We start from the raw sequence: 57,671 nt of genomic DNA on the forward strand, positions 1-57,671 counted from the left end.
AGGCATGACCATACTCTTGCCGCCCCCGAAATGCTTTTAGGAATTTGGAGAGGCGACAACTAGCCTGACACCGGGGGTCATCGCGAGCAAGCTCGCTCCCACAGGTTCTCACAGTTTTTCCAGGGCCAGGTTCAGCGCCAGCACATTCACCACAGGCGGTCCCACCAAGGGTTGCTCGGTGTTGGCATCGAGCAATGGCTGCAACGTCGAGATCGGCAGGTTACGCGCCGCGGCGACACGCGCCAGTTGATAGGCAATCGCCGCCGGAGGCAAGTGCGGATCCAGCCCGCTGGCGGAGGTGGTCAACAGCGCCAGCGGCACCGGGCCCTGACCGGGCACCTGGAGCTTGCCGGCGGCATCGATCACCCGTGTGGCCAGGGCCGGGTTGCTCGGGGAGAAGTTGCTGGCACCGCTGGCGACCGTGGCGAAGGCACCGGCCGATGGCCGTGGATGAAACCAGGCATCACCGGTGAAATCCTGGGCGATCAGCGTAGAGCCTCGGACCTTGCCGGCGGCGTCGACGACCAGGCTGCCGTTGGCCTGGGCTGGGAACGCGACTTGCGCCACGCCGGTGACTACCAGCGGGTAAGCGACACCGGTGATCAGGCTCATCAGTAATAACAGGCTCAAGGCCGGGCGAATCAGAGTGGACATCTCAAAACCCTCGAATAAGAAAACAGCTGATTTGCAGGCACATCCATTTGTGGCGAGGGAGCTTGCTCCCGCTGGGCTGCGTAGCCGCCCCGAAGACCTGCGACGCGGTGTGGCAGATAGATTGCGTTCAGCTTCTTTGGGGCTGCTTCGCAGCCCAGCGGGAGCAAGCTCCCTCGCCACAAAAGCTTCTCCTGTCACAACAACCAAGCATCAGGCTCAAACCAGCCCCAACGCCGTCAGCAACATATCGATCGCCTTGATCCCCACGAACGGCACCACGATCCCGCCCAGGCCATAGCTCAACAGATTGCGCCGCAACAACGCCGCCGCGCTTGCCGCTTGCACGCGCACGCCGCGCAGGGCCAGGGGGATGAGCACGACGATGATCAAGGCGTTGAAGACAATCGCCGACAAAATCGCGCTCTGCGGGCTGCTCAGGTGCATCACGTTCAACACACCGAGCTGCGGATAAATCGAGGCGAACAGTGCCGGCAGGATCGCGAAGTACTTGGCGATGTCGTTCGCGATGGAAAAGGTGGTCAGCGCCCCACGGGTCACCAGCAACTCCTTGCCGATCTGCACCACGTCCAGCAGTTTGGTCGGGTCGCTGTCGAGATCGACCATGTTGGCCGCCTCCCGAGCGGCCTGGGTACCATCGTTCATCGCCATGCCGACATCGGCCTGGGCCAGGGCCGGGGCGTCGTTGGCACCGTCGCCGCACATGGCCACCAGCCGACCGTCATTTTGTTCGTGACGGATACGCGCCAGCTTCTTCTCCGGCGTAGCCTCCGCCAACACATCATCGACACCCGCCTCGGCGGCAATCGCCGCGGCAGTCAGCGGGTTATCGCCGGTGACCATCACCGTGCGGATCCCCAGCTTGCGCAACTCGGCGAAACGCTCGCGGATGCCCGGCTTGACCACGTCTTTGAGGTGGATGGCTCCCAGCAACCTGCCGTCCATGCACACCAGCAGCGGCGTGCCGCCACTCTGGGCGATCTTGTCGACCTCCCGCGCCAGTGCCGACGGCAACTCATTGCGTGCAAGGCCGATGAACTCCAGCAAGGAATCCACGGCGCCCTTGCGGTAGATGCGGCCCTGATAGTCGACCCCGGACAAACGGGTTTCAGCACTGAACGGCACAGCCGTCAGCGCTTCGATGCCAGGCTCGGGCTGTGGTTGCAAACCGCGCAGGTACTCGACGAGGGACTTGCCCTCCGCCGTGTCATCGGCCAACGAGGCGAACAGCGCGCCTTCGGCCAGTTCCTTGGCAGTCACACCGGGGGCGGCATAGACCGCCGTGCAGCGACGATTGCCAAAAGTGATGGTGCCGGTCTTGTCCAGCATCAACACATGCACCTCCCCCGCCGCCTCGACCGCGCGGCCGGATTTGGCAATCACATTCAGGCGCACCAAGCGGTCCATCCCGGCGATGCCGATGGCCGACAGCAACCCGCCGATGGTGGTGGGAATCAAGGTGACCAGCAGGGCCACCAGAAACACCAGCGGCAGGCTGGCGTTGGCGAAATGGGCGAACGGCTGCAGCGTCACCACCACCAGCAGGAAGATCAGCGTCAGGCCGATCAACAGGATGTCCAGCGCCACCTCGTTCGGCGTTTTCTGGCGCTTGGCACCTTCCACCAAAGCGATCATGCGGTCCAGGGTGGACTCACCAGGATTGCTGGTGATGCGTATTAGCAGCCAGTCGGAGACCAGTCGCGTATTGCCGGTGACGGCCGAGCGATCGCCGCCGGATTCGCGGATGACCGGCGCCGATTCGCCAGTGATCGCCGCCTCATTGACCGCGGCGATGCCTTCGATCACTTCACCGTCGCCGGGGATCATGTCGCCGGCCTCGACGCGCACCACATCGCCTTTGCGCAGACGGGTGGCGGGGATGATTTCAAAACCGCTGGCGGTCTGGCGACGGGCATTGAGGCCTTCGCTGCCGGCCTTCAAGCTGTCGGCCCGGGCCTTGCCCCGCCCTTCGGCCAAGGCTTCGGCGAAGTTGGCGAACAGCACCGTGAACCACAACCACAGCGCAATTTGCGCGGCGACGAAGGTCGGCACGGCGCTGTCAGGAATGAAGCACAACACGGTGGTGAGGATCGCGGTCAGCTCCACCACCAGCATCACCGGTGCACGGTGCAACTGGCGAGGATCGAGCTTGACGAAGGCTTGCAACAACGCCGGGCGCCAGAGGGCCGACAGGTGAGTCTTGGGTTGCTCCGGCGCCTTGGCGGCGATGGTTTTGCTCATTGGCATATTCATCATCAAGTCCTCAGAAGCCCATGCTCAGGTGCTCGGCAATCGGCCCCAGCGCCAGGGTCGGCAGGAAGGTCAAGCCGCCGACCAGCAGGATGGTCACGGTCAACAGGGTCACGAACAGCGGGCCGTGGGTGGGAAAGCTGTTCTGGCCAATCGGCGCGGTCTTCTTCAAGGCCAGGCTGCCGGCCAACGCCAGCACCGGCAGGATGTAGCCGAACCGCCCGATCAGCATGCCCAGGCCCAGCATCAGGTTGTGGAAGGGTGTATTGGCACCGAACCCGGCGAATGCCGAACCGTTGTTCGCCCCCGCCGAGGTGTAGGCGTACAACAACTGGCTGAAACCATGGGCGCCAGGGTTGCTTACCGCCGCGGCCGGCCCGAGCAGGCTGGCGGCGACAGCACCCAGCACCAGCACGCTGACGGGCATCACCAGCAGCGTTGCGACCAACAGTTGCACCTCTCGGGCGCCCAGCTTCTTGCCCAGGTATTCCGGGGTGCGACCGATCATCAAGCCGGCCAGGAACACCGCGATCAGCACGTTCAACAGCATCCCGTAGAGCCCGGCCCCGACGCCGCCGAAGATCACCTCGCCGACCATCATGTTCACCAGCGACACCATGCCACTGAGCGGGTTGAGGCTGTCGTGCATGCCATTGACCGAGCCGTTGGACGCAGCCGTGGTGGTCACCGACCACAGCACGGTGGCGGTGGTGCCGCAGCGGGTTTCCTTGCCGTCCAGCGGTGCGGTTTGTTCGACGGCCGCGTTGTCCCGGGCCGGGTTGGGCTGGTATTCGGCCCACAGTGAAGTCGCGCCGCCGAGCAAGAACAGGGCCAACATGCAGGCGATGATCGCGCGGCTCTGGCGCAAATCCTTGACGTAATGACCGAAGGTGAACACCAGCGCGGCGGGAATCAGGATGATTGAAGCGACTTCGAACAGGTTGCTCCAGGCCGTCGGGTTTTCGAAAGGGTGCGCCGAGTTGACGCCGAAGAAACCGCCGCCGTTGGTGCCCAGTTGCTTGATCGCGATCTGGCTGGCGGCCGGCCCCAGCGGGATGATCTGGTCGGCACCCTGCAGCGTGAGCCCATGCACATAGTGGGCGAAGGTCTGCGGCACGCCCTGCCAGACCAGGAATAACGCCAGCAGCAGGCACAGCGGCAACAGTCCGTAGAGGGTGGCGCGGGTCATGTCGACCCAGAAGTTACCCAGCGTCGTGGCGGACTTGCGCCCGATGCCGCGACACAGCGCCACCAGCACAGCCAGGCCGGTGGCGGCGCTGACAAAGTTCTGCACGGTCAGGCCGACCATCTGGCTCAAGTAGCTCAGGGACGCTTCACCGCTGTAGGACTGCCAGTTGGTGTTGGTCATGAAGCTCACGGCCGTGTTGAAGGCCTGGGTCCACTCCATGCCGGGCAGTTGCTCGGTATTGAGGGGTAAATATCCCTGCAGCAGCAGAATCGCAAACAGCAAGACAAAACCTGCCAGGTTGAACGCGAGCAAGGCCAGGGTGTATTTCTGCCAGCTCTGCTCAACGGTGGCGTCGACACCGGCCAGGCGATAGCAACCGCGCTCCACCGGGCTGAGAATCGGCGAAAGCCACGTGCGCTGGCCTTCCATCACTCGGTAATAAAACCGCCCCAGGAACGGTGCCGGAACCAGCACCAGGGCGAAAAAGGCGAGGATCAGCCCGAAGTCATAACCGTGCATAACCGCTCCTAGTTCCGATCGGCGCGCAACAGCGCAACCAGCAGATAAATGAACAGCGCCACTGCCAGCAGCAGCGACACCCCGTCCAGAACACTCATGGGATTTCTCCGTGGTACGGCGTCGTGCCGTGTGGGGAGTGATTGTCGGTAGGGAGGCTGTAAAGGAGCGAGATCGAGAGGGGGATTAGGGGATAAAGAATCTGTAAAAAGTATTGGCTAGGCTGGCCTCATCGCGAGCAAGCTCGCTCCCACAGGAATTCTCAGTGGACGCGGATTCTGTATTCACAACAGAACCATTGTGGGAGCGAGCTTGCTCGCGATGAGGCCAGCCCTGGCACCAACGCTCTGAACTGGGGCACAAAACCAAGCCATCCGGCAGCGACCATCCCCGATACGACACGAATCCACCCATTACGACCGCCCCCACCAGCCTGGCACGACCGCTGCACAGCCCGTCCCAGCGCATTTGCTATGGATCGAGGGGAGCCACCGATGAACACACAACTCAAACCCACCCTGGGCACCCTGCATTTATGGGGCATTGCTGTCGGCCTGGTGATTTCCGGCGAGTATTTCGGCTGGAGCTACGGCTGGGGCGTGGCCGGGACACTGGGCTTCCTGGTGACCTCCTTCATGGTCGCGGCCATGTACACCTGCTTCATTTTCAGCTTCACCGAACTGACCACCGCCATTCCCCATGCCGGCGGGCCGTTTGCCTACAGCCGTCGCGCCTTCGGCGAGAAAGGCGGATTGATTGCCGGGCTGGCAACACTGATCGAATTCGTCTTCGCTCCGCCGGCGATTGCCCTGGCCATCGGCGCCTACCTGAACGTGCAGTTCCCAGCGCTGGACCCAAAACACGCCGCCGTCGGCGCCTATATCGTGTTCATGGGCCTGAACATCCTCGGGGTCAAACTGGCCGCGACGTTCGAGTTGGTTGTCTGCGTACTGGCGGTGGCCGAACTGCTGGTGTTCATGGGCGTCGTCGCCCCGGCGTTCAGTTTCAGCAGCTTCGCCCTCAACGGCTGGGCCGGCTCAGATGTGTTCGGTGCACCGGCCATCGCTGGCATGTTCGCCGCGATTCCTTTCGCCATCTGGTTCTTCCTGGCCATCGAAGGCGCGGCCATGGCCGCCGAAGAAGCCAAGGACCCGAAACGCACGAATCCCAAGGCCTACATCCGCGGCATCCTGACGCTGGTGTTCCTGGCAATGGGCGTCATGTTCATGGCCGGCGGCGTCGGCGATTGGCGTACCCTGTCGAACATCAACGATCCCCTGCCCCAAGCCATGAAAACCGTGGTCGGCGAAAGCTCCGGCTGGCTGCACATGCTGGTGTGGATCGGCCTGTTCGGCCTGGTGGCGAGTTTCCACGGCATCATCCTCGGCTACTCACGGCAGTTCTTCGCCCTGGCCCGCGCCGGCTACCTGCCCGCCTCCCTGGCCAAACTGTCACGCTTCCAGACCCCACACCGGGCCATCATCGCCGGCGGACTGATCGGCATTGCCGCGATCTACAGCGACGGCCTGATCAACCTCGGCGGCATGACCCTCACCGCCGCGATGATCACCATGGCCGTGTTCGGTGCCATCGTCATGTACATCATGAGCATGCTCAGCCTGTTCAAGCTGCGCAAAACCGAACCCAACCTGGAACGTACTTTCCGCGCACCGGGCTACCCAATCGTGCCGGGGATCGCCTTGGTGCTGGCGGTGGTGTGCCTGGTGGCGATGGCCTGGTTCAACGCGCTGATCGGGCTGATCTTCCTTGGCTTCATGGCGGTGGGCTTTGTCTACTTCGTCCTCACCGCACAACTGCGTGCGGATGCTCCCGCCGACGCGATGCTGACCGGGCTGTGAGGTGAAGCCGGCCGAACGGGCGTAGTATTGAACCACTGCGAACAACATTCGCTCATAAGTGGTAAGTGCGATGGATTGGCGAAACGTTCGTCTGTCCATCGCGCCCTCAAGGAGAGCCCTATGCCCTGGTATGCCTGGTTGATTCTGATTGTCGCAATCGGCTCGATCGTGGGAGGCCTGATGATGCTGCGCGACACCGCCAACAAAGTCGAACTCACGGACGAACAGCGCAAGCGTGTTGCCGAGCGCAATGCGGAAATGGATGCGAAAGAAGCCAAGGATCGTTGATGACCTGGCTTGCTTAGTGCTTTTGTGGCGAGGGAGCTTGCTCCCGCTGGGCCTTGTAGAAGCTGGCGAAGCCTGCGATCTTTTGATCTTTCGCTTGAGACTCAAGTGCTAGGGAAAAAGATCGCAGCCTCGTTGCACTCGACAGCTCCTACGCAGCTCATGCACGGCTCCTACAACGCCCACTCTCGCCACAAAAAGCCTGCGCCCGCTACGTCACTTTTCCCAATCCGCCTTGGCAATATGCAAGCCATGCAGCCCCTTGTACGCGGCCCGCTCAGGCTGGCGCCAGCCCTCCAGCAATGAATCCTCCAACCGATAGATCTCCACACCCAGCGGACGGCAGACGCTGAGAGGATCCTGCGCCTCCGGCCCCCACATCGCCAGCGACAGGTCACCACCCGGGCAGGTGGACAAGGCACACAACAAATCGATCTCGGCAAAAAACTCCAGGTAATCCCCCTTCTGCGCCGGACAGGCCTTCATGAAGTACATATCGTCATGATTGAGCCCTGTGCACTGGAAAATATTCAGCACATCATGCACATCGAACTCCGTCAGGCCATGGGGCAACACCGCACGGGTCAGGTTCGAATGGCAGTGATGATGGAAATCCTCCCCGGTCAGCATCTTGTTTACATAGGGATCACAGCGCGTACCCAGCAGGTCATGGAGTCGTCCACCATGCTCATCGATGCCGTAGCCAGCCAGGCTGTCGTCGGTGATGGTGACCAACGGCCGCAGGAATGGCAGGTTCGACCACAACCGATCATGGGTGCTGACATGAGCGCCCTGAAGCTGACGGGTGCGCGCCGCCCACAGGCGCTCCCGCGGGTCATGGGCATTCCAGACGTTGAAGTCCCCCACTTGCGGCCCTACTGGGGTGGTGACGCGGAACACATGACCCGCGGGCACGTGCCAAGCGCGGCCGGTGCGGATGGGTACTTCGAACTGCTCGATCAGGGTGCGTTTGTCCTGCTCGGTGCGGATACGGTCGTAGAAGGGTTTGTCCACCTGCAGGGCTGAACCTTTGCTGACCTGATAGGCGGCTGGGTAGTCTTTGTGCATGGCGCGGGTCCTTGATCAAGGGGTGATGGGTGGGAGCCAGCATCTGCAAAAGCAGTTGCTCGGAATCATCGAGATAAAGGCTCATCGCTTCGTGAGCCGCCAGCTTGTCGCCTTCGGCCAGCCAATCATGGATGCGTCGGTCACGGGCCAGCCACGGCGTCTGGAAACGCGCCTCATCGGGTGCGGAGCTAAACACCAGTCGCAGTTGTGCGACCACATTAGTAAAGAACTCATCCAGCAACGGACTGCGCATCAAACCAACGATGTGCTGATGGAACGCCAGCCCATGAGTACCGACCGAACGCCAGTCCTCACGCTCCCGAGCCAGATCCGCCGCCTCGAGTGCTTCGAGCATCCGGTCTGACTGATACTCGCGTAATGGTTGGCTGCCTAGGATGGCCTGAAGCTCCAAGGTGCGACGGACCTTGAACAGATCTCGCACGTCATCGACACCGAGCCTGCGGACCATTACCCCTTTGTTGCGCACGTAACGGGTCAGGCCTTCCTGGCCCAGGCGGTGTAACGCTTCGCGGATGGTATTGCGCGAAGCGTTGTAGGCCGAGACCAGGTTGTTCTCTATCAACGCCATGCCTGGCAGCAGGCGGCCGCCAATGATGTCGGCGCGTAGCTCCAGAGTGATCTGGTCGGCGAGGGAGAGAGTGCTGGTCATGGAGGAAGGCCTTGGATTGTTGAACAATCGATTGGCTGTAGATAATCATTATTTATGCCAATCACGGAAAAGCCTTCGGAATTTGCAAACACCAGCTAGCAAAAAGGCCAGTCTATTCGACCGGCCTCCTTCAATCACAAACTCAATTCACTTCCAGCTTGTCACGGTTCCTGTCGAGAATCGACTTGCCGATCCCCTTGACCTCCAGCAACTCCTCTACTGAAGAAAACGGCCCATTACTCTCCCGATACGCAACAATCGCTTCGGCTTTGCCCTTGCCTATGCCTGACAGCTCGCGCTGCAACGTTGCAGCATCCGCCCCGTTTAAATCCACCTTGGCGCCCTGGGTTTTGGCTGGCTGCTCCATTGCTTGCGGCACAGCGGCCGACTCATTTTTAGCCGCTGGGGCGGCGATAGCGCCAATCGAGACGCTGGTCAGAAGGGCAAAAATCAAAGAGTAGAAGTAGCCTGTACGCATAAATGACGCTCCATGACATCGTTAAGAGAGAAGCAGCTTTTCCGAAGCTGCCTCTCAAACTTAGGCGATGATGTGTCGCTGTCAAAAATGTGTACGTTACGGCGTGTGTAACAATCAGGGTTCGAGACGGCGTTGCTGGTAGATCCAGTCGACAATCTCACCGTCCGGAGCGTAACCACTGACGGTATCGCGAAGCAGTTGACGGACCCGGGTATAGTCATCCAGCTCGATAGCGGCCAGCAATTCGCCGAGCTTGATCTTGAGCACGTCCCAGGACAGGTGATCCTCGTTGGCACTCATGATCATCGGATGCTGAGTCGCAACAACGTTGTCGCCAATCAGCAACTCTTCGTAAAGTTTCTCGCCTGGGCGTAGGCCGGTGAATTCGATTGAAATGTCGCCGTGGGGGTTCTTTTCCGAACGAACACTCAGGCCAGACAGGTGAATCATCTTCTCCGCCAGCTCGACAATCTTCACCGGTTCGCCCATGTCGAGGACAAAAACGTCTCCGCCCAACCCCATGGAACCCGCCTGAATCACCAACTGAGCAGCCTCGGGAATGGTCATGAAGTAACGTGTGATCTTCGGATGGGTGACGGTCAATGGCCCGCCGGATTTGATCTGTTTATGGAACAACGGAATAACCGAACCGGATGAACCTAGCACGTTGCCGAACCGAACCATGGTGAAACGGGTTTTATTGACTCTTGAGACGTTGGCCTTGTCACCGAATAGCACGGGGGCCAATTCCCGGCTAAGGGCCTGCAAGGTCAGTTCCGCAAGTCGCTTAGTGCTGCCCATCACATTGGTCGGGCGCACCGCTTTATCCGTGGAGATCAGAACGAAGTTCGATACACCTGCCTGCAACGCAGCCTGTGCCGTATTCAACGTACCGATCACATTGTTCAGGACGCCTTCGGCGATGTTGTGCTCGACCATCGGGACATGCTTATAGGCGGCGGCGTGGTAGACCGTATCGACGTTCCAGGTCTTCATCACATCCAGCAGTTTATCCTGGTCTCGTACCGAACCAAGGATAGGCAACAACCGAACCGACAACGACTCGCGAATAACACGAGGTTCAAGTTCGGAGAGAATGCTGTAGAGGTTGAATTCACTGTGCTCGTACAGCAACAGCGTCGTAGGCTTCAATGCCAGGATTTGCCGACAGAGCTCGGAGCCAATCGAACCACCGGCCCCTGTGACCAGAACCGATTGGCCAGTGATGCAATGCTCCAGTAGATCAGGTTGTGCGGGGACCGGATCGCGCCCCAGAAGGTCCGCAATATCCACTTCCTGGATGTCATCGACCTTGACCCGGCCGCTGGCCAGATCCATGAACCCAGGGACACTGCGCACATGCAACGGGAAGCCTTCAAGCAGCGTCAGGATTTCTCGACGGCGACCACGTGACGATGAAGGCACAGCCAGCAAAATTTCCTGAGCGCCAGTGGCGTCGATCATCTTTTGAATATGCTTGGGCTGGTAGACCTGTAGCCCAGCGATCACGCGGTCCGCGATGCTTCTATCGTCATCGATGAACGCGACCGGTCGCATCACTCGCCCCATTCGCAGCGCGGCCACAAGCTGGTTACCTGCGGCCCCGGCACCATAAATAGCGACCTTGGGCAGGCCGTCATCACGGTTGGTAAAGGGTACGTGCTGGGCTGCGGTAAACCAGTCACCCAGGAAGTATTGCCGCATCATCAGGCGCAACCCGCCAATCATGATCAGGCTCAACCACCAGTAGTTGAAAATGATGGACCGTGGCACCACGGCTTTATGGTTACTGTACCAATACACCAAGAGCGCCAACAGCAAAGCTGAAAGACTGACCGCCTTGCAAATGGTAATCAGCGCATCGTTGCCAAAATAACGCATGACAGCGCGGTACATGCCAAAGCGAATGAAAATCGGAATAGCGATCAGCGGAGCGGATACGAAAAGCCACAGATGCGTTTCGATTGGGCTGGCCAACGCCTCGACGCCCAGTCGAACGACAAATGCCAGCCACAAGGCGAACCAAACCAAAACCACATCAGTGGCTACCTGGATCGCGCGCTTGTGGCGTCTGGGCAGCCCCAACAACGCCGATCGTATTTTATCCATAACCCCTTCACGCACCTTGGCCAGCTCCTAAAGCAAATGCATTCCTGAAGCACGCAATTATATTTCCATCTCTAAGACAACCGATAAGAAAAAACGCGAACCTTTACACTAAAATCAGGTTTTTTCCAGCTCACCCGCATGAAACCTGACGGCAAGCAGCACCAACGGAACGTAAGCGACTGTCAAAGCCAACACTCCATCCATGTTCCACAAAACGACACATGCCGCCAGAGGCAGGAGCCAGAACAAGTTAATCACCGCCACCGCCGCGGTTACCGGTAAATGGCGGCCATACTGACGCGAAGCGAATTGGTACGCATGGCTTCGGTGGGCTTCATACACCTTATCGCCTCGTAGCAGGCGTCGTATCAAGGTGACGGTCGCATCGACGATGAATACACCCAACAAAATTAGCCAGACCCAAAGCAGCTTGGGTGAAGTCCAAGCTGCCTGCAACGACAACAGACCGAGGATGATACCGAGAAATCCGCTTCCCGCGTCCCCCATAAAAATTCGTGCGGGAGGGAAGTTCCAGTAAAGAAACCCACCCACTGCCATTGCGAGTACCAGTGGTGCCACAACCAAGCTATCAAAGCCCCCCAACCAGTAAAGCAGGCAAGCCCCGAGGCAAGCGCAAATCGCCTCGACGCTGGCAATACCGTCGATACCGTCCATGAAGTTGTATAGGTTGAGCATCCAGACCAGGTAGAAGACTGCCAGGGCGTGCCCAAACCAAGCTAATTCAAGTTCAAGACCAAAAAAGCTGATTGCCGGCAGACCGCCCAACCAATACAACGCCCAAATTGACGCCGCGAAATGACCGAGCAATCTCCAGCGGGCTGCGATGTGACCGTGATCATCCAGGAATCCCAGCACAGCGATGCCAGATCCTGCTCCCAGCATTGCCCACAGAATTGACCAAGGCAGGACGCCGGAAATTGCCAATATAGGCAAGGCCAACAGGAAGCTGAAGACGATCGCCACGCCTCCACCACGAGGGGTGGGGACTGTATGTGAGCTACGAGCGTTGGGGATGTCGATGATACTTCGGACGAGGGCATATTTACGTAATGCACCGGTTAAGAAGAGTGACAGCACAGCCGCAAGAGGAATTATTAACCAAGGAGACATAGAATAAACAGTTTCCATTATAGAAAGAGGAAGCTTAACGAGCACGAGAAAAATAATCTTTCCCAGCCTCGACTAACGCTTCGTCTGGAGCTACCGGGGGGGTCCATCCCAAAAGGCCACGGACTTTACTCGAGTCAATCACAAGAGAGCCATAAAGCTGATCGTATGTCGTTTCACGCCCAATTAATCGGGCAACTCTACTAACCAACCCATCAGGAACAGGAAACAATCTTGCCTCATGCCCCATACCCTTTGCGAGATAGCGAATAATTTGAGAAGTTGACACATCAACCCCATCAGACGCGAGAAAGGTTTGATCTGCAGCTGCGGGATGCTCAACGCATAGAGAGATTAGATCAACCAGATTTTCTAAAGCAATAATACTACGTTTGTTTTTTACACCCCGAAAAGGAAGTGGCAACCCGCTGGCGACCAACTTCAACAAAGCCTGGAAATTCCCTGGCGCATTCCCGGCATAAACCAATGGCGGACGAATAATAACCAGCTCCATACCATATTTTATCGAAACATTCTTTAGCTCGTTCTCTGCTTCCAATTTTGAAAGTGCATAATCGGCATGAGGTATTAATGGAGAGTGTTCATCCAAAGGCGCCCCTGTTGTATTCACTCCATGAACGCCGATTGAGCTGATAAAAACAAATCGTTTCACACCCGCATCGCAGGCTTGTTGCGCCAGATTGAGACTTGCCTCAACGTTTACCTTCCTAAACGCCAACAAGGGATTTTCGCACTTATCATTTAACTTATGAGCTCGACCGGCAACATGCACAACACAATCAACACCCTGTAAAACATCGGCCCATGCAGTATCACCCGAAAGATCACCGACACCGATCGTCTGGGAACCGTCCGAAGCAATCTGCGGTAAACGGGATACCGCTACAACGGAATAGGTAGAGCCGAGCACTGCGTGTAGCCTGCTCCCGACAAAACCCGTACTACCTGTAAGTAGAATCCGTTTAGTTGGTTTCATTTCTTTAGATAGCTCGCCAATTTGAATGGAACCTTCATAGCCACCAGTAGAATATTGGTATAAATGCCGTTTTCCCGGCAAGCCCTGACAATTTCGAGATTTTGGTGAATCCGCCACCAAAAACCCGTTGTACTTATTCCACCGTCGCGCATTTTAACCATGACCGCGTCATGCCTTACCATTCTTACATTTTTAGAAAAAAACCGTGCCATCAGTTCGAAATCAGCGGAAACGCGATAGCCCAACTTATAATCACCGAACCGCTGAAAAATCTCGCGCCGCGCATAAAAAGTTGGATGCGGAATCATAAAACCAAAACGAATTTTCCAAGGAGAAAAACCTGCCGAAGAATATTTTCGGGTAACAACCTCAGTCTGCTTACGCTGTACAAAAACGAGATCTGCGTAAGTAGCATCCGCACCAGGGTTATTTTGCAAGTGCGCAACCAGATCTTGGATGACATAATCCCCAGCAAAAAAGTCATCCGAGTTCAAGATACCAACATAATCACCTGTTGCGGCCCTGACACCTTTATTCATGGCATCATATATGCCCTTATCCGGCTCACTTATCAACTTGGCAATCCGACCTTCATACTCGGATATTATGTCCAGCGTTCCGTCTTTCGAGGCACCATCCACGATAATGTATTCGATATTCTTATATTGCTGCGCAAGAACAGACTCAATGGTATCTCTGATTGTGTCGACACCATTATAACAAACAGTAATTATCGAGATTTTCAACGCCACTTAACTCCGACCGTATATATCTTCAAACCGGACAATATCATCCTCCCCCAAATAAGTACCCGATTGAACTTCAATCAATTCTAACGGTATCACGCCCGGGTTTTCCAACGCGTGGACCTGGCCCACGGGGATATAAGTAGACTGATTTTCCGTTACGAGATAGTTCTTATCTCCATTGGTTACACGTGCAGTGCCGCTCACAACGATCCAATGCTCTGCACGATGGTGATGCATTTGTACCGATAGCTTCGCACCGGGATTCACCGTGATGCGTTTAACTTGATAACGCAGGCCATTATCTATGCAGTCATAAACGCCCCATGGACGATAAACTTCACGATGATTTGCATATTCGGTGCGTTTACAATTTTTCAGTTGATCGACTATTTTTTTTACGTCTTGGACGTCACCCTTATGCGCAACGAGCACCGCGTCCTTGGTTTCAACGATCACAAGATCATCAATGCCGATGGTTGCGACAAGTCGATGAGTGGCATGTACATAGCTACTACTTGTACGTTCAGTCAGCACATCGCCTTTGAGCACGTTACCATCGGCATCCTTGTCAGCAGTGTCCCATAGCGCCGTCCAGGACCCCACGTCACTCCATCCAGCATCAAGCGGTACCATTACCGCGTCGGACGTACGCTCCATCACCGCGTAATCAACTGAGTTTTCCGGGCAAGCCCCGAACGTCTGGGCATCGACACGGGTGAAATGCATATCCTGCCGGGCACTCGCAAAGGAGGCACGGCAAGCATGGAGAATATTCGGTGCAAAACGCTCCAACTCCTCCAGATAACGGCTTGCTCGAAACATGAACATGCCGCTATTCCAAAAGTATTGGCCGCTGTCCAGGTATCTTTGGGCAGTAGCTGAGTCGGGCTTTTCCACAAACCGGCTGACAACGTAACCGCCAAGAGCCAGTTCCTTTCCCCTTTCCAGATAGCCAAAACCGGTTTCTGGATGAGTAGGCAACACCGCGAACGTCACCAATTTACCCGATTCAGCCAGCGCCAAAGCATGGCCAATACTGGCGTGGAACGCTTCAATATCTTGAATGAGATGATCGGCAGCAAGAACCAGCAGAATCGGATCATCTCCGCCAGCAGTCGCTTGCAATGCTGCGAGCGCAATAGCCGGTGCAGTATTGCGCCCTACCGGTTCAAGCAGAATCCGGGCTTCCTCCATGTCCAGCTGTCGCAATTGCTCCGCCGCAAGGAATCGCTGCTGTTCATTGCAGATCAGTATCGGCAGATGATGATCAAGCCCCTCCAGCCGCTTGATTGTCGACTGAAGCAGCGATTGCTCGGCATCAACCAAAGGCAGAAATTGCTTGGGATTGAGCTGGCGAGACAATGGCCAGAGGCGAGACCCCGAGCCGCCAGCCATGATTACTGGAAGAAACATACAAAATCGTCCTTTGCAGCTATCGAGTTGCCGTTAAATTCTTTTTATTCATAGGCTTATTACATCAATAGCCCGATAAATCCAGTTTGCAGTGCATTAATCCCTGGCTTCCAACCGATGCTCTACAAACCAGCGATAAGCATCGCCCAGCCCGTCTTCCAGATCTATGGTGGCCTGCCAGCCCAGTGCGCAGAGCCGCGAGACATCCATCAACTTGCGCGGAGATCCATCAGGTTTGCTTGCATCGAAGGATAGCTGCCCTTTGAAACCGGTGACCTTGGCGATGGTTTGTGCAAGCTCGCGAATCGTACAGTCTTTACCAGTCCCCACGTTGATATGCGACAACATTGGTTGGGTATTGGCCTGATAGGTAGCACCATCAAGCTCCATCACATGGACGCTGGCCGCTGCCATGTCATCGACATGCAGGAACTCACGCATCGGATTGCCGCTACCCCAGATGATCACCTCGGCCTGATCGGCCTGCACGGCCTCGTGGAAACGGCGAAGCAATGCCGGAATCACGTGGCTGTTTTGTGGATGATAATTATCATGAGGTCCATAAAGATTGGTTGGCATGACACTGCGGTAGTCGCGACCATATTGGCGGTTATAGCTCTCACACAACTTGATCCCAGCAATTTTGGCGATCGCATAAGGCTCGTTGGTCGGTTCCAGAACTCCGGTCAACAATGCGTCTTCCTTCATAGGTTGAATCGCATGCTTGGGGTAGATGCAGGAAGAACCAAGAAACAACAACCGTTGGACGTCCGAGGCGTGAGCCGCCTGAATCACATTCGCCTGAATCATCAAGTTGTCGTAGATGAAATCCGCGGGGAACGTATTGTTAGCATGAATCCCTCCTACTTTGGCCGCCGCAAGATACACCTGATCAATTCGGTGCTCGGCGAAGTAGGCGCGTACCGCCCGCTGATCCAGCAGATCCAGTTCGTCCCGTCCGGCGCAAAAAACGGAGCGATAACCCAGGGCCTGAAGGCGGCGCACGATGGCCGAGCCGACCATACCTCGATGGCCCGCGACAAAAATGTTCTGGTTCAATTCACGGGACATTATCAGTTCTCCACAGCGACCGGAACTTCATGACCGTGTTGCTTGAGCAATGCATGGCGCTGAGCGGCCTTGAGGTCTTCGCGGACCATTTCGGCACACATCTCCTGCACGGTGATTTCCGGCACCCAGCCCAGGTTCTTCTTGGCTTTGCTAGGATCCCCCAACAAGGTTTCAACCTCGGCGGGCCGGAAATAACGCGGATCAACACGTACGATTACGTCCCCGACATTCAACGCCAGTGCCAACTCGCCGTCAATGCGCTCGACCACAGCACGCTCTTCTACACCCTCACCTTCAAAGCGCAAGGTAATCCCCAGCTCAGCTGCGGACCAGCGCACGAACTCACGTACCGAATATTGGACACCGGTGGCAATCACGTAGTCTTCCGGTTGGTCCTGCTGCAGCATCATCCACTGCATGCGTACGTAATCCTTTGCATGCCCCCACTCGCGCAATGCATCCATATTGCCTAGAAACAGACACTGCTCCAGCCCTTGAGAAATGTTCGCCAAGGCCCGGGTAATCTTGCGCGTCACGAAAGTCTCGCCACGACGTGGGGACTCATGGTTGAACAAGATGCCATTGCAGGCATACATACCATAGGCTTCGCGGTAGTTCACGGTGATCCAGTAGGCATAGAGTTTTGCCACGGCATAAGGAGAACGCGGATAGAAAGGAGTCGTTTCCCGTTGCGGAGTTTCCTGCACCAGACCATACAGTTCAGAAGTCGACGCTTGATAAAAACGGGTTTTTTTCTCCAACCCCAACAAACGAATCGCTTCAAGAATCCGCAAGGTGCCCATCGCATCGACATCAGCGGTGTATTCAGGAGACTCGAAACTCACGGCAACGTGAGACTGGGCTCCCAGATTATAGACTTCATCCGGCTGAACTTCCTTGATGATCCGGGTGAGGTTCGAGGAGTCGCTCAGGTCACCGTAATGGAGAACGAAATTACGGTTATCAACATGCGGATCCTGATAAATATGATCGACACGCTGAGTATTAAAGGAGGAAGCTCGACGTTTGATGCCGTGGACTTCGTAACCTTTTTCGAGTAGCAGTTCAGCCAGATAGGAACCATCCTGCCCTGTAACCCCGGTAATTAAAGCTCTTTTCATGCTCCCATTCTCCCAGTCATTTTAAAGTTCTAGCAATGACAGACGAATCCGCCTTGCCATGCGAAGGAAGCAATATCACTTCTCTTCTAAAATTGGGTGTAAACCGTCTGAAATACCAATAAAAAATCAGCGGAAAAACTAAAAAATCCATCAAGTTAAATAAATAAAATATATCAAACGCAGCTCGAAACAGATACAAAAAAAGCACAACCATCAACAAATACTGCCTATCAAGCATTAACCTGACGAATGAAATACCAACCATAAAGACGAAGAAAAATATTGAAACACCGAAAAAAGAATGCAGTCGCAAGAAAGCACTATGAGGATTACCGCCAAAGGCTTCCACCATTGGTACACTTGTTAAATTTACTCCAGCAAAAAAACCAACCAGGTCCAAATGTGCAAAATAATCTTGAGCAATATAATATCGATCACTCTCCAAGCCCGCAGCCAAATTTGTACGAGACTGCACAAGATCATAAAAGTACTCCCACCCGACAACCAAAACAACAAAACCCATAACAGCCATTACCGAAAACGCGAGAATACTTTTTCTCCATAAAACACATAACAAAAGCACAAAAGAAACAAATATCCCATTACGACTATACAAAGGAATACTTATTAAGAACACCAAAACAAACAAGGTCACCGATATAGACTTACCTGCATACTCTCGGGAAAAAATATACCCACTTGCAAGCGCCAATAATATTCCAGAATATACATTCCGACTCGACCCGATAAGCACCTTGTTAAACTCTGCCGCCCCATACCCTTTCACCAGAATCAACCAGATCGTAACAGTCAAAAATATAAAGAAAGGAAGTTCAAAGAGCACCCACGTTTTCCGAAACTCCACGGCATACCAGGCAACACCAAGCCCTGAAACGAAAACAAAAACTGTGAAGACACTTCTGTATTCTGACCAATCATAGTTAAACAACGAAAAAACAAACAAACAGAAAAACAAAAGCACCAGACCGAAAAAAGATAAGCCACTTCGTCCTCGAGAAACCGAAAGCATAATAGCGAATACAACGACTCCAACGGCCACTGCCCCGGTACGATAGCTAATTTCTCCGTAATAAAAAGCCAACGCAGAAAGAACAATATAAATACACGCACAAAAAAATGCGCTACCTCGAAGGACAGCGGCCATTTAAATCTCCCTCCCGAAATGAATGCCGGCCATCATTCCAACTCAGCCCACCCCAGAATTTCGGCCGATGGAGACAGTTTACTTGCCGCCGATATTTCTACACCGTATTTTTTTAGCTCGTGCTTTAGCGCTTTTATCACTGCCGCCACACCGACACCGTTCTCGCCGATCGCGGTTTTATGTAACTCGAAGCCACCCTCATCTGGATTTATCGGTTGCGGCAGCACTCCGTTATTGAAAATAATCTCAGAAGCGTCACGTCCATAAAAGTGCGGCCCCTGAAAGTCCAGACCGTGAACGATGATTTTCTTAAAACCCATTATTTTGGCCAAAACAGCCAAACCAACGACACTGGATACTGCTTGAGGCAAGCCTTGGGTTTCCGCACACATCTGCGTCACTACCGGAGCAACGCCTTTGCTGCCAAAAATTCTGAAATGTCGATCCTTTATAAAGAATGCTTTATCCGAGTACAGCGTACCGATAAGGCCCACTGAATTCTTTAGCTCAGACAGATTCTTGAAAATAACTTTAGAATTTGCGAAAACATTAAATTTCTCCAACGCAATATAGATCTGATAAGTGTTCACAAAAAAACGCAAATCCTTCACTGACGCATTCTCAATAAAATGCAAATCAGGATTATTACATTTTAAAAATGAAAAATTGAAACCTATAACAAACGACTTCGCACGATCAATAGCTTCATAGGAATGGTTCAAGCTCCAACCGGATGCTAGGATATGACATTCAAGGGAGGTATCGAACCTATCAGAAGAAGCAACAAATTCCTGCATTCCCAGTCGCTTCAGCTTTGAAGCCCGCAGCCACTGCACAACGGACTCAAACCAAAGTATCAACCGTGTACACAATAGCTGAAGTGCTAGGGGCAAATTTCCGAGAACTGCTCTGATATGCTTTTTACTTAGCATAAAAATCATTCATCTTGACAGGGGTATTCTTATCAATATCTCGAGTCGACACGCTACCAACTACGGAGTCCATCAGCTTTGGATGCAAGCCAAATCCTGGCCTGACGCTCCTTACCGAATCAGCAGTGATGACGTCACCTGCTTTCAAACTTTTCACAAAATACAATGAACGCCGAAACTGCACATTCCCTTGCTCGCTAGACTTCCGGCCATAATCAACCCTCCCCAGCGCAGCCCATGCAGTCTTACTATCCCGACACAAGGCCACGAGTTCTGCAGGCTCAAGTGAGAAACTATCATCAGGACCACCACCGCTCCGATCAAGAGTAAAGTGTTTTTCAATGATTGAAGCACCCAGTGCAACACTGGTTACTGCAGTAGTGTTATCCAATGTATGATCGGACAAACCAGTCACCAGCCCGTGACGCTGGATCATGTCAGGTATTGTACGTAGGTTGTAATCATGCGCAGGGGCAGGATAACCACTGACACAGTGCAATACTGCCAGCTCTTTACAGCCTCCCTCACGAGCAGCCTCAATAGCCTCTGCTATCTCCTCGGCGTTAGCCATCCCGGTGGAAATAATCATCGGTTTACCGGTGCTGGCAACATATTTTATGAGAGGTAAATCAATAGCCTCAAAAGATGCAATTTTATACGCTGGAGCATTTAACCCTTCCAGCAGATCGACCGCCGTATTATCGAATGGCGAGCTGAAAATTGTAATATCTAATTCACGCGCATAATCAAAAAGCGGCGCGTGCCACTCCCAGGGCATATGAGCCTCTTTATACAGCTCATAAAGCGTTCGCCCATCCCAGAGCCCACCGTTGATCTTGAAATCTGGAAAGTCACAATCCAGCGTAATGGTATCGGCCGTGTAGGTTTGCAACTTGATCGCATCAGCACCAGCTTTTTTGGCCTCTTCGATGATTTTCTTTGCGGTTTCGAAGTTACCGTTATGGTTGGCAGACAACTCAGCTATTATATACGGAGGCTCATCGATCCCAATTTTTCGGCCTGCAATAGTAATACTAGGGTTTGGCATATTATTGATTCCCATTTTCTGGTTGCCACTCATTGCTCAATAAACCGAAGCAGATGACCGCATGATAATTTTCGCCATCATAGTGCTGATCACGCAGAGTACCTTCCTGCTGAAATCCCAGACCATGATGGAATTGAATTGACCGCTCATTGAACGCGAGTGCTTGACCACAAACCTTATGCAGGTTCAGATTATTAAAAGCATAATCCAGGGCTGCTTTTCCCAGCTGTCGACCAGTGCCTTTAGCAGCGTCCGGTGCAATATAGAACCCCCAGTCCGCTACTGCGGACGCGCTCAGCTCCGTTATGTTCACAAAGCCTTGAGGTTTTTCGTCTATCTCAAAAACCAGTAGGTGCTTTTGTGAATCCTGGGAAGCCCGCTCGAACCACGCACGATGCTCTTCGATTGAGATTTCATGCTGGGTGTACATATAACGACGAATCTCGGGATGATTACGCCACGCTAGGACGATAGACAGATCATTCGCTGTCATCTTACGTATCGCTAAACGCATTGCCTGCGAATTATCCATTTTTATTACTCATTTGCATGAGGACTTTCTGAACTCCCAAGCCATCGCAGATTCTACGCGCGTTTTCGCTCAGCGCTGACAATGTACTTTCGTTCGCCAAGGAACGTATAGCTGCTGGCAATTGCATGGGAATATCTCGAAACTCTTCGATCAACTCAACACATCCAGAACTTAACAGTGCCTTAGCGCCTGACTTTTGATTGTCCGCCAATACCACCATTATTGTGGGGACTCCCAGACAGCATCGCTCCCAGGAGGTGCCTCCTGCTGCCCCGATAACGATGTCCGCCGAGGCCATTCGCTCCCCCATGTCGGTAATATTAACCAGCACTTCGGTCGGCCATGGCATATTAGCCGCAGCGTCGGCGACTTTCGCCAAGTTAGGTGCGTTGAGCCCCATCACAACGCTAATTTGGCAACTCACTGGCAAAGCGCACGTTTTCAAGGCATGCAACGTCCATCCAGTTGCATTCGCCTGGTCAATTCCGCCCATAGTAACCAAAATATGTTCGAGCCTCGGAGAGACTCGCCGCTTCAGACTTTGCTTACGAAGTCTGGCAAATTCGGGTCGCAGGAGCGCATATTGCGGACCTATCATCAACCGACAGTCGTTAGGAACTAACGCTGTGTAGTCCTGCTCTGCATGCCCCAGATTCTGGTCAATTAGCACGTCACAGATATGTTTACGATCAGCCAGATCGTCGATCACCAAAAGACGGGTAAAAAACGTCTGGAGCGACGCTTCCCATTCCGCATCCAAGGCATAATGATCGACGATCAGCCATTCCGGCATTATTTTTTCAAGAATTGGTGCACAGATTTTCGCATCTTGATATTGAGTGGTTCCCAGCCAATGGGTATGTGTAAGCTCAATGGTCTGTCGAGCCGACATATCTGGATCTGAACAGTTGTCAGCGGAACTCAAACCATAGGCGTTGAACCCCTTGCCACGAATCACATCCAGAAGGTGTCCTGGATGCTCCCGACAAATGAAGTAGCATTCAGCCCCTTCAGCCCGAAGAGCCTCCGCCAGCGTCAGGCAACGCATGACATGCCCACTGCCAATTTGCAGCGAAGCATCGGTCCGGAATACAACCTTCATACCTTTCACTACTGACTTGACTCAGCTTGAAATGCTTTGTACAGCCATTCGGCACGAATCCAATCTTCAGGAGTATCGATATCCTGTACACGGTGACGCGGCAATAAAACCGCACTGGATTCAGGGCTAAAGATCACTTTTCCTCCCATCCAGGCGCTTGCCTGCCCCCAATAAAACTGGCCGGCGTCGTGATAGCTTTCTTCAAGGTCTTGAGAACGGATGTTGAAATGTTCAGGGCTGAACATTTCAACCCGGCCCGCTTGGGTCAAGCGAATCGCCCGCTGTATCGGAAATGCGTAGCTGGTCACCGAAAATGCGTACTGACTACCAGTTTGTTCAAGGACATCCAAGCCACGACGCAAATCTTCAGGACTAACGAAAGGTGCGGTTGCATACAAACAGCATACTTGGTGAGCATCAAACCCATCTGCTCTGCACCATTCGACGGCCTGCTGAATCACCGGAATGGTTCCGGTGTAATCATCAGACAGTTCCGCAGGACGCATGAACGGCACACTGGCTCCGTATTGGCGAGCTACTTCAGCGATTTCCAGATCGTCGGTCGAGACGATGACTTTATCAAAGCATCCACTCTGCAATGCAGCTTCGATTGACCAGGCAATCATTGGCTTCCCGCAAAATGCTTTGATGTTTTTTCGCGGTATACGCTTGCTGCCACCCCGGGCAGGAATGACGGCCAGTTTCATGGAAGCAGAGCCTTGGTGATAGCGGCAACTACCCGATCCTGCTGCTCGTCACTCATCGTCTGGAACATCGGGATGCTAATGGCCTCGCGGTAGTAAGCTTGCGCCGCCGGGAAGTCCTCAGACTTGAAGCCCATCTGCGCATAATAGGGCTGGGTATGAACCGGGATGTAATGCAGGTTCACGCCAATCCCTTGCTCACGCAGCGATTCAAACACCTGACGATGAGTCTTGCTGATTTTGTCCAGCTGTAAACGAATCACATAAAGATGCAGACCCGAGTAGCTGTCAGCGTGTTGCCAAGGGACAGTGATGGGCAAAGTCGACAACAGATCGTTGTAACGTGCAGCCAACTGATGGCGCCGGCCGACGTATTCGTCCAGACGCTCCATCTGACTGACGCCCAAGGCTGCCTGCAGTTCGGTCATTCGGTAATTGAATCCCAAATCAATCTGCTGGTAGTACCAGGGACCATCCGATTCATGGGTCATCTGTTGCGCATCCCGGGTAATACCGTGGCTACGCAGCAGAGCCATTTTATTGGCCAGCTCTGCATTGTTGGTCAAAACCATGCCGCCTTCGGCAGTAGTAATGATTTTTACAGGGTGAAAACTGAATACAGTAATGTCGCTGTATTTTCCGTTTCCGATAAATTCGCCTTGGTATTTGCCACCAATGGCATGGGAGGCATCTTCGATTACTTTGAACCCATAGCGCGTGGCCAACCCGTGGATTGCTTGCATGTCGCAGGGCTGGCCGCAGAGATGAACCACCACGACAATTTTGGGCAGCGCACTTTCCCGCTCGGCCTGCTCCAGCTTGCGCTCCAACGCCCGTGGGCAGAGGTTGTAGGTGCGAGAATCGATATCAACGAAATCAACCTGCGCGCCGCAATAAAGACCGCAATTGGCAGAGGCCACGAAGGTTACAGGGCTCGTCCACAAACGATCACCAGGACCCAATCCCAGTGCAAGACAAGCGATATGCAACGCGGACGTCGCGCTGTTCACCGCCAGCGCATGGCTGGCTCCCACATGCTGGGCAACCTGCTGCTCGAAGCGGGGCACCATAGGGCCTTGGGTGAGGAAATCGGATTGCAACACCCCAATCACCGCATCGATGTCAGCTTGGGTTATGTCCTGGCGACCGTAGGGGATCATGTATCAGATACTCCCGATCTTGGCTTCATTGAGAGTGATCCAGTTTTTCAGATCCTCATCGCTCATCCACTCAGTGTTGTTATCACTGGCGTAAACGAAGCCTTCAGCGACCTTTTTGCCGTCTTTAATACGCTTGGGGCAGGTTGCCCATTCGTTGATAACCGGCAAAATCTTAAAGTGCTCAGGGTACTCGTACGTGTAGTAGGAATCTTCGGCACTGATCATCTGCTCATGCAGTTTTTCGCCAGGACGAATGCCAACAATCTTTTGGGTAGCTTCAGGTGCAACGACACGAGCGAGATCTGTCACCTTCATCGATGGGATCTTCTTCACATAGATCTCACCGCCTTCCATGTCTTCGAAGGCATGCCAAACCAGCTCGACACCTTCCTCCAGGGAGATCATGAAACGGGTCATACGTTCATCGGTGATCGGTAATTCACCTTTGTCCTTGATCGACATGAAGAACGGGATCACCGATCCGCGCGACCCCATCACGTTGCCGTAACGCACAACCGCCATGCGGGTTTCGTGACCACCGGCGTAGGAGTTACCGGCAACAAACAGCTTATCGGACGCCAACTTGGTGGCGCCGTACAGGTTTATCGGGCTGCTGGCCTTGTCAGTGGACAATGCGACAACGCGTTTGATGCCCTTGTCGATGCAGGCATCGATCAGGTTCATCGCGCCATTGATATTGGTCTTGATGCACTCAAAAGGGTTGTATTCTGCGGTTGGCACGATCTTAGTCGCCGCTGCGTGAACCACATAATCAACACCGTCCAGTGCGCGGTACAAGCGCTCCTTGTCACGGACGTCGCCGATGAAGAATCGAACGCGGGAATCACCCTCGAATTTCTTCGCCATGTCCCATTGCTTCATTTCATCTCGGGAGAAGATGATGATCTTTTTCGGGTTGTATTTGGCCAGGGTCATTGGCACAAACGTGTTACCAAAAGAGCCGGTACCACCGGTGATGAGAATGGTTTTATTGGTGAACATTGACGCGTCCCTTGGTTGCTTCCTGCACGAAGTCAGGATTGAAATAAACGGTAAGGTACTGGGGTGAGGCGATAGAAGCTCCACGATTTCCAGCACAAAACGACAAAAAAACTGACGCACAGCCCTAGCGGCACCGCAAGATGAGGCCAGATTTGCACAAAACCCCAAGTCGCCAGAACAAAAATGAGCAGACTGGCTAGGTGACTATGAATGATTGGTCGATCACGACCTTGGGCATATAACCCATAATGGGGAATCATGCCCAGCGCGTAGAGCACCGTAGCCAAAAGTATCCAGACGAAAAGTCCCTGCTGCTCACTGTAAAGCGGCTTGTCTAGCCAAGCCAGCAATGGGCCTATCATAACCAGTGCGATTACCGAAAAAGCACCGCAAAGACCAACGGTCTGCAGCAATAATCTGCGTATGCCTTGATGAAAACCGACTGGATCGCGCTGCTGGTAGGCGCTGATCAGTCCTGGATAAATAAAGGCAAATACGCCCGCATCCAGAAATGACATCAACGCCATACTCACGCCCATGAACAAGACATAGGCACCGAGCACGTCCAATCCCGCCAAATCTTGGAACCAATAACGGTCCAGGGTAAAAATCCCCCGAATGGCCAAGGTCGCAATCAGCAATGCGGACGCTACCTTCAATCCCTTGACGATCCAGGGCCAGTCAATATCTTGCCGCCAACCCGATAACCCCATGCGTTTGACGCGATATATACCCAGAAAAAGCGCTGTCGCCGCTCCCAGCGTCCAGGATCCAAATACCATGTCCAGATTTCGCGTATCGGGCTCGACAAACATCAATCCCGTGATCAGGACGGCCCAGACTCCCGATCGAAAAAACAATATCAGACTCGCAAAGAGTTTATCCGAAGTCGCGATCAGCAAGCGGCCCAATTCCTGAGTCAGATGCTCAAGTATCAGTAAAACAAAGAACCAGCCTATAACCTTCACTGGGAGCAAGCCTTTGATAAAAATCAGGCTTAGCAATGGTAAGAAAATGACGTAGAGCACCAGGGTCAAAGCCCCTTGCGCCTTGAGTAGCCCACCCCACTCGCGACGCTCGCGCTTGAGCAGTTCACGGGTGCTGTAGGTGTAAAAATCGAACCCGAGAAAATACAGCGAATAGCCAACGGTCGCGGCCAGCAGGCCATAGATGCCTAACTCGGCCGGCTCGAGAAAACGGGCAAGAAAAAAAATCAGCAAAAATTTGCTGACAAGCGTCAAGCCACGAATAGCAACATTGGAAATCTGTAAAAAATTTCGAGCAGGCATTAAATTGATCTGTTCACGTTCGTACCTGATAGCAGCCGCATAAAAAGCGCTTTCGATCCTTGTGTTTACTCCTTGGCACGCTCTAGCCCCAAGGATTACCGTCATTTTCTTGAGGAAGCGATCATTTAACTATCTATCGCCCGCCATCATGACAGCTTAATAGGCCGCAATAACAGTTGCCAACAGTACGCTGGTTTGCTGCCGGCACCGAGCATACTGACCAGCAAAAAGACTCGTTCATCCCACATCCACGGCCAGATACACAGCGCCTATCCCAGCATGATCGCGGTGGAGGACAGGGACGTTCCCCCCTAGATGAAGGTATCCCACCCACAGTCCATTCTGGTTAAGCGATGGCTACCATCAGCTTGTCGCCCTGTTCAGTGCTACGACCTAGAGGCCTTGGCCAGCAATCACTCAAGAGGCTCACTCAGTCTGTGCGTATTATGCCTGCTCTCGAGCAAAATGGCTTTAGGGGACTACCACGTACGCGCCTGGATGCCTGGTGCAGGCAATGCTCAAAACAGCCGGAGTCCGCTTTCGCCAGGCAGTTTATCTTAAGACATGACCACCGAGGCGACCACACACCTAACGCCAATCCCGCCAAAAGACACTAAGCGAGCCAGTGCATGACATAAAAATCAGTCGACCAGCAGCGCGTAGAGTTTTTCCTTCCATACCAAAAAAGCCTGCCTTCACTGGATAATACCTAATGCCGGCAGGCTCAATGAAACCGAACAGATCACTTGTTCTTTATATAACTCACACCAATAAAATAGCTTTCAACCGAGACCGGCCTGACCACCTCGTTGCACTTCCGCATTGCGAAGCAACACAAACCTGATCAATGCAGCGAACCCACCCAACAGCAACCCAGCCAAGACCCCCAACATCAGGACCAAACCTTTTTTTGGTTTTATCGGATTCTCGGGCACCTCAACGCTACCGTCCTGCCGATACACTGCAATACTTTCAGCGTCGATGTTTAATTTACGATAAAAGCTGTACCTCATTTGCAATGAACGCAAATCCTTAATAAATGCGTCATCGGAAGATCTAGTCTCCAACGCATCAATCTCAGCCGCCAGCGCTTTACTTCCTCGCTGATAGTCCATTTTGTTTCCCGTTTCCACGGTGATGTCTACTGCGGCGGTGGAGTTGATTGCCGGGGTAGTCAGACCGATGGACTTAGCAACCTTCAACGCTTCGCGCAACTGTTGAATGCGATCTTCGCGTACGCGCTGTGCATTCTCACGCAAGCTGACAATTCGTTGTTCTAGGTTACGCGCTCTGACCGAGGCTTCGGCCGTGACGTTTTTGATTAACTCTGACTCAGCAGCCTCACTAGCACGCTGAACATAACTCTTTGCCCACTCCGTGGCTTGAGCAGGATCCGCACCTTGAACGGCAATCGAGAAACGGTCGGGCGTATCTTTACCAGGCCCCTTTATTACCAACTCTCGGGAGAAGCGCTCGTACAAGCTATCCAGCGTCCCCTTTCGCCTAGATTCATCAAGCGAAGGAAGGTAAACCTCATTGAAAAACTTCTGACGAAGCGTCTCCGCCTGAAGATTGCGAGCAAAAACATCATACACATGCCGGATAGAATAAATATCCAGCTCTGTACTTTTCCCACGACCGTAATTCAACTCAGCGATGTCATTCTGAGTAGGTGGCATAATAAAAAGCTTAGATTCATAGACAGGCTTACTAAGAAACGCATAAAAGCCTGCACCAACAGTAACTAAAAAAGTGACACCCAAAATCAGCCATTTTTGAGCCCAAAGCCCCCGCCCCAACTCAAGCAGATCAATTTCATCTTCGCGACGCACATCAATACGATCACTTTGCATAAATAGCCTCGCACGACCTCACGCCCGCAGACACAACAGATGCGTTGAAAACATCGGACACAACAGCAAAATGAGCTAGATTAAATACGAACAAAACGCACCCAAAGTCAGAAAAAATTGTAGACAGTGATCCTTACCAAGACTGCTGGGCCACACATCCATTTATTTCGATCGCCTACGCGCCCCCATGAACCACGCGAGCAACGGGCCGACCATCATACCAGCGAGAAGTGACACTAGCACGCAAACTGAAACAGGAAGTTGCGGGGCCGACCAGCCGAGGAACAACAGCGCGACTGGCTGGTTGTTTTCAAGCACAAATACAACGACAGCTGCCACTACTAGCAGAGCCAGAGCGGCAAGAACAAACCGTTTAGAGCTGCGCATGAGCTTCCCCTTGCCTGGCCGAATCTTTACAGCTCATCCCCCTCCTCCTCATTCACCCGATCCCTAAGCTCTTTGCCTGGCTTGAAATGAGGAACAAACTTTCCATCAAGGCTGACGGACTGGCCGGTCTTTGGATTGCGACCTACCCGCGGGGCGCGGTAATGCAGGGAAAAGCTGCCGAAACCACGGATTTCAATACGATCACCCGTAGCCAGGCACTGGGACATTTGTTCAAGCATGGTCTTGATAGCCAGCTCCACATCCTTGGATGAGAGCAGCCCTTGATGGGTGACAATTCGTTCGATCAACTCCGACTTCGTCATATTTTTCCCTTCTTTTTCAAGCAGCTAGGAAAATCGCTTGAAAAGGTTTTAGCATGACCAGAGGGATTTGAACAGCCCAAGTATTGACATTCTTCTTTGCTCCCTTGCCGCTTCTTTCCATGCAGCCAGGAGCTTTCTCAAACTATCTACAGATGACCAACATCGTGCGAGTCAGATAGCCAGCAGGATTAAGACCAAAGGGGTATTGATCGTTATCCTTCGCGTCGTCGGATCGGGTAATGACCTTGTAGCCTGCACCCTTGCACTCTCTTGCGGCTCTCTTATGGCACTTCTCCCAGCCAGAGCCCAACCCTGAGCAGTCGACCTCGATACCACTGACACCACGCACTGCGTGGGTCTTGGCACTCGTAGCGCAACCTGCCAAGGCCAATATTGCGAATATCAGGATGTACCTGTTCATTCATCTCCTTAAATATCCATCGCTCGACTGGGTGGCGCCTGATCTGGCGCTATCGCGAGCAGGCTCGCTCCCACATTGCTCAGGGGGAACCATGACATCTGTGGTCCAACCTTGATAGATGGCTGATACGCTTAAAGAAAGAGACAGCTGGGCTTGGAGGTTGGTTTCGCGACTGGAGAAAGATCGCAGCCTTCGGCAGCTCCTACAAGGTAATCGCAGGCACAAAAAAGGGCGACCGAAGTCGCCCTTTTTCATGGTCTGACAGAACTTAGTTCTGTTTTTCCATCTGTGCACGCAGCAGGTCGCCCAGAGTGGTAGGACCAGGAGCATCAGTAGCTGGCTTCTCGCGCAGGCTCTGAATTGCTTCTTTCTCTTCAGCATCGTCTTTCGACTTGATGGAGAGCTGGATTACGCGGCTCTTGCGGTCAACGCTGATGATCTTGGCTTCTACTTCTTCGCCTTCTTTCAGAACGTTGCGCGCGTCTTCAACGCGGTCACGGCTGATTTCGGAGGCTTTCAGAGTCGCTTCGATATCGTCGGCCAGAGTGATGATGGCGCCTTTGGCGTCAACTTCTTTCACGATGCCCTTAACGATTGCGCCTTTGTCGTTCTCTTGAACGTACTCGGAGAACGGATCGCTTTCCAGTTGCTTGATACCCAGGGAGATACGCTCGCGCTCTGGGTCAACCGACAGGATAACGGTGTCCAGCTCGTCGCCCTTCTTGAAACGGCGTACGGCTTCTTCGCCCACTTCGTTCCAGGAGATGTCGGACAGGTGAACCAGGCCGTCGATGCCGCCGTCCAGACCAATGAAGATACCGAAATCGGTGATCGACTTGATGGTGCCGGAGATTTTATCGCCCTTGTTGAACTGGCCAGAGAAGTCTTCCCATGGGTTGGACTTGCACTGCTTGATGCCGAGGGAGATACGACGACGCTCTTCGTCGATGTCCAGAACCATGACTTCCACTTCGTCGCCGACTTGTACGACTTTCGAAGGGTGGATGTTCTTGTTGGTCCAGTCCATTTCGGAAACGTGTACCAGGCCTTCAACGCCTTCTTCCAGCTCAGCGAAGCAGCCGTAGTCGGTGAGGTTGGTAACACGAGCGGTGACGCGGGTGCCTTCTGGGTAACGGGCTTTGATAGCGACCCATGGATCTTCACCCAGTTGCTTGAGGCCCAGGGAAACACGATTGCGCTCGCGATCGTACTTCAGAACCTTGACATCGATCTCGTCGCCAACGTTGACGATTTCCGAAGGATGCTTGATACGCTTCCAGGCCATGTCGGTGATGTGCAGCAGGCCATCGACGCCACCCAGATCGACGAATGCGCCGTAATCGGTGAGGTTCTTGACGATACCCTTGACCTGTTGGCCTTCCTGCAGCGATTCCAGCAGAGCTTCACGCTCGGCGGAGTTCTCGGCTTCCAGGACACTGCGACGGGAAACGACAACGTTGTTGCGCTTCTGGTCCAGCTTGATGACCTTGAATTCCAGCTCTTTGCCTTCCAGGTGCGTGGTGTCGCGCACTGGACGGACGTCAACCAGGGAACCTGGCAGGAACGCACGGATGCCGTTAACGTCGACAGTGAAGCCGCCTTTAACCTTACCGTTGATAACGCCCTTGACCACTTCCTCAGCTGCGAAGGCCGCTTCCAGAACGATCCAGCATTCAGCGCGCTTGGCTTTTTCACGGGACAGCTTGGTTTCACCAAAGCCATCTTCAACCGAGTCCAGCGCAACGTGAACTTCGTCACCGACGTTGATGTTCAGTTCGCCAGCGTCGTTGTAGAACTGCTCAAGCGGGATCAGCGCTTCAGACTTCAGACCAGCGTGAACGGTTACCCAGCGAGCCTGGTAATCGATATCAACGATAACGCCGGTGATGATGGAGCCTGCCTGAAGGTTCAGGGTTTTCAAGCTTTCTTCAAAGAGTTCCGCAAAGCTTTCGCTCATTTTAATTCCTGTTGATTAGGGCGAAGTAAACGCCCATCTCCACACCCCAGACGGTGTGGGTTAGTTTCATATAAAAGAAGCGCCGCAGGACTATGACTGGTCCCCTGCGGAGCTTCCTGTCACCCGGCGATATCGCGAAGCGCGATCTCGCTCATGATGCGTTGCAACACCTGATCGATGGACAACTCCGTGGAATCCAGCTGTATCGCATCGGCCGCCGGCTTTAGCGGGGCTACTGCGCGCTGGGTATCACGCTCATCGCGTGCACGGATCTCATCTAGCAGACTCGACAGACTAACATCCTCGCCTTTGCCCTTCAACTGCAAATATCGGCGGCGCGCCCGTTCCTCGGCGCTGGCCGTCAGGAAAATCTTCAGCGGCGCGTCGGGGAACACCACCGTGCCCATGTCGCGGCCATCGGCCACCAGCCCCGGCGGCTCCTGGAATGCGCGCTGGCGTTGCAGCAAGGCTTCGCGCACCGCCGGCAGCGCGGCGACCTGGGAGGCACCGGCGCCCACGCTTTCGGTACGGATGACGTCGCTGACTTCGTCGCCTTCCAGAATAATGCGCTGCAGCTGGCCGTCGGTCGCCGCGATGAATTGCACGTCCAGATGAGCGGCCAGCGCCTTGAGCAATTCCTCGTTGGTCAGGTCGACGCCATGGTTGGCGGCGGCAAACGCCAACAGCCGGTACAAGGCGCCCGAATCGAGCAGGTTCCAGCCCAACTGTCTGGCCAGGATCCCGGCGACGGTGCCCTTGCCCGAACCGCTTGGGCCATCGATGGTGATGACCGGTGCCTTGATGTTCACGACTGTGCCTCTTGTGCTACTCGGATACCGACCTGCGCGCACAGCGCCAGGAAGTTCGGGAACGACGTCGCGACGTTGGCGCAGTCATGGATGCGAATCGGCGCACTGGCGCGCAAAGACGCAACACTGAAGGCCATGGCGATGCGGTGATCACCGTGACCATGGACTTCGCCGCCGCCGATCTGGCCGCCGTCGATAATGATGCCATCCGGGGTTGGCTGGCACTTGACGCCCAGGGCGAGCAAGCCGTCAGCCATCACTTGGATGCGATCCGATTCCTTGACCCGCAGCTCTTCGGCGCCCGTCAGCACGGTACGCCCTTCTGCACAGGCGGCCGCCACGAACAGCACCGGGAACTCGTCGATGGCCAGTGGAACCAGCGCCTCCGGAATCTCGATACCCTTGAGTTTAGCCGCTCGTACGCGCAGGTCAGCCACCGGTTCGCCACCCACTTCACGCTGGTTTTCCAAGGTGATGTCGGCGCCCATCAGGCGCAGGATGTCGATCACGCCGGTACGGGTCGGGTTGATGCCAACGTGCTCCAGAACCAGCTCGGAGCCTTCGGCGATCGAGGCGGCCACCAGGAAGAACGCCGACGACGAGATATCGCCCGGCACTTCGATGTGGGTCGCGGCCAGCTTGCTGCCAGACTCGACGGACGCCGTGGCGCCATCGACCGTGACCGGGTAGCCGAAGCCGCGCAGCATGCGCTCGGTGTGGTCGCGGGTCGGGGCCGGCTCGGTGACGGTGGTCTTGCCTTCGGCGTAGAGACCCGCCAGCAGCAGGCAGGATTTCACCTGGGCGCTGGCCATTGGCATGGTGTAGGTCAAGCCCTTGAGCTTGTTGCCACCACGAATGATCATCGGCGGACGACCCTCGGCGGCCGTCTCGATGACCGCGCCCATTTCCCGCAACGGGTTGGCCACGCGATTCATCGGACGCTTGGACAGCGACGCATCACCGGTCAGGGTGCTGTCGAAATCCTGGGCCGCCAGCAGGCCGGACAACAGGCGCATCGAGGTTCCGGAGTTACCCAGGTAGATCGGCCCCGGAGCAGGCTTGAGGCCGTGCAGGCCGACACCATGGATGGTCACGCGACCGTGGTGCGGGCCTTCGATGACCACGCCCATGTCGCGAAACGCTTGCAGCGTCGCCAGGGCGTCTTCGCCCTCGAGGAAGCCTTCCACTTCGGTTACGCCTTCGGCCAGGGAGCCGAGCATGATCGAGCGGTGGGAAATCGATTTATCGCCCGGTACACGAATACGCCCACTCAGGGAGCCACCAGGTTGTGCCAGGAAAATCAGATCGTTGGAGTTCATAGCGTCCACATAGGCCCGACGGGCCAGGATTTTACTGAAATGCTCGCGGGCCACCCTGGCGCGTGTGAAAACGCCCAGCAATTGGTGCCCGTCCCCTGCATCGACCGCGTCGCGCAAGGCGTCGAGATCGCTGCGAAATGTATCGAGTGTGCGCAAGACAGCTTCGCGGTTGGCGAGGAAGATGTCGTGCCACATGACCGGGTCGCTTCCGGCGATTCTCGTGAAATCGCGGAAACCGCCGGCAGCGTAACGGAAGATCTCAAGATTTTCATTGCGTTTGGCCAATGAATCCACCAGGCCGAACGCCAACAGGTGCGGCAAATGGCTCGTGGCCGCCAACACTTCATCGTGACGCTCGACCTGCATGTGCTCGACATCGGCGCCCAATTCGCGCCACAAACGGTCCACTACGGCGAGCGCGGCAGGGTCCGTCTGGTCCAGGGGCGTGAGGATCACTTTGTGACGACGAAACAGTTCGGCGTTGGAGGCTTCCACCCCGCTCTGCTCGGAACCGGCAATCGGATGACCGGGCACGAAACGCGCCGGCATCCCACCGAAAGCCTCGGTGGCTGCACGCACCACGTTGCCCTTGGCACTGCCGACGTCGGTCAGGATCGCTTGCCCCAGGTTCATGGTTGCCAGACGCGCCAGCAATTTTTCCATGGCCAGGATCGGCACCGCCAGCTGGATCACATCCGCGCCTTGGCATGCGATTGCCAAGTCATCTTCGCAGCGATCAACCACGCCCAACTCCACGGCCAGCCTGCGCGACTGCGGATCCAGGTCGACACCGACCACTTCACGGCACAAGCCGCTTTCACGCAAGCCCTTGGCAAACGAGCCGCCGATCAAGCCCAGGCCGACCACCACCAGGCGATCGATCATAGAGACAGCAGGTTGCAGCGAAGTGACATCAACCACGAACCAGGACCTTGCTCAACGCCTCGAGGAAACGGCTGTTTTCCGCCGGCAGGCCAATGGTGATGCGCAGATGGTTCGGCATGCCGTAATTGGCCACCGGACGCACGATCACACCTTCGCGCAACAGCCCCTGGTACACCGGCGCGGCGACGCGCCCCAGGTCGACACAGATGAAGTTGCCTTTCGAGGGAATCCAACCCAGGCCCAGTTCACGCAGGCCTGCCTCCAACTGCTCCATGCCGGCCGCGTTCAGGCGACGGCTTTCAGCCAGGTAGGCTTCATCCTGCAAGGCCGCACAGGCGGCGGCCAGGGCAAAGCTGTTGACGTTGAACGGCTGGCGCACGCGGTTCAGCACATCGGCCACCACGGCAGTGGACAGGCCGTAGCCGACCCGCAGCGAGGCCAAGCCGTAGGCTTTGGAGAACGTACGCGATACCAGCAGGTTCGGGTAGGCCGCGAGGAAGTCCAGGCCATCGGGCAAATCGCTGCCTTCGGCGTATTCGATGTAGGCCTCGTCCAGCACCACCAGCACGTGGGCGGGCACGTCCTGGAGGAAGTCATCCAAGGCCTGGGCATCGAACCAGGTGCCAGTCGGGTTGTTCGGGTTAGCGATGAAGACCACTCGGGTATTGGCGTCGATGGCCGCCAACATGGCCAGCAGGTCGTGCCCCCACTCCTTGGCCGGAACCACATGGGCATCCGCGCCGACGGCCTGGGTGGCGATCGGGTAGACCGCGAACGCGTGCTCGCTGAATACAGCGTTGAGACCTGGCGCCAGATCCGCCCGCGCCACCAACTCAAGAATGTCGTTGGAGCCGTTGCCCAGGGTCACCTGGTTCAGCTCGACACCGCAACGCTCGGCCAGCAGGCTTTTCAACGCAAAGCCATTGCCATCGGGGTAACGGGTCAGCTCGGCCAGTTCGTCGCGGATTGCCGCCAGCGCCTTGGGGCTCGCGCCCAGCGGGTTTTCGTTGCTCGCCAACTTGACGATGCTGGCCGGATCCAGGTCCAGCTCGCGGGCCAGTTCGTCCACGGGTTTGCCCGGAACGTAAGGCGAGAGTTGTTGCACGCCTGGCTGAGCCAGAGCGAGGAAGTTGCCACTCATTTGCTATCCGCCCTTAAAGAACTGCCTTGGGGTAGGAACCCAGCACCTTGAGTGCCACTGCTTCCTGACTGATTTTTTCCAGCACACCTTTTACCAGCGGATCGCGGTGATGGCCGACAAAATCGATGAAGAACACGTAGGTCCATTTACCGCTACGCGACGGACGGGTCTCGATCCGCGTCAGGTCGATACCGTTGTCGTGGAACGGCACCAGCAGCTCATGGAGCGCGCCCGGCTTGTTGCTCATGGAGACGATGATCGATGTCTTGTCGTCGCCGGTCGGCGGCACTTCCTGGCTACCGATCATCAGGAACCGCGTGGAGTTGTCCGGACGATCCTCGATTTTCTCGGCCAGGCGAGTCAGCCCGTAGAGGCCGGCCGCCATGTCGCCGGCAATCGCCGCCGAGTTCCACTCGCCCTTGACCCGCTTGGCCGCCTCGGCGTTGCTCGAGACCGCCACGCGCTCGACGTTCGGGTAATGAGCGTCCAGCCACTTGCGGCACTGGGCCAACGACTGGGCGTGGGAATAGATCCGGCTGATGCTGTCGGTCTTGGTGTTCTCGCCCACCAGCAGGTGATGGTGGATACGCAGCTCGACTTCACCGCAGATCACCATGTCGTGCTCGAGGAAGCTGTCCAGCGTGTGGTTGACCGCACCTTCGGTGGAGTTCTCCACCGGCACCACGCCAAAATTCACCGCGCCGGCGGCGACTTCACGGAACACTTCATCGATGGCCGCCATCGGCTTGCTGATCACCGCGTGACCGAAGTGCTTCATGGCCGCAGCCTGGGTGAACGTGCCTTCCGGCCCCAGGTAGGCGACTTTCAGCGGCTGCTCGAGGGCCAGGCACGAGGACATGATTTCGCGGAACAAGCGCGCCATCTCTTCGTTGCCCAGCGGCCCCTTGTTGCGCTCCATGACACGCTTGAGCACCTGGGCTTCACGCTCGGGGCGATAGAACACCGGCACTTCGCCTTCAGCCAGGGAGGCCATCTTCACCCGGGCGACTTCCTGGGCGCAGCGCGCGCGCTCGCTGATCAGTTCCAGGACCTTTTCATCCAGGGCGTCGATGCGCAGGCGCAGCGCCTTGAGTTCTTGCTCAGACATCAGCCATGTTCCTTCTCGAACTCTGCCATGTAGGCGATCAGCGCATTGACGGCGTTGATGTCGACGGCGTTGTAGATGGAGGCGCGCATGCCACCGACCGAACGGTGGCCCTTGAGGTTCAGCAGGCCGCGTTCGTCGGCACCGGCCAGGAACGGTTTGTCGAGACGGTCGTCGGCCAGGCGGAACGGCACGTTCATCCATGAGCGATCGGTCTTGTTGATCGGGTTGCTGTAGAGGCCGCTGGCGTCGATGAAGTCATACAGCGTGCGCTGCTTCACTTCGTTGAGCTTGCCGATGGCTTCGACACCGCCCTGCTCCTTCAGCCATTCGAACACCAGCCCGGACAGGTACCAGGCCAGGGTCGGCGGGGTGTTGTACATCGAGCCGTTGTCGGCCGCGACCTTGTAGTTGAGCATGGTCGGGCACAGGGAACGGGCACGCCCCAGCAGGTCTTCGCGAATGATGGCGACCAGGATGCCGCTTGGGCCGATGTTCTTCTGGGCACCGGCGTAGATCATGCCGAAACGGGAGATATCCACAGGGCGCGAGAGAATGTCCGAAGACATGTCGGCCACTAATGGCACGTCGCCAGTTTCCGGGATCCAGTTGAATTCCAGGCCGCCAATGGTTTCGTTCGGCGCGTAGTGAACATAGGCCGCGTCCTTGGACAGCTTCCACTCGTTCTGGCCGGGAATGGCGAAATAGTCGTAGGGCTTGGCGGTGGCCGCCACGTTGACGTGACCGTAGCGCGACGCTTCTTCGATGGCTTTCTGCGACCAGATGCCGGTGTCGATATAGTCGGCGCTGCCGTTTTCCGGCAACAGGTTCAACGGGATCTGGGCGAACTGCTGGCTGGCGCCGCCCTGCAGGAACAGCACCTTGTAGTTGGACGGGATGTTCAGCAGATCACGCAGGTCCTGCTCGGCCTTGGTGGCAATGGACACGAACTCATCGCTGCGATGGCTCATCTCCATGACCGACAGGCCCTTGCCGTGCCAGTCGAGGAGTTCACCCTGGGCACGTTTCAGGACCGCTTCAGGAAGCGCCGCCGGGCCGGCACAGAAGTTATAGGCTCTCTTGCTCACATCCAATCTCGCTCTGATCTGGTGGTCACTAAATCTTTTGATCTATACACAACTCCACTGTGGGAGCGAGCTTGCTCGCGATAGCGGCACAACAGTCAACGTTGATGTTGAATGCCAGTCCGTCATCGCGAGCAAGCTCGCTCCCACAGGGGCCGTTCACTCAAGGTATGAAACCTCAGGGGAGCAGCATTCCCCCGGCAGGGGATGGTGCAGTGTCGCAAATTTTCAAACAGAACAAACAACAAGGGGGCGAATCTTCATCCGCCCCCTGCGTGTCCGCTTAGTCCTGCGGTTCTTCTTCGTCTGCGGCAGCGTCAAGCGGTTGGTCGCCGACAGCATCGTCGACATCGGCGCCGAGGGTGCCGTCGAGCGCCACGCCGTCTTCGCCTTCCAGCTCCTCGCCTTCGACTTCCGACGGCTCCTGGACCCGCTCGAGCCCGACCAGCGTTTCGTCGCTGGCCAGCTTGATCAGCGTCACGCCCTGGGTGTTACGACCCAGGCTCGAGACTTCGTCGACCCGCGTACGCACCAGCGTGCCCTGGTCGGAAATCAACATGATCTCCTCGCCGTCGAGCACCTGCACGGCGCCGACCAGGCGACCGTTACGCTCGTTGCTGACCATGGCGATCACGCCCTGGCCGCCACGCTTGTACTCGGGGAACTCGCTGATGGCCGTGCGCTTGCCATAACCACGGGCCGAAGCGGTGAGGATCTGGCTGCCTTCTTCAGGGATCAGCATGGAAATCAGCTTCTGCCCTTCCGGCAGGCGCATACCACGGACACCGCGGGCGGTACGGCCCATGGCGCGAACGTCGGATTCCTTGAAGCGGGTAACCTTGCCGCCGTCGGAGAACAGCATGACCTCACGCTCGCCGTCGGTGATGGCGGCGGAAATCAGCACGTCGCCTTCGTCCAGCTCCAGGGCGATCAGACCGACGCTGCGCTGGCGACTGAAGGATTCCAGCGGGGTCTTCTTCACGGTGCCGTTGGCGGTGGCCATGAAGATGTAGTGACCTTCGGTGTATTCCTCCACCGGCAGCATGGTGGTGATGTATTCACCCTCGTCCAGCGGCAACAGGTTGACCAGCGGACGGCCGCGGGCAGCACGGGATGCTTCCGGGATCTCGTAGGTCTTGAGCCAGTACACCTTGCCTTTGCTGGAGAACAGCAACAGCGTGGTGTGGCTGTTGGCGACCAACAGGTGAGCGATGTAGTCCTCGTCCTTGACACCGGTCGCCGACTTGCCTTTGCCACCGCGACGCTGGGCCTGGTAGGCGGCCAGCGGCTGGGTCTTGGCGTAGCCGCCGTGGGAGATGGTCACCACGCGCTCTTCTTCCGGGATCATGTCACCCAGGGTCAGGTCCAGGCGCGCATCGAGGATCTCGGTGCGGCGCACGTCGCCATATTCGGCGCGGATCACTTCCAGTTCTTCGCGGATCACTTCCATCAGGCGCGTGGCGCTGTTGAGGATGCGGATCAGCTCGCCGATCTGGTTGAGGATCTCCTGGTACTCGGCCAGCAGCTTCTCGTGCTCCAGGCCGGTCAGGCGGTGCAGGCGCAGTTCCAGGATGGCTTGCGCCTGTTCCGGGGACAGGAAGTACTTGCCTTCGCGCAGGCCGTATTGCGGATCGAGGTTTTCCGGACGGCACGAATCGGCGCCGGCGCGCTCGACCATGGCCACCACCGCGGAGGACTCCCAAGGGGTGCTGATCAGCGCCTCCTTGGCTTCCGACGGCGTTGGCGAGGCCTTGATCAAGGCGATCACCGGGTCGATGTTCGACAGGGCAACGGCCTGGCCTTCGAGAATGTGACCCCGCTCGCGAGCCTTGCGCAGTTCGAACACCGTGCGACGGGTCACCACTTCGCGACGGTGACGTACGAAGGCTTCCAGCAGGTCCTTGAGGTTCAGGATCCGCGGACGACCGTCGATCAGCGCAACGATGTTGATGCCGAACACGCTTTGCAGCTGGGTCTGGGCGTAGAGGTTGTTGAGGATCACCTCAGGCACTTCGCCACGGCGCAGCTCGATCACGACGCGCATGCCGTCCTTGTCGGACTCGTCACGCAGCTCGGTGATGCCTTCGAGCTTCTTCTCTTTCACCAGCTCGGCGATCTTCTCGATCAGGCGGGCCTTGTTCAGCTGGTATGGCAGTTCGGTGATAACGATCTGCTGGCGACCACCGACCTTGTCGATGTCCTCGACCGTCGAGCGGGCGCGCATGTAAATGCGGCCACGGCCGGTGCGGTAGGCTTCGATGATACCGGCGCGACCGTTGATGATCGCGGCGGTCGGGAAGTCCGGACCCGGGATGTATTGCATCAGCTCATCGACGGTCAGCTCGGGATTGTCGATGAGGGCCAGGCAACCGTCGATGACTTCACCGAGGTTGTGCGGTGGGATGTTGGTCGCCATGCCCACGGCGATACCGCTGGAGCCGTTGACGAGCAGGTTCGGGATACGGGTCGGCATGACCGCCGGGATCATTTCGGTGCCGTCGTAGTTCGGCACCCAGTCCACGGTTTCCTTGTGCAGGTCGGCCAGCAGCTCGTGGGCCAGCTTGGTCATGCGCACTTCGGTGTATCGCATGGCCGCGGCGTTGTCGCCGTCCACGGAACCGAAGTTGCCCTGGCCGTCTACCAGCAGGTAGCGCAGGGAGAATGGCTGCGCCATACGAACGATGGTGTCGTACACGGCAGTGTCGCCGTGGGGGTGATACTTACCGATCACGTCGCCGACGACACGGGCGGATTTCTTGTACGGCTTGTTGAAGTCGTTGCCCAGCTCGCTCATCGCGAACAGCACGCGCCGGTGCACGGGCTTCAAGCCATCGCGCGCATCCGGCAGCGCCCGCCCGACGATTACGCTCATCGCGTAGTCGAGGTAGGACTGTTTCAGCTCGTCTTCGATATTGACCGGGAGGATTTCTTTGGCCAGTTCGCCCATGAGAAGCCTGATTCCTTTTTCTGGTGAAACCTCGTCACATCCAGATGGGACGAACGAAGCTCGCCGCTGCAGAACAAGTGCCGTGCAGCGACTTACGACAAATCAACGAGTTATGCCATGGATCTGCGCAGTAAAGACCACCTCGCGAGGCGGCCTTGGAAACCGCCGGATGTTATCACAAGAGCCGCCACGCACCTATCCCCCAGATGCGCATGGTGCGTAGTTAGTTGACCGGTGACAGGCTGATATGGGATCAGAGGGGCTTAGAAGCGCAACGAATGAAGATTTATGGCTGGATTCCGACTCATTTGTTGACTTTTCAGACCTCATCGCGAGCAAGCTCGCTCCCACAGGAATTTTGTGAACACCGAAAATCCAGTGTGGGAGCGAGCTTGCTCGCGATGGCGGCCGATCAAACCCTGGAAATCCTCAGTGCAGCCGCTTGCGGCACATCAATTGCGCCAGCTTGGCAGTGTCCGGACGCTCGATGATGCCCTTCTCGGTCACAATCACATCGATCAAATCCGCCGGCGTGACATCGAATACCGGGTTGAAGGCGTCAATATCCGCGCCGAGCCCCTTGCCGCCGACTTCCAGCAGTTCGCGCCTGTCGCGCTCTTCCATTGGAATGTCGTCACCGCTGGCCAGGCTCAGGTCGACGATCGAACTCGGCGCCACCACCATGAAGCGCACGCCATGGTGCATGGCACAGACGGCCAGCTGATAAGTGCCGATCTTGTTCGCCACGTCGCCATTGGCGGCGATGCAATCGGCACCGACGATCACCCAAGTCACCCCTTTGGTCTTCATGATGTGGGCAGCGGCGGAGTCGGCATTGAGGGTCACCGGGATGCCTTCACGAGCCAATTCCCATGCCGTCAGGCGCGAGCCTTGCAGCCACGGCCGGGTTTCGTCGGCATAGACACGCTCCACCATGCCCTCGATATAGGCACCCCGGATGACCCCCAAGGCCGTGCCGAAACCGCCGGTGGCCAGGGCGCCGGTGTTGCAGTGGGTGAGGATGGCCTGGGCGTTGCCCTGGTGCTTGCGGATCAGGTCGACACCCAGTTGGGCCATGGTCAGGTTGGCTTCGCGATCACTCTCGTGGATGGCGATGGCCTCGGCCTCGAGCACCGCCAGTGGCTCGGCATGCCCTTTCAAGCGCCCCAGCCGGTCACGCATCCGATCCAGCGCCCAGAACAGGTTCGCCGCCGTCGGCCGGGCCTCGGTCAGCAAGGCAAAATCGGCCTCCAGCGCCGCCTGCCAATCGCCGCCCTCGGCCATCCTGGCCCGCGCCGCCAGCACAACGCCATACGCCGCGCTGATGCCGATGACCGGCGCGCCGCGCACGACCATCGAGCCAATGGCCTCGGCCACGTCGGCGACACGGGTGCAGGCGATCCAGTTCTCCTCGAACGGCAGGCTACGCTGGTCCAGCAGGTACAGGACGCCATCACGCCAATCGATGGCCTTCACCTTCTCCGCAGCCAATAGTCGATCGCGCATCCTTCACCCCGTACTCATGAACAAAAGCCGCCGATTATAGCGATCCCTCCGCGAAGACGCTCGGGTATACTTCGCCATCCTTTATACCCCATGGAACCGTTCCACGATGCCCAAGCCTGCCGTTGCGCTCGACTTATTATTGCTGCCGACCTGGTTGGTGCCTGTCGAACCCGCCGGTGTTGTGCTCAAGGATCATGGCCTGGGCATCCGCGACGGTTGCATCGTGTTCATCGGCCCACGGGCAGAAGCCCTGAAATGTGACGCCACCGAGGTCCGTGAGCTACCCGGCATGCTGCTCAGCCCCGGCCTGATCAACGCCCACGGCCACGCGGCCATGACCTTGTTCCGTGGCTTGGCCGACGACCTGCCCTTGATGACCTGGCTGGAACAGCACATCTGGCCGGCCGAGGCCAAATGGGTCGATGAAGATTTCGTGCGCAATGGTACCGACCTGGCGATCGCCGAGCAGATCAAGGGCGGCATCACCTGTTTCTCCGATATGTATTTCTACCCCAAGATCGCCAGCCAGTGCGTCCACGACAGCGGGATCCGCACGCAAATCGCCATTCCGAGCCTCGACTTCCCGATCCCCGGTGCCGCCAGCGCCGACGACGCCATTCGTCAGGGCATCGAATTGTTTGGCGACCTCAAGCATCACCCACGGATCAAAGTCGCATTCGGCCCGCACGCGCCCTACACGGTGGGCGACGAGAACCTGGAGAAAATCCGCGTGATCGCCGAGGAACTGGACGCGGCCATTCATATGCACGTTCACGAAACCGCCTTCGAAGTGCAGCAGGCTGTGGATAACACCGGTGAGCGGCCGATGGCTCGCCTCGGGCGCCTGGGCCTGCTGGGGCCACGCTTCCAAGCCGTGCACATGACTCAAATCAGCGACGAAGACCAGGCCTTGCTGGTAGAAAGCAATTGCAGCGTGATCCACTGCCCGGAGTCGAACCTGAAGCTGGCCAGCGGTTTCTGCCCGGTGGAACGCCTGTGGCAGGCCGGCGTCAATGTCGCCCTTGGCACCGATGGCGCGGCGAGCAACAACGACCTTGACCTGCTCGGCGAAACCCGCACCGCCGCCCTGCTGGCCAAGGCCGTCGCCGGTTCGGCCACGGCCCTGGATGCCCATCGGGCCCTGCGCATGGCCACGCTCAATGGCGCCCGGGCGCTGGGCATCGAAACGACCGTCGGCTCCCTGGAAATCGGCAAGGCCGCCGACTTGGTGGCGTTCGATTTGTCGGGCCTGGCCCAGCAACCGATCTACGACCCGGTGTCGCAGTTGATCTATGCCACCGGTCGCGATTGCGTCAAACACCTGTGGGTAGGCGGCAAGCCGTTAATGGAGGATGGCCGGCTGACCCGGATGGACGAACCGACACTGATCGCCACGGCCCAGGCCTGGGGTCGCCGCATCAGCGGCCACAACGAATGACCACGCCCCTTGAGCCACGGCTCGGGGCACCTGATTTTTCAAGCTTTTCGAGGATCTGCACATGAGCAACGTCGACCACGCCGAAATCGCCAAATTCGAAGCCCTGGCCCATCGCTGGTGGGACCGTGAAAGCGAATTCAAACCGCTGCACGACATCAACCCGCTGCGGGTCAACTGGATTGACGAACGGGTCAATCTGGCCGGCAAGAAAGTCCTCGACGTCGGTTGCGGCGGCGGCATCCTCAGCGAAGCCATGGCCCAGCGCGGTGCAACGGTGATGGGCATCGACATGGGCGAAGCCCCGCTGGCGGTGGCGCAACTGCACCAGTTGGAATCCGGCGTCAGCGTGGAATACCGGCAGATCACCGCCGAAGCCCTGGCCGAAGAAATGCCCGGCCAAGTCGACGTGGTCACCTGCCTGGAGATGCTCGAGCACGTGCCAGACCCTTCCTCGGTCATCCGCGCCTGCTTCCGCATGGTCAAGCCGGGCGGCCAAGTGTTCTTCTCCACCATCAACCGCAACCCGAAGGCCTATCTGTTCGCCATCATCGGTGCCGAATACATCATGAAGCTGTTGCCACGGGGCACCCACGACTTCAAGAAATTCATCCGCCCTTCCGAACTGGGCGCCTGGAGCCGCGCGGCCGGGCTGACGGTCAAGGACATCATCGGCCTGACCTACAACCCGCTGACCAAGCACTACAAGCTGGCCGCCGACGTTGACGTCAACTACATGATCCAGACCCTGCGCGAGGAATAAGTCGATGCGTCTCAAAGCGGTTCTCTTCGACATGGACGGCACGCTGCTCGACACCGCGCCAGACTTCATCGCCATCTGCCAGGCCATGCGCGCCGACCGTGGCTTGCCACCGATGAACACCCAGCACATACGCGACGAGATTTCCGGCGGCGCCCGGGCGATGGTCGCGGTGACCTTTTCCATGGACCCGGAATCACCGGGGTTCGAGGAACTGCGCCAGGAATTCCTTGATCGCTACCTCAAGGGGTGCGCGGTCCACAGCCACCTGTTCGACGGCATGGCCGAGGTGCTGGCCGATATCGAGGCGGCCAACCTGATCTGGGGCGTGGTCACCAACAAGCCGGTACGTTTCGCCGAACCGATCATGCAGCAACTGGGCCTGGCCGAGCGCTCGAAAGTGTTGATCTGCCCTGACCACGTGAAAAACAGCAAGCCGGACCCGGAACCGCTGACCCTGGCGTGCAAGCTGCTCGACCTGGACCCGGCCAGCGTGCGGTTCGTGGGCGATGACCTGCGGGACATCGAGTCCGGCCGCAGCGCCGGCACCAAGCCCTGCGCGGTGACCTATGGCTACATTCACCCGGACGACAACCCCAAGCACTGGGGCGCGGATGTGGTGATCGACCATCCATTGGCCCTGCGTGAAGTGCTGGATAACGCGTTGTGCAGTTGCTGAGCTGAGGACCGCTCTAGTGGCGAGGGAGCTTGCTCCCGCTCGGCGGCGAAGCCGTCGCCTGGGGACCGCTTCCCAGTCCAGCGGGAGCATGCTCCCTCGCCACAAAAGCTCACTAAATTCATTAAGCTCAGTTAGCTCAGTTAGCTCACTGGCCATGACTGCTCTGCACAAACGGTAACGTGCCGCTTTATTTTGTTGAGGTTTTTTATGTTTGATTATTCCCCCCGCCCCGATCTGCTCAATGGCCGGGTGATCCTGGTCACCGGCGCCGGTCGCGGGATCGGTGCCGCTGCTGCGAAAGCCTACGCCGCCCACGGTGCCACCGTCCTGCTGCTGGGCAAGACCGAAGCCAACCTGACCCAGGTCTACGATGAAATCGAAGCGGCCGGTCATCCGCAACCGGCGGTAATCCCGGTCAACCTCGAAACCGCCCTGCCGCATCAATACGATGAACTGGCGGCGATGATCGAAACCGAGTTCGGTCACTTGGACGGCCTGCTGCACAATGCCTCGATCATCGGCCCACGTACGCCACTGGAACAGTTGTCCGGTGAGAACTTCATGCGGGTGATGCACGTCAACGTCAACGCGATGTTCATGCTCACCAGCACCTTGCTGCCCTTGCTCAAATTGTCCAAGGACGCGTCGGTGGTGTTCACGTCCAGCAGCGTCGGCCGCAAGGGCCGGGCCTACTGGGGCGCCTATGGTGTGTCCAAGTTCGCCACCGAGGGGCTGATGCAGACCCTGGCCGACGAAGTCGATACCGTCGCCCCGGTGCGCGCCAACAGCATCAACCCCGGTGCCACCCGCACCAGCATGCGCGCCCAGGCCTATCCGGGAGAAAACCCGCTCAACAATCCGACGCCCGAAGAAATCATGCCGGTCTACCTGTACCTCATGGGCCCGGACAGCAGCGGCGTCAACGGCCAGGCGTTCAACGCGCAATAACGATCCGAGCCGGCGGCGCGACGATTTACCGTCGCGACACCGGCCCTGATCCATGCCAAACCAGGCGAACCGCCAAGCCCACGTCGCCGACGCTTATCGCGAGCCGTTTTCAATCCATTGATTCCTAATCGGTTTTTACTGAAATGAACCGAATGGCACGACTTTCGCTCTAACCTCTTCAAACATGCCATGTTCGGCAGGTAATGGACGTTGAGACGAGACTTATGCCTGCCATGGAAAGCGGACTAAACTCAAATCAGTTGTCCTACGGGACTGATGGACCAGTACGACGCGCAGCCCGAAGCCGTCACACCCAACCTGCGGGACAGATTTAGCTTAGGGGCTAACGCCATATGAAAACGCCCACCCAGATCAACGCGATCGACTTCGACAGCGCCAAATTGCAGCGCCTGGGCCTGGCCCAGCCATCGCCGCTTGCTGCACGCTCTGTCAACCTGTCGCAATTGCGCCAACAACTGAGCCAGCAACTGCAGACCAGCCTGGAGCCACAGCGCATCCTGGGCCTGTTTTTCCGCGAAATTCAGCGACTGGTGCCCCTGGATGCGTTGGCCTATCAGCACAAAGCCAGTGACCTGCGCCTGGAGTTCGGGCAACGGGGGCATCACACCCTCCGCTACAACCTGAGCCATGAAGGCGAACACCTGGGGGAACTGGTATTTCGCCGCAACCAGCGTTTCACCGAGGCGGAACAGAGCGATCTCGAATCCATCATGTCGACGCTGCTGTACCCACTGCGCAACGCGCTGCTCTACCGCGCCGCCACCCGTAGTGCCCTGCGCGATCCGCTGACCGGTACCGGCAACCGCATCGCCATGGACCAGACCCTGATGCGGGAAATCGACATGGCCAAGCGTCATTCGCAGCCCTTGTCAGTGCTGATGCTCGATATCGATCATTTCAAGCGCATCAACGACAACCATGGTCACGGCGTCGGTGACGAAGTGCTCAAGGCCGTGGCCGAGTCGAGCAAGGGCCAACTGCGCAACGTGGACATGGTGTTCAGGTTCGGCGGTGAAGAATTTCTGATCCTGCTGGCCAATACCAGCCGGGATGCGGCGGCCATGGTCGGCGAACGGCTGCGTTATGCCGCCCAGGCCCAGGATTACTTCGCCGCTGGCACCCGGATCGAGCTGACCGTCAGCCTGGGCTGCGCCACCCTGCTACCGGGGGAATCTTCGGAAAGCCTGCTGCGCAGGGTCGACAGCGCGCTGTACGTGGCCAAGCGCGAAGGCCGCAATCGACTGGCGATGGCCGGCTGAAGCAACGAAAGAATATAAGAACACCGACATCCCTGTGGGAGCGGGCTTGCTCCGGGCGGCGATCCGGTGATGATGGCTGCACATCCAACATCTGCGCAAGCTGACCCACCGCTATCGCGAGCAAGCTCGCTCCCACAGGGATTTGGAGTGGGGTTGAAACCAGCCTCCACCCCGAAACAACTGTGGGAGCGAGCTTGCTCGCGATGACGGTCTGGCAGTCAACCTCCCCGTCGACTGTCAGACCGCTTCGCGAGCAGGCTCGCTCCCACAGGTTGTGGCTATCTGTAGCGGTAGGGATCAGCTCCCGGCCAATGCCAGGCGCTCGCGGGTGGATGACGACTTACTCACTGTCTCCGACTGTTCCAGTTGCATGCAACGCTCCAGGAACAGGTACATGTAGTCATAGCTCTTGCACACGGCCTGGCGCAGCTCCGTTTGCAGGGCTTTGCTCGGGTTCATCCCCGCCAGCGTACAGATGATTTCCAAGGCTTCCCAAGGATGGGCATCGTCGTACTGGGCATGCATCTTCAGCCATTTCATGGCCCGCTTGCGGTCTTCCTCGGCGAAGGCGGCCGCATAGACACCGTTGGAACACACCAGCGCCGACCACTCTCCCGTGGCACCCTCGATGGCATAGTTGGTCGCGGCGATGGCCACGATCAACGCGTCCGAGGAACTGGTGTGCCAGCACCAATGGCTCAAGGCATGAAGCTCAGGCGGTACCTGCTGGGCCTGCAGGTCTTCCAGGGTCACGCCATGGGCGGCGCTCCAGTTGACCCAGTAGTCGGCATGGTTGAGTTCGACACGAATGTTGCGCATCAGCCAGCGACGCGCCATGTCCTCGCCAGGGTGGCGGGCAAAGCGGGTCTTGGTGAGGTTCTGTGCCATGTATAAAGCGAACTGCTCGACGACCGGCCAACCACCAATGAGGTAGTGGCGCATGGTCTTGGCGCTGAGCTTGTTGTCGCGCATGCGCTGATACAGTTCGTGTTCGACAACCCGGCGCTTGCTCTCGCTGCAATCGGTAATGAGCTGCTGTGCCCATTTCGGATAGCTTGTAGCGTCCATGAGCGGGCCTGTTCGGTTGAATGTGTCGATCACTGTCGGGCTCCTTTTGATTGTGATTTTCTCGGATCAACAAGCGTTTCAGCGGAACGTGCCGGGGGCCTTGAATAACAACGGCTGGGGCCGGGCCGGCCGACATTGCAACGTGTCGCAGGTAAACAATTGCGGGCGTTCGATCACATACCCCTGAGCGTAGTCCACCCCAATCTCCAGCAATGCCTGCTCGATCTGGGCTGTTTCTACAAACTCGGCAATCGTGCGCTTACCCATGACGTGACCGATGTGAGTGATCACTTCGACCATTGCACGGTTAATCGGGTCGTCCAGCATATCCTTTACGAAACTCCCGTCGATCTTCAAGAAGTCTACAGGTAAATGTTTCAGGTAAGCGAATGAAGACATTCCGGCGCAAAAGTCATCCAGCGAGAAATAACATCCCAAGCTCTTGAGTTCATTGATAAAACGGATCGCACTGCCGAGATTCGAAATAGCGCTGGTTTCTGTAATTTCAAAACAAATCATTTCCGGCGGAATCGAGTAGGCGGCGAACTGTTTACGCAGAAAGTCGAGGACCGCCTGAGCTCCGTGAGTTGTGCCTGACAGATTAATCGCACAGATCGCCATGGGCCCCTGTCGCGATTCATTCAGGCACTGGCGGATGATCTTGAAGACGTTTTCCACCACCCAACGATCCAGGGATGTCATCAGCCCGTAGCGTTCCGCCGCGGGAATGAAGCTGTCCGGCAGGATCATCCGCCCGGCTTCGTCATGCAGGCGCAGCAGGATTTCTATGTGCCCGCCACCATGATCGCCCGGGCCCAGCGCGGCGATTTCCTGGGCGTACAGGCAAAAGCGGTTTTCCTCCAAAGCCATGTGCAGGCGCTGGACCCAGGCCATCTCGCCAAAGCGCAGGGACACCTCCGAGTCGTCGGCATGATAGACCTGGACCCGGTTGCGCCCCTTTTCCTTGGCCATATAACAGGCCATGTCGGCGGCCCGCAGGGATGCCTCCAGGGTCGTCGGGGTCTGGGCGATATGCACCAGGCCAATGCTCACGGTGGTCACGAACGGCCGGCCCTTCCAGACAAAATGCAGGTTCTGCACGGTCTGGCGCAGCCCTTCGGCAATCTTTTCCGCAGCCTCCGGCGAACAGTTCTCCAGCAGGATCCCGAACTCATCGCCGCCCAACCGGGCGAGGGTGTCGTTTTCCCGCAGCCCTGATTGCAACAAGGCACAGATATGCCGCAACAATTCGTCCCCCGCCGCGTGACCGCAGGTGTCGTTGACCAGCTTGAACTGGTCCAGGTCGAGAAACATCAAGGCATGACGACCGACCTGGCGAGTGAGGTTGTGCAAGGCCTGCTCGAGGCGATACTCGAATTCCCGGCGGTTGGCCAGGCCGGTCAGGGCGTCGTGGGTGGCCTGCCACGACAGGTTGGCGATGTATTGCCGCTCCTGGGTCATGTCATGCAGCACCAGCACGGCGCCGCTGACCTTGCCAGCATGGCGGATCGGCGCGCCCACCAGGGTGACCGAGACCGTGCTGCCATCCAGGCGCTGGATCAGTTTCGAATGTTCGCTGGCGCCACTGAGTCGACCGCTGAGGATGTGCTCGATCAAGGTCAGCCCTTCGGTCTGGGCATTGTCATCGAGCAAATTGAACAGCGCGGCCAAGGGCAAGCCCGTGGCGTGTTCGGCCTTCCAATGGGTCATCGCTTCGGCGGCGGGGTTCATGTAGGCGATGGCCCCTTCCACGTCGGTGGTGATCACCCCATCGCCAATGGATTGCAGGGTGATCTGCGCTCGTTCTTTCTCCATCTGCAGCGCATTGGCGAACACCTGCCGCTGGGCCAGCAACTTATGGGTACGCAACAGCGCCAGGACGATCAACCCCAGGGCGGTGGCGAAATTGGTCACCAGCAGCAGCCGCAGGATGAAACGCGAGCCCTCGCCCAGCGCGTCGCTGAACGCCTTGGCAGCCGGGGTCACGGAATCATTGATCGCAAAGATCTGGGCCTTCCAGCCGCGGATGTCCACCTCCGAGGCCTGGCCCGCGGCGATGCTGCCGTGCATCTGCCGGGCGACGTTATTCAATTCGATCAGGTAGCCGTCGCCCACCGTCCAGAGATCGATGGCTTCTTCCAAGTAACTGAAGTGACGGAAATTCAAATAAAGCCAGATCAGGCTGGACACATCGTCCGGGTGATTGCCGCCCTTGAGGATGCCGGCCCGTGCGGCTTCCAGGTCCGGCGGTTCGCGGTCCAGCGCCACCCGCAATTCGTGGCCGCCCTCGGGAACGGCGATGGCTTGCTGAAATTTTCGGAAAATCGCCTCGTCGCGGCTGTCGGCGTAGAGGTTGAGGTAATAGATGGCGTCTTTCTGCCCCTTGGACCAGAGACTCTCCCCCGCCACATAGCCGCGAACCGCAGACAATACGTATAGGCTGACGCCGCCGAGCAATGCCTGAAATAGCACAACGGCGATAAAGGGCCAGACGATACCCAGCAGCCGTGGTGTTCCGAGAGGCTGCTTTTGCTTCATGAGGTCCCTTGCACACAGGTATTGCGGACGAACACCCGCCAGAATTCCACTCCTGACTCAATAGCCTAGGCTAGTTTTCGACCCATCGAATGAATGGATGAACAGATCGACAGACTTTGCGTGGAATTTGGGAAGAACAGCGGGTTTGCCTGCTTTTTTTCCGATACTAAGCGCAGAAAAGCGCCGGAAACTCAAGGCTGCTGTATTTGTTGCAAATGACCGTAGAGCCGAGCGTACAAGCCCCCTTCGGCAATCAGTTGCAAATGGTCGCCGTCTTCGGCGATTTGCCCACCGTCGAACACCAGGACTCGATCGGCCTGTTTCACCGCCGAGAGTCGGTGGGCGATGATCAGGGTGGTACGCGCGCTCAAGAAGCGCGCCAGGGCCTGGTGCAGGTTGTACTCGGTGGCCGCGTCCAGGGCCGAGGTGGCTTCGTCGAGGATCACCACCCGAGGATTGGCCAATACCATGCGGGCAATGGCCAGCCGTTGGCGCTGCCCGCCGGACAACCGCACCCCGGAACGCCCAACGATGCTTTCCAGGCCCAGGGGCAGCGCCCGTACCGTAGCGTCGAGTTGGGCGATTTCCAGCGCCTGCCAGCAGGCCTCGTCGCTGCGTTCACGGCCCATGGTCAAGTTAGCCCGCACCGTGTCGTTGAACAACGCCGGATGCTGAAGCACCACAGCGACGTTCTCGCGAATGGTTTCCAGGCCAACCTCCTGCTGCGTGGCGCCGCCGAAACGAATGCTACCCGACTGCGGCGTGGACAGCCCGAGCAGCAACTGCACCAAGGTGCTCTTGCCGCCGCCACTGGCCCCGACGATGGCGACGTTTTCCCCCGCAGAGATGGACAGGTTCAATTGGTCGAGCACCAACTCCTCGCCGTAACCGAAACTCAACCCCTGGATCTCGATGCCCACGGTGTCACGGCTCTTGAACGGATCGACGCCGCCGGTGTACTGCGGCTCGTCGGCCCGGGCCAGCAGTTCATTGATACGGTTCAAGGCGCCACCGGCGGCGTAAAAGGCGTACTGCAAATTCAACAACTGCTCGACCGGACCGATCATGAACCAGAGGTAGCTGAACACCGCCAGCATCTGGCCGATGGACAGGTCGGAAAACACCACGGTGAGCATGGCCGCCGCGCGAAAAATATCGATGCCGAACTGGAACAGCAAACCACTGGCGCGGTTCGAGGCGTCGGTTTTCCACTGCGAGATCACGGCGTAATCGCGGACTTCCTTGGCGCGCATTCCCAAGCGCCCAAGGAAATGGCCTTGGCGATTGCCTGCGCGCACTTCCTGGATGGCATCCAGGGTTTCGGTCAAGGCCTGGGTGAAGCGCGAGGTGCTGTCGTTCTCCAGTTTCTTGAGGTGCTTGACCCGCTTGCCCAACTGTACCGTGGCGTAGATTACCAGCGGGTTGAACAGCAGGATCAGCAGCGCCAGTTTCCAGTGCATCCACACCAGGATCCCGGCGGTGCCCACCAAGGTCAGCATCGCCACCAGGAAACGGCTAAGGGTTTCGCCGATAAATTTGTCGAGGGTGTCCAGGTCGGTGACCAAGTGGGCCGCCACCGTGCCGCTGCCCAGGCTTTCGTACTCGCCCAGGGAGATTCGCTTGAGACGTTCGATCAGGCGGATACGAATGCGGTAGACAAGGTCCTTCGCCAGCCTGGCGAACAAGCGCGCCTGCAGCACGTTGAACAGCAAGGCGCCGCAGCGCAGGGCCAGGGTCGCCAGCAGCATCAGCCCGATATAGCCAGCAGCGCTCTGCCACGCCGTTGGCAATGCTTGGTTCATGACGTTCAAGGCCGCATCGCCGTGACCCAGCAGGACTTCATCCACCAACAGCGGCAGCAGCAACGGGATCGGCACGCTGCACAGCGTCGCCAGCACAGCTACGCCGTTGGCGATCCACAGGGCTTTTTTATGGGTGAGGGCCAGGCGACGGATTTCCGCCCAGCTCAACCGGTCGATGCGCCGCGAGGCCGATGGGTCTGGCGGCCGCTCAGGCACAGGTCGCGCGCTCCAGCCATCGGCCCAGCAACGGTGACAACTGGCCCAGGGGCTGATAACCGTTGGTCAGCAAGGCCAGTTGGCCGTCGCGCTCGGCCAACAGCGTGGGGAACCCGGCGATGCCCAGGTCCTGTACCCAGGTGAAATCCGCCGCAGTGGCCGCGTGTTGGTCGGCGCGGTCAAAAGCCGCAGCGAATTCGATGCGTGGCAACCCGGCCTGTTCGGCCAGCTCCACCAGGACGCTGGCGTGAGTGACGTCGCGGCCTTGCACATAAAAGGCCTGCTGGATCAGCTTCACCAGCTTCCAGGCCAAGTCCGGGGCGAGGCTGCGGGCCGTCACCAATGCCCGGCAGGCTGGTTCGGTGTCGTAGACGAAACCCTCCGGCAGCGCCCCTTCAAGCTTGAAGGGCTGGCCGGGGGCCTGGGTCACCGCCTGCCAATGCTCAAGAATGTAGCGCCGGGTGGTCGGCTCCAGTGCCGAACCACTGCCGGTGCGCAAACCGCCCACCACCAGGTGCAATTCCACGCCCGCGGCCTGCGCCTGCTCGACCAATGCCTCGGCTACCGGTGCAAAGCCCCAGCACCAGGAGCACATCGGGTCCATCACGTAGAGCAGGCGTGACGCCATGGTTCAAGCCTCGGAAGATGTTTGCTTATAGTTGTAGCCGATCGGGTGCGGCATGTTCCGCGCCTTGGCCAACTCGATCTGCTTCTGTCGGTCGATGGCGCTGCGACGGGTTTTCTCGCTCAGCTTATCCCAGCAATGCGGGCAACTGATGCCAGGCACGTAATGCTCCGAAGCGCGGTCTTCGACGCTCACCGGCGTACGACAAGCGTGACATTGATCGTAGTCCCCTTCGCTGAGGTCATGGCGAACGGTCACGCGGTTGTCGAACACGAAGCAGTCGCCGCGCCACTTGGTTTCCTCCTGAGGCACCTCTTCGAGGTATTTCAGGATGCCGCCCTTGAGGTGATAGACCTCGTCGAAGCCTTGGCCAAGCATGTAGCTGGAAGCCTTTTCGCAACGAATGCCGCCGGTGCAGAACATCGCGACTTTCTTGTGCCTGGCCGGGTCGAAGTTGGCCTTGATGTACTCGGGGAACTCGCGAAAGCTGGTGGTCTTGGGGTCGATGGCGCCTTCGAAGGTGCCGATGGACACTTCGTAATCGTTGCGGGTGTCGATCAACAGCACTTCCGGATCGCTGATCAACGCGTTCCAGTCTTGTGGCTCGACGTACGTGCCGACCTGCTTGTTCGGGTCCACGCCTTCGACGCCGAGGGTAACGATTTCTTTCTTGAGCTTGACCTTGGTGCGGTAGAACGGCTGCTCGTCGCAGTACGACTCTTTATGGTCGATGTCGTCCATGCGCGGATCGTTCTTGAGCCAGGCCATCAACCCGTCGATGCCTTCACGGGTGCCGGAGACCGTGCCGTTGATGCCTTCCTCGGCGATCAGCAGCGTGCCTTTGATGCCGTTGTCGAGCATAGCCTTGAGCAGGGGCTCACGCAGCTCGACGTAATCTTCAAGGGTGACGAACTTATACAGTGCCGCCACGACAATGGGTTGTGTCATGGGTGTTTCTCCAGGTGGCTACCCTCGTAAAGGGTGAACCGGATGCGAAAAAAAACGCGCCGGGTGAGCGGCGCGTTGCGATTCTAACAAAAACAATGTGGTTTTAGGAGCGAGAGCCTGTGTGGCGAGGGAGCTTGCTCCCGCTGGGTTGCGCAGCAGCCCCAAAAAACTGATTGGGATCAGCCTGACACGACGCGGTGATTGGCTTGGGGGCCGCTTCGCAGCCCAGCGGGAGCAAGCTCCCTCGCCACAAAAGCTTCCTCGCCATAAGAACAGGTTGTGCGCTCAGTGCTTGCTGCCACCGGCACACGTCGGCGAAGCCGGGGCCGCGTCAACCTGCGCCCATTCTTCGGGCGTGTAGGTGTGCAGCGCCAACGCATGGAACTCACCCATCAGCTCGCCCAGCGTGCCGTAGACCTTCTGGTGACGCTTGACGCGATTGAGCCCTTCGAACTGCTGGCTGACCACCACGGCCTTGAAGTGCGTCTGCAGGCCACGGCTGTGCATGTGGCTTTCATCCAGCACTTGCAAGTGCTCGGGCTGCAAGAGCCCGAGTGTCGATTCGATGCGTTGTTGCATGCTCATACCGGGCTCCGCTTACGGCTTTTTCTTGGCTGGGGCGGCGGCTTTTGGCTCGAGCTCGGCCGTCATGTCGGCCAGCAGCTTGTTGACCACCGGCACCGCGCTTTCAAGCTTGGCCTGGGTCAGCTGGGCCGATTGCTGGGTCAGCTGTGGCATTTTTTCCAGGACTTTCTTGCCCAATGGCGATTGGTAGAAAGCCACCAGGTCCTTGAGCTCCGATTCGTTGAAGTTGCTGGTGTAGAGCTTGACCATGTCAGGCTTGAGCTTGTTCCAGCCGATGGCTTGGTCCAGCGCGGCATTGGCCTTGGCCTGATAGGTTTCCAGGGTGGCTTTTTTCGACTCAGGGGCCTTGGTCTGCTCAAAGCGCTGGGCAAACATCTGCTGCACTTGCATGTACACCGGAGTGCCCAGTTTGTCAGCGTGCGCCAGGGTCAGGAACGCTTCGGCGCTGGCATTGTGGCTGGCGGTATCGGCGAAAACAGGGCCGCTGGCACACACCAGAGCAACTGCGGTACAGATGGCACGAAGACGGGTCATCGAGTTTCCTTTGTTTACAGGCGAGGTAAAACCCCAAGGGCGACCATTCTGCGCCTAAAAAACGCCAGGCCTCAACCCCGATGCTTGTCGGGTCCGATTGACGGAGCGAACACACCGCTCCTGGATTGAGCGATGATTGAGGGAACCGGTGCCGCCCATCTGGGCCTAAACTGCGCATTCAGCCTTTAAGGAGTTTGACCCGATGAGCCGTATCGAAACCGACAGCCTTGGCCAGGTTGAAGTCCCGGACGACGCCTACTGGGGCGCCCAGACGCAGCGTTCCATGATCAACTTCGCCATTGGCAACGAACGCATGCCGCTGTCGGTGCTGCATGCCCTGGCCCTGATCAAGAAGGCCGCCGCGCGGGTCAATGATCGCAATGGCGACCTCCCCGCCGACATCGCCCGCCTGATCGAGCAGGCCGCCGACGAAGTGCTGGACGGCCAGCACGACGACCAGTTCCCGTTGGTGGTCTGGCAGACCGGCAGCGGGACCCAGAGCAACATGAACGTCAACGAGGTGATCGCCGGGCGCGCCAACGAACTGGCCGGCAACCCCCGCGGCGGCAAGAGCCCGGTGCACCCCAACGACCACGTCAACCGCTCGCAGAGTTCCAACGACTGCTTCCCCACCGCCATGCACATCGCCGCCGCCCAGGCTGTCCATCAGCAATTGCTGCCGGCCATCAGCGAACTCTCCGGCGGCCTCGCGGAACTGGCGGCGCGGCACATGAAGCTGGTCAAGACCGGCCGCACCCACATGATGGATGCCACGCCGATCACCTTCGGCCAGGAATTGTCGGCGTTCATTGCCCAGCTCGATTACGCCGAACGGGCGATCCGCGCCGCGCTACCGGCGGTCTGCGAACTGGCCCAGGGCGGCACGGCCGTGGGCACCGGGCTCAATTCACCCCATGGTTTCGGCGAAGCGATTGCCGCTGAACTGGCGGCGCTCTCGGGCCTGCCGTTCGTCACGGCACCGAACAAGTTCGCCGCGCTGGCCGGCCATGAACCCCTGACTTCCTTGTCCGGCGCCCTGAAGACCCTCGCCGTGACCCTGATGAAAATCGCCAACGACCTGCGCCTGCTGGGCTCCGGGCCACGGGCCGGCTTCGCCGAGGTGAAATTGCCAGCCAACGAACCGGGCAGTTCCATCATGCCCGGCAAGGTCAACCCGACCCAGTGCGAAGCCTTGTCGATGCTGGCCTGCCAGGTCATGGGCAACGACGTGACCATCGGTTTTGCCGCCAGCCAGGGGCATTTGCAGTTGAACGTGTTCAAACCGGTGATCATCCACACCCTGTTGCAATCGATTCGCCTGTTGGCCGATGGCTGCAGCAACTTCCAGCAGCACTGCATCGCCGGTCTCGAACCCGACGCCGAGCAGATGGCCGCGCACCTGGAACGTGGGTTGATGCTGGTGACGGCACTGAACCCGCATATCGGCTACGACAAGTCAGCGGAAATCGCCAAGAAAGCCTACGGCGAAGGGCTGACCTTGCGCGAGGCGGCGCTGCAACTGGGGTACCTGACCGATGAAGAATTCGATGCCTGGGTGAGGCCGGAGAATATGTTGGAGGCCGGTAGCCAGGGCTAACGCCAGCCCTCCTGTGGGAGCGAGCCTGCTCGCGATGGGGCCGGCAGGTTCGACATCACAGTTGCCTGTCGGGCCGCCAATCGCGAGCAAGCTCGCTACCACAGGGGGGACAGTTTTAACCGCGACAGTCCAACCGCTGGAGATCCGCTGTGGGAGCGAGCTTGCTCGCGATGAGGCCGGCAGGCTCGACATCACTGTTGCCTGTCAGGCCGCCAATCGCGAGCAAGCTCGCTCCCACAAAGGGGCTAACGCCCCACACGTCGGGCCTTGAGCCCGGCGATCAACGAGGGGCCCAGGGCGACCAGCGCCGAACCCAGCACCACCAGCACCGCCCCGCCATAGCCCAGCAGGTTGAACTGCTCGGCATGGACATAATCAGGCCACCACCAGGCCGCCATCGCCACCGCGG

The 57,671-nt window shown here is 57.5% G+C and carries 50 protein-coding genes and 1 pseudogene (1 of these 51 running past the window's edge); 8 read left to right on the forward strand and 43 right to left on the reverse strand.

Annotated elements, in window-relative coordinates; all coding sequences use genetic code 11:
- Positions 1-108 precede the first annotated feature (108 nt).
- From kdpC to kdpF, 4 genes are all read right to left on the reverse strand, one after another.
- Positions 109-654, reverse strand: coding sequence for a potassium-transporting ATPase subunit KdpC (gene kdpC / locus HGO40_RS14110; RefSeq protein ID WP_250963489.1), 546 nt, complete (start codon positions 652-654; stop codon positions 109-111).
- 216 nt (positions 655-870) lie between these two features.
- Positions 871-2,925 (reverse strand): potassium-transporting ATPase subunit KdpB, encoded by a 2,055-nt coding sequence (gene kdpB, locus HGO40_RS14115; protein ID WP_250963490.1) that lies wholly within the window; start codon positions 2,923-2,925, stop codon positions 871-873.
- A 10-nt stretch (positions 2,926-2,935) separates the two neighbouring features.
- Entirely contained in the window at positions 2,936-4,630 is a 1,695-nt protein-coding gene (kdpA, locus tag HGO40_RS14120; RefSeq protein ID WP_250963491.1) for a potassium-transporting ATPase subunit KdpA, read from the reverse strand.
- An 8-nt stretch (positions 4,631-4,638) separates the two neighbouring features.
- Positions 4,639-4,728 carry a K(+)-transporting ATPase subunit F gene (gene kdpF / locus HGO40_RS14125; protein ID WP_003218754.1) on the reverse strand — a complete coding sequence of 30 codons (90 nt, stop codon included), beginning with the start codon at positions 4,726-4,728 and terminating at the stop codon, positions 4,639-4,641.
- 393 nt (positions 4,729-5,121) lie between these two features.
- Between kdpF and eat the strand changes: the two genes are divergently transcribed.
- Positions 5,122-6,486, forward strand: coding sequence for an ethanolamine permease (eat, locus tag HGO40_RS14130; RefSeq protein ID WP_250963492.1), 1,365 nt, complete (start codon positions 5,122-5,124; stop codon positions 6,484-6,486).
- Between the two features lie 120 nt (positions 6,487-6,606).
- The gene (locus HGO40_RS14135) at positions 6,607-6,774 is read left to right on the forward strand and encodes a DUF2897 family protein (RefSeq protein ID WP_003183831.1); all 168 of its coding nucleotides are present in this window, start codon (positions 6,607-6,609) and stop codon (positions 6,772-6,774) included.
- 213 nt (positions 6,775-6,987) lie between these two features.
- On the opposite strand, the gene HGO40_RS14140 is transcribed toward HGO40_RS14135, so the two are convergent.
- The 31 genes and pseudogenes from HGO40_RS14140 to mtnA all read right to left on the reverse strand — a co-directional run bounded on the left by HGO40_RS14140 (position 6,988) and on the right by mtnA (position 42,247).
- A complete protein-coding gene (locus HGO40_RS14140; RefSeq protein WP_250963493.1) occupies positions 6,988-7,839 on the reverse strand; it encodes an urea carboxylase-associated family protein in 852 nt (283 codons plus the stop codon).
- A 22-nt stretch (positions 7,840-7,861) separates the two neighbouring features.
- Positions 7,862-8,509: pseudogene (locus HGO40_RS14145) on the reverse strand (GntR family transcriptional regulator); the annotation flags it as partial.
- 142 nt (positions 8,510-8,651) lie between these two features.
- Positions 8,652-8,987, reverse strand: coding sequence for a ComEA family DNA-binding protein (locus HGO40_RS14150; protein WP_250963494.1), 336 nt, complete (start codon positions 8,985-8,987; stop codon positions 8,652-8,654).
- 114 nt (positions 8,988-9,101) lie between these two features.
- The gene (locus HGO40_RS14155; RefSeq protein ID WP_250963536.1) at positions 9,102-11,096 is read right to left on the reverse strand and encodes a polysaccharide biosynthesis protein; all 1,995 of its coding nucleotides are present in this window, start codon (positions 11,094-11,096) and stop codon (positions 9,102-9,104) included.
- 114 nt (positions 11,097-11,210) lie between these two features.
- On the reverse strand, positions 11,211-12,227 hold the full coding sequence (locus tag HGO40_RS14160) for an MraY family glycosyltransferase (RefSeq protein ID WP_250963537.1): 1,017 nt from the start codon (positions 12,225-12,227) through the stop codon (positions 11,211-11,213).
- 34 nt (positions 12,228-12,261) lie between these two features.
- Positions 12,262-13,221, reverse strand: a complete 960-nt coding sequence (locus HGO40_RS14165) for an NAD-dependent epimerase/dehydratase family protein (protein ID WP_284739107.1) — start codon at positions 13,219-13,221, stop codon at positions 12,262-12,264.
- Positions 13,218-13,973: a glycosyltransferase family 2 protein gene (locus HGO40_RS14170; RefSeq protein ID WP_250963496.1), complete on the reverse strand. Its 756-nt coding sequence runs from the start codon at positions 13,971-13,973 to the stop codon at positions 13,218-13,220. The genes HGO40_RS14165 and HGO40_RS14170 overlap by 4 nt, the downstream gene beginning before the upstream one ends.
- Positions 13,974-15,383, reverse strand: coding sequence for a mannose-1-phosphate guanylyltransferase/mannose-6-phosphate isomerase (locus HGO40_RS14175; RefSeq protein WP_250963497.1), 1,410 nt, complete (start codon positions 15,381-15,383; stop codon positions 13,974-13,976).
- A gap of 96 nt (positions 15,384-15,479) precedes the next feature.
- On the reverse strand, positions 15,480-16,454 hold the full coding sequence (fcl, locus tag HGO40_RS14180; protein WP_250963498.1) for a GDP-L-fucose synthase: 975 nt from the start codon (positions 16,452-16,454) through the stop codon (positions 15,480-15,482).
- 2 nt (positions 16,455-16,456) lie between these two features.
- Positions 16,457-17,575, reverse strand: a complete 1,119-nt coding sequence (gene gmd / locus HGO40_RS14185) for a GDP-mannose 4,6-dehydratase (RefSeq protein ID WP_250963499.1) — start codon at positions 17,573-17,575, stop codon at positions 16,457-16,459.
- Positions 17,576-17,591: 16 nt separating this feature from the next.
- The gene (locus HGO40_RS14190; RefSeq protein ID WP_250963500.1) at positions 17,592-18,740 is read right to left on the reverse strand and encodes a hypothetical protein; all 1,149 of its coding nucleotides are present in this window, start codon (positions 18,738-18,740) and stop codon (positions 17,592-17,594) included.
- A gap of 32 nt (positions 18,741-18,772) precedes the next feature.
- A complete protein-coding gene (locus tag HGO40_RS14195) occupies positions 18,773-19,576 on the reverse strand; it encodes a hypothetical protein (protein WP_250963501.1) in 804 nt (267 codons plus the stop codon).
- A gap of 85 nt (positions 19,577-19,661) precedes the next feature.
- Positions 19,662-20,720, reverse strand: coding sequence for a pseudaminic acid synthase (gene pseI / locus HGO40_RS14200; protein ID WP_250963538.1), 1,059 nt, complete (start codon positions 20,718-20,720; stop codon positions 19,662-19,664).
- Between the two features lies 1 nt (position 20,721).
- Positions 20,722-21,252 carry a UDP-4-amino-4,6-dideoxy-N-acetyl-beta-L-altrosamine N-acetyltransferase gene (gene pseH, locus HGO40_RS14205; protein WP_250963502.1) on the reverse strand — a complete coding sequence of 177 codons (531 nt, stop codon included), beginning with the start codon at positions 21,250-21,252 and terminating at the stop codon, positions 20,722-20,724.
- Positions 21,245-22,354, reverse strand: a complete 1,110-nt coding sequence (gene pseG / locus HGO40_RS14210; RefSeq protein WP_250963503.1) for a UDP-2,4-diacetamido-2,4,6-trideoxy-beta-L-altropyranose hydrolase — start codon at positions 22,352-22,354, stop codon at positions 21,245-21,247. The genes pseH and pseG overlap by 8 nt, the downstream gene beginning before the upstream one ends.
- Before the next feature lie 8 nt (positions 22,355-22,362).
- Positions 22,363-23,061 (reverse strand): pseudaminic acid cytidylyltransferase, encoded by a 699-nt coding sequence (pseF, locus tag HGO40_RS14215; RefSeq protein WP_250963504.1) that lies wholly within the window; start codon positions 23,059-23,061, stop codon positions 22,363-22,365.
- Complete coding sequence (pseC, locus tag HGO40_RS14220) at positions 23,058-24,218, reverse strand: UDP-4-amino-4,6-dideoxy-N-acetyl-beta-L-altrosamine transaminase (RefSeq protein WP_250963505.1); 1,161 nt, start codon at positions 24,216-24,218, stop codon at positions 23,058-23,060. The genes pseF and pseC overlap by 4 nt, the downstream gene beginning before the upstream one ends.
- A 3-nt stretch (positions 24,219-24,221) precedes the next feature.
- Positions 24,222-25,220: a UDP-N-acetylglucosamine 4,6-dehydratase (inverting) gene (gene pseB / locus HGO40_RS14225; RefSeq protein WP_250963506.1), complete on the reverse strand. Its 999-nt coding sequence runs from the start codon at positions 25,218-25,220 to the stop codon at positions 24,222-24,224.
- 32 nt (positions 25,221-25,252) lie between these two features.
- On the reverse strand, positions 25,253-26,509 hold the full coding sequence (locus HGO40_RS14230) for a lipopolysaccharide biosynthesis protein (RefSeq protein ID WP_250963507.1): 1,257 nt from the start codon (positions 26,507-26,509) through the stop codon (positions 25,253-25,255).
- Positions 26,510-27,291: 782 nt separating this feature from the next.
- Positions 27,292-28,362, reverse strand: coding sequence for an LPS O-antigen chain length determinant protein WzzB (locus tag HGO40_RS14235; protein ID WP_250963508.1), 1,071 nt, complete (start codon positions 28,360-28,362; stop codon positions 27,292-27,294).
- 162 nt (positions 28,363-28,524) lie between these two features.
- On the reverse strand, positions 28,525-28,749 hold the full coding sequence (locus HGO40_RS14240) for a lipopolysaccharide assembly protein LapA domain-containing protein (RefSeq protein ID WP_250963509.1): 225 nt from the start codon (positions 28,747-28,749) through the stop codon (positions 28,525-28,527).
- Positions 28,750-28,775: 26 nt separating this feature from the next.
- Positions 28,776-29,072, reverse strand: a complete 297-nt coding sequence (ihfB, locus tag HGO40_RS14245) for an integration host factor subunit beta (protein WP_003199243.1) — start codon at positions 29,070-29,072, stop codon at positions 28,776-28,778.
- Positions 29,073-29,214: 142 nt separating this feature from the next.
- Complete coding sequence (locus HGO40_RS14250) at positions 29,215-29,493, reverse strand: hypothetical protein (protein ID WP_250963510.1); 279 nt, start codon at positions 29,491-29,493, stop codon at positions 29,215-29,217.
- A gap of 268 nt (positions 29,494-29,761) precedes the next feature.
- Positions 29,762-31,450: a 30S ribosomal protein S1 gene (rpsA, locus tag HGO40_RS14255; RefSeq protein ID WP_186704721.1), complete on the reverse strand. Its 1,689-nt coding sequence runs from the start codon at positions 31,448-31,450 to the stop codon at positions 29,762-29,764.
- A 119-nt stretch (positions 31,451-31,569) separates the two neighbouring features.
- Positions 31,570-32,259, reverse strand: coding sequence for a (d)CMP kinase (gene cmk, locus HGO40_RS14260; RefSeq protein ID WP_003183882.1), 690 nt, complete (start codon positions 32,257-32,259; stop codon positions 31,570-31,572).
- Positions 32,256-34,463 carry a bifunctional prephenate dehydrogenase/3-phosphoshikimate 1-carboxyvinyltransferase gene (locus HGO40_RS14265; protein WP_250963539.1) on the reverse strand — a complete coding sequence of 736 codons (2,208 nt, stop codon included), beginning with the start codon at positions 34,461-34,463 and terminating at the stop codon, positions 32,256-32,258. The genes cmk and HGO40_RS14265 overlap by 4 nt, the downstream gene beginning before the upstream one ends.
- A 28-nt stretch (positions 34,464-34,491) precedes the next feature.
- Positions 34,492-35,604, reverse strand: a complete 1,113-nt coding sequence (hisC, locus tag HGO40_RS14270) for a histidinol-phosphate transaminase (protein WP_250963511.1) — start codon at positions 35,602-35,604, stop codon at positions 34,492-34,494.
- Between the two features lie 13 nt (positions 35,605-35,617).
- Positions 35,618-36,712 carry a prephenate dehydratase gene (gene pheA, locus HGO40_RS14275; RefSeq protein ID WP_003199233.1) on the reverse strand — a complete coding sequence of 365 codons (1,095 nt, stop codon included), beginning with the start codon at positions 36,710-36,712 and terminating at the stop codon, positions 35,618-35,620.
- Entirely contained in the window at positions 36,712-37,797 is a 1,086-nt protein-coding gene (serC, locus tag HGO40_RS14280) for a 3-phosphoserine/phosphohydroxythreonine transaminase (protein ID WP_186704718.1), read from the reverse strand. Before serC ends, pheA begins: the two co-directional genes overlap by 1 nt.
- Positions 37,798-38,077: 280 nt before the next feature.
- The gene (gene gyrA / locus HGO40_RS14285) at positions 38,078-40,741 is read right to left on the reverse strand and encodes a DNA gyrase subunit A (RefSeq protein ID WP_250963512.1); all 2,664 of its coding nucleotides are present in this window, start codon (positions 40,739-40,741) and stop codon (positions 38,078-38,080) included.
- Positions 40,742-41,170: 429 nt separating this feature from the next.
- Positions 41,171-42,247 (reverse strand): S-methyl-5-thioribose-1-phosphate isomerase, encoded by a 1,077-nt coding sequence (mtnA, locus tag HGO40_RS14290; RefSeq protein WP_250963513.1) that lies wholly within the window; start codon positions 42,245-42,247, stop codon positions 41,171-41,173.
- A gap of 106 nt (positions 42,248-42,353) precedes the next feature.
- Here mtnA and HGO40_RS14295 point away from each other — a divergent pair, with 106 nt between their 5' ends.
- The 5 genes from HGO40_RS14295 (at position 42,354) to HGO40_RS14315 (ending at position 47,349) form a co-directional block, all read left to right on the forward strand.
- On the forward strand, positions 42,354-43,685 hold the full coding sequence (locus HGO40_RS14295) for a TRZ/ATZ family hydrolase (protein WP_250963514.1): 1,332 nt from the start codon (positions 42,354-42,356) through the stop codon (positions 43,683-43,685).
- 61 nt (positions 43,686-43,746) lie between these two features.
- A complete protein-coding gene (ubiG, locus tag HGO40_RS14300) occupies positions 43,747-44,445 on the forward strand; it encodes a bifunctional 2-polyprenyl-6-hydroxyphenol methylase/3-demethylubiquinol 3-O-methyltransferase UbiG (protein ID WP_250963515.1) in 699 nt (232 codons plus the stop codon).
- 4 nt (positions 44,446-44,449) lie between these two features.
- Positions 44,450-45,121 carry an N-acetylmuramic acid 6-phosphate phosphatase MupP gene (mupP, locus tag HGO40_RS14305; protein ID WP_250963516.1) on the forward strand — a complete coding sequence of 224 codons (672 nt, stop codon included), beginning with the start codon at positions 44,450-44,452 and terminating at the stop codon, positions 45,119-45,121.
- Between the two features lie 207 nt (positions 45,122-45,328).
- Positions 45,329-46,069: a YciK family oxidoreductase gene (locus HGO40_RS14310; RefSeq protein ID WP_250963517.1), complete on the forward strand. Its 741-nt coding sequence runs from the start codon at positions 45,329-45,331 to the stop codon at positions 46,067-46,069.
- A gap of 353 nt (positions 46,070-46,422) precedes the next feature.
- Positions 46,423-47,349: a GGDEF domain-containing protein gene (locus tag HGO40_RS14315; protein ID WP_250963518.1), complete on the forward strand. Its 927-nt coding sequence runs from the start codon at positions 46,423-46,425 to the stop codon at positions 47,347-47,349.
- A gap of 297 nt (positions 47,350-47,646) precedes the next feature.
- Here HGO40_RS14315 and HGO40_RS14320 read toward each other — a convergent pair whose 3' ends face one another.
- The 7 genes from HGO40_RS14320 to HGO40_RS14350 all read right to left on the reverse strand — a co-directional run bounded on the left by HGO40_RS14320 (position 47,647) and on the right by HGO40_RS14350 (position 55,665).
- Positions 47,647-48,417: an iron-containing redox enzyme family protein gene (locus tag HGO40_RS14320; RefSeq protein WP_284739108.1), complete on the reverse strand. Its 771-nt coding sequence runs from the start codon at positions 48,415-48,417 to the stop codon at positions 47,647-47,649.
- Between the two features lie 78 nt (positions 48,418-48,495).
- Positions 48,496-50,955, reverse strand: a complete 2,460-nt coding sequence (locus HGO40_RS14325) for an EAL domain-containing protein (RefSeq protein ID WP_250963520.1) — start codon at positions 50,953-50,955, stop codon at positions 48,496-48,498.
- Positions 50,956-51,146: 191 nt separating this feature from the next.
- Positions 51,147-52,973 carry an ABC transporter ATP-binding protein gene (locus HGO40_RS14330; protein ID WP_250963521.1) on the reverse strand — a complete coding sequence of 609 codons (1,827 nt, stop codon included), beginning with the start codon at positions 52,971-52,973 and terminating at the stop codon, positions 51,147-51,149.
- Entirely contained in the window at positions 52,966-53,601 is a 636-nt protein-coding gene (locus tag HGO40_RS14335) for a DsbA family protein (protein ID WP_250963522.1), read from the reverse strand. Before HGO40_RS14335 ends, HGO40_RS14330 begins: the two co-directional genes overlap by 8 nt.
- A gap of 3 nt (positions 53,602-53,604) precedes the next feature.
- Complete coding sequence (gene trhO, locus HGO40_RS14340; RefSeq protein ID WP_250963523.1) at positions 53,605-54,546, reverse strand: oxygen-dependent tRNA uridine(34) hydroxylase TrhO; 942 nt, start codon at positions 54,544-54,546, stop codon at positions 53,605-53,607.
- A gap of 285 nt (positions 54,547-54,831) precedes the next feature.
- Positions 54,832-55,131 carry a BolA family protein gene (locus HGO40_RS14345; protein WP_250963524.1) on the reverse strand — a complete coding sequence of 100 codons (300 nt, stop codon included), beginning with the start codon at positions 55,129-55,131 and terminating at the stop codon, positions 54,832-54,834.
- A gap of 12 nt (positions 55,132-55,143) precedes the next feature.
- Entirely contained in the window at positions 55,144-55,665 is a 522-nt protein-coding gene (locus HGO40_RS14350) for a DUF2059 domain-containing protein (RefSeq protein WP_092167494.1), read from the reverse strand.
- Between the two features lie 202 nt (positions 55,666-55,867).
- Here HGO40_RS14350 and HGO40_RS14355 point away from each other — a divergent pair, with 202 nt between their 5' ends.
- Positions 55,868-57,262 (forward strand): class II fumarate hydratase, encoded by a 1,395-nt coding sequence (locus HGO40_RS14355; protein ID WP_250963525.1) that lies wholly within the window; start codon positions 55,868-55,870, stop codon positions 57,260-57,262.
- 245 nt (positions 57,263-57,507) lie between these two features.
- Here HGO40_RS14355 and HGO40_RS14360 read toward each other — a convergent pair whose 3' ends face one another.
- Positions 57,508-57,671, reverse strand: partial view of a DMT family transporter gene (locus HGO40_RS14360; RefSeq protein ID WP_250963526.1) — the final stretch only. 787 nt of this gene lie beyond the right edge of the window; the window shows 164 of its 951 coding nt (coding positions 788-951); the start codon falls outside the window, past its right edge; its stop codon occupies positions 57,508-57,510.

This window comes from Pseudomonas sp. CG7 (assembly GCF_023701885.1).
GTDB lineage: Bacteria > Pseudomonadota > Gammaproteobacteria > Pseudomonadales > Pseudomonadaceae > Aquipseudomonas > Aquipseudomonas zanjanensis.

What these genes read in the sequence shown, in the direction of transcription:
- pseI (WP_250963538.1), bottom strand. Translation starts at nt 20,720, where the DNA reads ATGCCAAACCCTAGTATTACTATTGCAGGCCGAAAAATTGGGATCGAT.
- HGO40_RS14150 (WP_250963494.1), bottom strand. Translation starts at nt 8,987, where the DNA reads ATGCGTACAGGCTACTTCTACTCTTTGATTTTTGCCCTTCTGACCAGC.
- HGO40_RS14345 (WP_250963524.1), bottom strand. Translation starts at nt 55,131, where the DNA reads ATGAGCATGCAACAACGCATCGAATCGACACTCGGGCTCTTGCAGCCC.
- pseH (WP_250963502.1), bottom strand. Translation starts at nt 21,252, where the DNA reads ATGGATAATTCGCAGGCAATGCGTTTAGCGATACGTAAGATGACAGCG.
- HGO40_RS14320 (WP_284739108.1), bottom strand. Translation starts at nt 48,417, where the DNA reads ATGGACGCTACAAGCTATCCGAAATGGGCACAGCAGCTCATTACCGAT.
- HGO40_RS14135 (WP_003183831.1), top strand. Translation starts at nt 6,607, where the DNA reads ATGCCCTGGTATGCCTGGTTGATTCTGATTGTCGCAATCGGCTCGATC.
- pseC (WP_250963505.1), bottom strand. Translation starts at nt 24,218, where the DNA reads ATGATCCCCTACGGTCGCCAGGACATAACCCAAGCTGACATCGATGCG.
- HGO40_RS14250 (WP_250963510.1), bottom strand. Translation starts at nt 29,493, where the DNA reads ATGAACAGGTACATCCTGATATTCGCAATATTGGCCTTGGCAGGTTGC.
- pheA (WP_003199233.1), bottom strand. Translation starts at nt 36,712, where the DNA reads ATGTCTGAGCAAGAACTCAAGGCGCTGCGCCTGCGCATCGACGCCCTG.
- fcl (WP_250963498.1), bottom strand. Translation starts at nt 16,454, where the DNA reads ATGTCCCGTGAATTGAACCAGAACATTTTTGTCGCGGGCCATCGAGGT.
- gmd (WP_250963499.1), bottom strand. Translation starts at nt 17,575, where the DNA reads ATGAAAAGAGCTTTAATTACCGGGGTTACAGGGCAGGATGGTTCCTAT.
- HGO40_RS14155 (WP_250963536.1), bottom strand. Translation starts at nt 11,096, where the DNA reads ATGGATAAAATACGATCGGCGTTGTTGGGGCTGCCCAGACGCCACAAG.
- trhO (WP_250963523.1), bottom strand. Translation starts at nt 54,546, where the DNA reads ATGACACAACCCATTGTCGTGGCGGCACTGTATAAGTTCGTCACCCTT.
- HGO40_RS14265 (WP_250963539.1), bottom strand. Translation starts at nt 34,463, where the DNA reads ATGATCGATCGCCTGGTGGTGGTCGGCCTGGGCTTGATCGGCGGCTCG.
- mtnA (WP_250963513.1), bottom strand. Translation starts at nt 42,247, where the DNA reads ATGCGCGATCGACTATTGGCTGCGGAGAAGGTGAAGGCCATCGATTGG.
- eat (WP_250963492.1), top strand. Translation starts at nt 5,122, where the DNA reads ATGAACACACAACTCAAACCCACCCTGGGCACCCTGCATTTATGGGGC.
- HGO40_RS14355 (WP_250963525.1), top strand. Translation starts at nt 55,868, where the DNA reads ATGAGCCGTATCGAAACCGACAGCCTTGGCCAGGTTGAAGTCCCGGAC.
- kdpC (WP_250963489.1), bottom strand. Translation starts at nt 654, where the DNA reads ATGTCCACTCTGATTCGCCCGGCCTTGAGCCTGTTATTACTGATGAGC.
- HGO40_RS14310 (WP_250963517.1), top strand. Translation starts at nt 45,329, where the DNA reads ATGTTTGATTATTCCCCCCGCCCCGATCTGCTCAATGGCCGGGTGATC.
- HGO40_RS14235 (WP_250963508.1), bottom strand. Translation starts at nt 28,362, where the DNA reads ATGCAAAGTGATCGTATTGATGTGCGTCGCGAAGATGAAATTGATCTG.
- kdpF (WP_003218754.1), bottom strand. Translation starts at nt 4,728, where the DNA reads ATGAGTGTTCTGGACGGGGTGTCGCTGCTGCTGGCAGTGGCGCTGTTC.
- HGO40_RS14190 (WP_250963500.1), bottom strand. Translation starts at nt 18,740, where the DNA reads ATGGCCGCTGTCCTTCGAGGTAGCGCATTTTTTTGTGCGTGTATTTAT.
- HGO40_RS14315 (WP_250963518.1), top strand. Translation starts at nt 46,423, where the DNA reads ATGAAAACGCCCACCCAGATCAACGCGATCGACTTCGACAGCGCCAAA.
- ihfB (WP_003199243.1), bottom strand. Translation starts at nt 29,072, where the DNA reads ATGACGAAGTCGGAGTTGATCGAACGAATTGTCACCCATCAAGGGCTG.
- ubiG (WP_250963515.1), top strand. Translation starts at nt 43,747, where the DNA reads ATGAGCAACGTCGACCACGCCGAAATCGCCAAATTCGAAGCCCTGGCC.
- HGO40_RS14230 (WP_250963507.1), bottom strand. Translation starts at nt 26,509, where the DNA reads ATGCCTGCTCGAAATTTTTTACAGATTTCCAATGTTGCTATTCGTGGC.
- HGO40_RS14140 (WP_250963493.1), bottom strand. Translation starts at nt 7,839, where the DNA reads ATGCACAAAGACTACCCAGCCGCCTATCAGGTCAGCAAAGGTTCAGCC.
- HGO40_RS14160 (WP_250963537.1), bottom strand. Translation starts at nt 12,227, where the DNA reads ATGTCTCCTTGGTTAATAATTCCTCTTGCGGCTGTGCTGTCACTCTTC.
- pseG (WP_250963503.1), bottom strand. Translation starts at nt 22,354, where the DNA reads ATGAAGGTTGTATTCCGGACCGATGCTTCGCTGCAAATTGGCAGTGGG.
- gyrA (WP_250963512.1), bottom strand. Translation starts at nt 40,741, where the DNA reads ATGGGCGAACTGGCCAAAGAAATCCTCCCGGTCAATATCGAAGACGAG.
- pseB (WP_250963506.1), bottom strand. Translation starts at nt 25,220, where the DNA reads ATGTTCACCAATAAAACCATTCTCATCACCGGTGGTACCGGCTCTTTT.
- kdpA (WP_250963491.1), bottom strand. Translation starts at nt 4,630, where the DNA reads ATGCACGGTTATGACTTCGGGCTGATCCTCGCCTTTTTCGCCCTGGTG.
- rpsA (WP_186704721.1), bottom strand. Translation starts at nt 31,450, where the DNA reads ATGAGCGAAAGCTTTGCGGAACTCTTTGAAGAAAGCTTGAAAACCCTG.
- HGO40_RS14335 (WP_250963522.1), bottom strand. Translation starts at nt 53,601, where the DNA reads ATGGCGTCACGCCTGCTCTACGTGATGGACCCGATGTGCTCCTGGTGC.
- HGO40_RS14325 (WP_250963520.1), bottom strand. Translation starts at nt 50,955, where the DNA reads ATGAAGCAAAAGCAGCCTCTCGGAACACCACGGCTGCTGGGTATCGTC.
- HGO40_RS14240 (WP_250963509.1), bottom strand. Translation starts at nt 28,749, where the DNA reads ATGCGCAGCTCTAAACGGTTTGTTCTTGCCGCTCTGGCTCTGCTAGTA.
- mupP (WP_250963516.1), top strand. Translation starts at nt 44,450, where the DNA reads ATGCGTCTCAAAGCGGTTCTCTTCGACATGGACGGCACGCTGCTCGAC.
- HGO40_RS14295 (WP_250963514.1), top strand. Translation starts at nt 42,354, where the DNA reads ATGCCCAAGCCTGCCGTTGCGCTCGACTTATTATTGCTGCCGACCTGG.
- HGO40_RS14175 (WP_250963497.1), bottom strand. Translation starts at nt 15,383, where the DNA reads ATGTTTCTTCCAGTAATCATGGCTGGCGGCTCGGGGTCTCGCCTCTGG.
- kdpB (WP_250963490.1), bottom strand. Translation starts at nt 2,925, where the DNA reads ATGAATATGCCAATGAGCAAAACCATCGCCGCCAAGGCGCCGGAGCAA.
- HGO40_RS14350 (WP_092167494.1), bottom strand. Translation starts at nt 55,665, where the DNA reads ATGACCCGTCTTCGTGCCATCTGTACCGCAGTTGCTCTGGTGTGTGCC.
- pseF (WP_250963504.1), bottom strand. Translation starts at nt 23,061, where the DNA reads ATGAAACTGGCCGTCATTCCTGCCCGGGGTGGCAGCAAGCGTATACCG.
- HGO40_RS14165 (WP_284739107.1), bottom strand. Translation starts at nt 13,221, where the DNA reads ATGAAACCAACTAAACGGATTCTACTTACAGGTAGTACGGGTTTTGTC.
- hisC (WP_250963511.1), bottom strand. Translation starts at nt 35,604, where the DNA reads ATGAGTGGCAACTTCCTCGCTCTGGCTCAGCCAGGCGTGCAACAACTC.